This window comes from Gordonia sp. NPDC003376, from assembly GCF_053589235.1.
Map to the genome: position 1 here is coordinate 1 of NZ_JBSFRM010000032.1, position 55,433 is coordinate 55,433.

General features: G+C 68.2%; 52 protein-coding genes. 32 read left to right on the forward strand and 20 right to left on the reverse strand.

What is annotated here, in order from left to right; all coding sequences use genetic code 11:
- The first annotated feature begins 364 nt into the window (after nucleotides 1-364).
- The 4 genes from ACWDUA_RS22400 to ACWDUA_RS22415 all read left to right on the forward strand — a co-directional run bounded on the left by ACWDUA_RS22400 (nucleotide 365) and on the right by ACWDUA_RS22415 (nucleotide 3,821).
- A complete protein-coding gene (locus ACWDUA_RS22400) occupies nucleotides 365-670 on the forward strand; it encodes a hypothetical protein (RefSeq protein WP_449753220.1) in 306 nt (101 codons plus the stop codon).
- Nucleotides 671-717: 47 nt separating this feature from the next.
- Nucleotides 718-2,433, forward strand: a complete 1,716-nt coding sequence (gene kstD, locus ACWDUA_RS22405; RefSeq protein ID WP_449753221.1) for a 3-oxosteroid 1-dehydrogenase — start codon at nucleotides 718-720, stop codon at nucleotides 2,431-2,433.
- A gap of 2 nt (nucleotides 2,434-2,435) precedes the next feature.
- Nucleotides 2,436-3,296 (forward strand): MaoC/PaaZ C-terminal domain-containing protein, encoded by an 861-nt coding sequence (locus ACWDUA_RS22410; RefSeq protein ID WP_449753222.1) that lies wholly within the window; start codon nucleotides 2,436-2,438, stop codon nucleotides 3,294-3,296.
- Nucleotides 3,297-3,392: 96 nt separating this feature from the next.
- Nucleotides 3,393-3,821, forward strand: coding sequence for a DUF6918 family protein (locus ACWDUA_RS22415; RefSeq protein WP_449753223.1), 429 nt, complete (start codon nucleotides 3,393-3,395; stop codon nucleotides 3,819-3,821).
- A 108-nt stretch (nucleotides 3,822-3,929) separates the two neighbouring features.
- On the opposite strand, the gene ACWDUA_RS22420 is transcribed toward ACWDUA_RS22415, so the two are convergent.
- Nucleotides 3,930-4,067, reverse strand: coding sequence for a hypothetical protein (locus ACWDUA_RS22420; RefSeq protein ID WP_449753224.1), 138 nt, complete (start codon nucleotides 4,065-4,067; stop codon nucleotides 3,930-3,932).
- 210 nt (nucleotides 4,068-4,277) lie between these two features.
- Here ACWDUA_RS22420 and ACWDUA_RS22425 point away from each other — a divergent pair, with 210 nt between their 5' ends.
- From ACWDUA_RS22425 to ACWDUA_RS22435, 3 genes are all read left to right on the forward strand, one after another.
- Nucleotides 4,278-5,981, forward strand: coding sequence for an MFS transporter (locus ACWDUA_RS22425; protein ID WP_449753225.1), 1,704 nt, complete (start codon nucleotides 4,278-4,280; stop codon nucleotides 5,979-5,981).
- 18 nt (nucleotides 5,982-5,999) lie between these two features.
- Nucleotides 6,000-7,277 carry an SLC13 family permease gene (locus ACWDUA_RS22430; protein ID WP_449753226.1) on the forward strand — a complete coding sequence of 426 codons (1,278 nt, stop codon included), beginning with the start codon at nucleotides 6,000-6,002 and terminating at the stop codon, nucleotides 7,275-7,277.
- A 177-nt stretch (nucleotides 7,278-7,454) separates the two neighbouring features.
- A complete protein-coding gene (locus ACWDUA_RS22435; RefSeq protein WP_449753227.1) occupies nucleotides 7,455-7,982 on the forward strand; it encodes a DoxX family protein in 528 nt (175 codons plus the stop codon).
- A gap of 45 nt (nucleotides 7,983-8,027) precedes the next feature.
- Here the strand turns inward: ACWDUA_RS22435 and ACWDUA_RS22440 are convergent, their stop codons facing one another.
- From ACWDUA_RS22440 to ACWDUA_RS22470, 7 genes are all read right to left on the reverse strand, one after another.
- Nucleotides 8,028-9,689 carry an AMP-binding protein gene (locus tag ACWDUA_RS22440; protein ID WP_449753228.1) on the reverse strand — a complete coding sequence of 554 codons (1,662 nt, stop codon included), beginning with the start codon at nucleotides 9,687-9,689 and terminating at the stop codon, nucleotides 8,028-8,030.
- 103 nt (nucleotides 9,690-9,792) lie between these two features.
- Nucleotides 9,793-10,968, reverse strand: coding sequence for a lipid-transfer protein (locus ACWDUA_RS22445; protein WP_449753229.1), 1,176 nt, complete (start codon nucleotides 10,966-10,968; stop codon nucleotides 9,793-9,795).
- Nucleotides 10,968-11,405, reverse strand: a complete 438-nt coding sequence (locus ACWDUA_RS22450; protein ID WP_449753230.1) for a MaoC family dehydratase — start codon at nucleotides 11,403-11,405, stop codon at nucleotides 10,968-10,970. The genes ACWDUA_RS22445 and ACWDUA_RS22450 overlap by 1 nt, the downstream gene beginning before the upstream one ends.
- A complete protein-coding gene (locus ACWDUA_RS22455; RefSeq protein ID WP_449753231.1) occupies nucleotides 11,402-12,439 on the reverse strand; it encodes a bifunctional MaoC family dehydratase N-terminal/OB-fold nucleic acid binding domain-containing protein in 1,038 nt (345 codons plus the stop codon). The genes ACWDUA_RS22450 and ACWDUA_RS22455 overlap by 4 nt, the downstream gene beginning before the upstream one ends.
- Nucleotides 12,436-13,599, reverse strand: a complete 1,164-nt coding sequence (locus ACWDUA_RS22460; protein WP_449753232.1) for an acyl-CoA dehydrogenase family protein — start codon at nucleotides 13,597-13,599, stop codon at nucleotides 12,436-12,438. Before ACWDUA_RS22460 ends, ACWDUA_RS22455 begins: the two co-directional genes overlap by 4 nt.
- On the reverse strand, nucleotides 13,599-14,780 hold the full coding sequence (locus ACWDUA_RS22465) for an acyl-CoA dehydrogenase family protein (protein WP_449753233.1): 1,182 nt from the start codon (nucleotides 14,778-14,780) through the stop codon (nucleotides 13,599-13,601). Before ACWDUA_RS22465 ends, ACWDUA_RS22460 begins: the two co-directional genes overlap by 1 nt.
- Before the next feature lie 117 nt (nucleotides 14,781-14,897).
- Nucleotides 14,898-17,093: an acyl-CoA dehydrogenase family protein gene (locus tag ACWDUA_RS22470; protein ID WP_449753234.1), complete on the reverse strand. Its 2,196-nt coding sequence runs from the start codon at nucleotides 17,091-17,093 to the stop codon at nucleotides 14,898-14,900.
- A 116-nt stretch (nucleotides 17,094-17,209) separates the two neighbouring features.
- Between ACWDUA_RS22470 and kstR the strand changes: the two genes are divergently transcribed.
- Nucleotides 17,210-17,866, forward strand: coding sequence for a cholesterol catabolism transcriptional regulator KstR (gene kstR / locus ACWDUA_RS22475; protein ID WP_449753235.1), 657 nt, complete (start codon nucleotides 17,210-17,212; stop codon nucleotides 17,864-17,866).
- Nucleotides 17,863-18,009 carry a DUF1059 domain-containing protein gene (locus tag ACWDUA_RS22480; protein WP_449753236.1) on the forward strand — a complete coding sequence of 49 codons (147 nt, stop codon included), beginning with the start codon at nucleotides 17,863-17,865 and terminating at the stop codon, nucleotides 18,007-18,009. The genes kstR and ACWDUA_RS22480 overlap by 4 nt, the downstream gene beginning before the upstream one ends.
- Nucleotides 18,010-18,186: 177 nt before the next feature.
- On the opposite strand, the gene ACWDUA_RS22485 is transcribed toward ACWDUA_RS22480, so the two are convergent.
- Both ACWDUA_RS22485 and ACWDUA_RS22490 read right to left on the reverse strand, forming a co-directional pair.
- Nucleotides 18,187-19,281, reverse strand: a complete 1,095-nt coding sequence (locus ACWDUA_RS22485) for an alpha/beta hydrolase (RefSeq protein ID WP_449753237.1) — start codon at nucleotides 19,279-19,281, stop codon at nucleotides 18,187-18,189.
- A 167-nt stretch (nucleotides 19,282-19,448) separates the two neighbouring features.
- Nucleotides 19,449-20,408 (reverse strand): helix-turn-helix transcriptional regulator, encoded by a 960-nt coding sequence (locus ACWDUA_RS22490; RefSeq protein WP_449753238.1) that lies wholly within the window; start codon nucleotides 20,406-20,408, stop codon nucleotides 19,449-19,451.
- Nucleotides 20,409-20,513: 105 nt separating this feature from the next.
- Here ACWDUA_RS22490 and ACWDUA_RS22495 point away from each other — a divergent pair, with 105 nt between their 5' ends.
- The 3 genes from ACWDUA_RS22495 to ACWDUA_RS22505 all read left to right on the forward strand — a co-directional run bounded on the left by ACWDUA_RS22495 (nucleotide 20,514) and on the right by ACWDUA_RS22505 (nucleotide 23,549).
- Nucleotides 20,514-21,128, forward strand: a complete 615-nt coding sequence (locus ACWDUA_RS22495; RefSeq protein WP_449753239.1) for a TIGR03086 family metal-binding protein — start codon at nucleotides 20,514-20,516, stop codon at nucleotides 21,126-21,128.
- A gap of 137 nt (nucleotides 21,129-21,265) precedes the next feature.
- Nucleotides 21,266-22,207 (forward strand): helix-turn-helix domain-containing protein, encoded by a 942-nt coding sequence (locus tag ACWDUA_RS22500; protein ID WP_449753240.1) that lies wholly within the window; start codon nucleotides 21,266-21,268, stop codon nucleotides 22,205-22,207.
- A 112-nt stretch (nucleotides 22,208-22,319) separates the two neighbouring features.
- Nucleotides 22,320-23,549: an acyl-CoA dehydrogenase family protein gene (locus tag ACWDUA_RS22505; protein WP_449753241.1), complete on the forward strand. Its 1,230-nt coding sequence runs from the start codon at nucleotides 22,320-22,322 to the stop codon at nucleotides 23,547-23,549.
- Nucleotides 23,550-23,811: 262 nt separating this feature from the next.
- Here ACWDUA_RS22505 and ACWDUA_RS22510 read toward each other — a convergent pair whose 3' ends face one another.
- Both ACWDUA_RS22510 and ACWDUA_RS22515 read right to left on the reverse strand, forming a co-directional pair.
- Complete coding sequence (locus tag ACWDUA_RS22510) at nucleotides 23,812-25,053, reverse strand: DUF222 domain-containing protein (RefSeq protein ID WP_449753242.1); 1,242 nt, start codon at nucleotides 25,051-25,053, stop codon at nucleotides 23,812-23,814.
- Between the two features lie 1,130 nt (nucleotides 25,054-26,183).
- Nucleotides 26,184-26,816 carry an isochorismatase family protein gene (locus ACWDUA_RS22515; RefSeq protein WP_449753243.1) on the reverse strand — a complete coding sequence of 211 codons (633 nt, stop codon included), beginning with the start codon at nucleotides 26,814-26,816 and terminating at the stop codon, nucleotides 26,184-26,186.
- 122 nt (nucleotides 26,817-26,938) lie between these two features.
- Between ACWDUA_RS22515 and ACWDUA_RS22520 the strand changes: the two genes are divergently transcribed.
- The 4 genes from ACWDUA_RS22520 (at nucleotide 26,939) to ACWDUA_RS22535 (ending at nucleotide 30,857) form a co-directional block, all read left to right on the forward strand.
- The gene (locus ACWDUA_RS22520) at nucleotides 26,939-27,886 is read left to right on the forward strand and encodes a GlxA family transcriptional regulator (protein ID WP_449753244.1); all 948 of its coding nucleotides are present in this window, start codon (nucleotides 26,939-26,941) and stop codon (nucleotides 27,884-27,886) included.
- A 109-nt stretch (nucleotides 27,887-27,995) separates the two neighbouring features.
- The gene (locus ACWDUA_RS22525; RefSeq protein WP_449753245.1) at nucleotides 27,996-29,153 is read left to right on the forward strand and encodes an acyl-CoA dehydrogenase family protein; all 1,158 of its coding nucleotides are present in this window, start codon (nucleotides 27,996-27,998) and stop codon (nucleotides 29,151-29,153) included.
- Nucleotides 29,154-29,163: 10 nt separating this feature from the next.
- Complete coding sequence (locus ACWDUA_RS22530) at nucleotides 29,164-30,027, forward strand: hypothetical protein (protein WP_449753246.1); 864 nt, start codon at nucleotides 29,164-29,166, stop codon at nucleotides 30,025-30,027.
- Nucleotides 30,027-30,857, forward strand: coding sequence for an HpcH/HpaI aldolase/citrate lyase family protein (locus ACWDUA_RS22535; protein WP_449753247.1), 831 nt, complete (start codon nucleotides 30,027-30,029; stop codon nucleotides 30,855-30,857). Before ACWDUA_RS22530 ends, ACWDUA_RS22535 begins: the two co-directional genes overlap by 1 nt.
- On the opposite strand, the gene ACWDUA_RS22540 is transcribed toward ACWDUA_RS22535, so the two are convergent.
- Nucleotides 30,844-31,608 (reverse strand): SGNH/GDSL hydrolase family protein, encoded by a 765-nt coding sequence (locus ACWDUA_RS22540; protein ID WP_449753248.1) that lies wholly within the window; start codon nucleotides 31,606-31,608, stop codon nucleotides 30,844-30,846. The genes ACWDUA_RS22535 and ACWDUA_RS22540 overlap by 14 nt on opposite strands.
- 140 nt (nucleotides 31,609-31,748) lie before the next feature.
- Nucleotides 31,749-32,483, reverse strand: a complete 735-nt coding sequence (locus tag ACWDUA_RS22545) for a hypothetical protein (protein ID WP_449753249.1) — start codon at nucleotides 32,481-32,483, stop codon at nucleotides 31,749-31,751.
- Nucleotides 32,484-32,735: 252 nt separating this feature from the next.
- Here ACWDUA_RS22545 and ACWDUA_RS22550 point away from each other — a divergent pair, with 252 nt between their 5' ends.
- The gene (locus ACWDUA_RS22550) at nucleotides 32,736-33,305 is read left to right on the forward strand and encodes a TetR/AcrR family transcriptional regulator (RefSeq protein ID WP_449753250.1); all 570 of its coding nucleotides are present in this window, start codon (nucleotides 32,736-32,738) and stop codon (nucleotides 33,303-33,305) included.
- Nucleotides 33,306-33,620: 315 nt separating this feature from the next.
- Here ACWDUA_RS22550 and ACWDUA_RS22555 read toward each other — a convergent pair whose 3' ends face one another.
- Nucleotides 33,621-34,298 carry a GntR family transcriptional regulator gene (locus tag ACWDUA_RS22555; protein WP_020792741.1) on the reverse strand — a complete coding sequence of 226 codons (678 nt, stop codon included), beginning with the start codon at nucleotides 34,296-34,298 and terminating at the stop codon, nucleotides 33,621-33,623.
- A 42-nt stretch (nucleotides 34,299-34,340) separates the two neighbouring features.
- On the opposite strand from ACWDUA_RS22555, the gene ACWDUA_RS22560 reads away from it, so the two are divergent.
- The 9 genes from ACWDUA_RS22560 (at nucleotide 34,341) to ACWDUA_RS22600 (ending at nucleotide 42,843) form a co-directional block, all read left to right on the forward strand.
- A complete protein-coding gene (locus tag ACWDUA_RS22560; protein ID WP_449753251.1) occupies nucleotides 34,341-35,030 on the forward strand; it encodes a response regulator transcription factor in 690 nt (229 codons plus the stop codon).
- On the forward strand, nucleotides 35,027-36,421 hold the full coding sequence (locus tag ACWDUA_RS22565; protein ID WP_449753252.1) for a sensor histidine kinase: 1,395 nt from the start codon (nucleotides 35,027-35,029) through the stop codon (nucleotides 36,419-36,421). The genes ACWDUA_RS22560 and ACWDUA_RS22565 overlap by 4 nt, the downstream gene beginning before the upstream one ends.
- Nucleotides 36,422-36,478: 57 nt before the next feature.
- Entirely contained in the window at nucleotides 36,479-36,802 is a 324-nt protein-coding gene (locus tag ACWDUA_RS22570) for a hypothetical protein (protein WP_449753253.1), read from the forward strand.
- Nucleotides 36,799-37,770, forward strand: a complete 972-nt coding sequence (locus tag ACWDUA_RS22575) for an FAD:protein FMN transferase (protein WP_449753254.1) — start codon at nucleotides 36,799-36,801, stop codon at nucleotides 37,768-37,770. The genes ACWDUA_RS22570 and ACWDUA_RS22575 overlap by 4 nt, the downstream gene beginning before the upstream one ends.
- Nucleotides 37,767-38,381, forward strand: a complete 615-nt coding sequence (locus ACWDUA_RS22580) for a hypothetical protein (RefSeq protein WP_449753255.1) — start codon at nucleotides 37,767-37,769, stop codon at nucleotides 38,379-38,381. Before ACWDUA_RS22575 ends, ACWDUA_RS22580 begins: the two co-directional genes overlap by 4 nt.
- Nucleotides 38,378-39,670 (forward strand): NADH-ubiquinone oxidoreductase-F iron-sulfur binding region domain-containing protein, encoded by a 1,293-nt coding sequence (locus tag ACWDUA_RS22585; RefSeq protein WP_449753256.1) that lies wholly within the window; start codon nucleotides 38,378-38,380, stop codon nucleotides 39,668-39,670. The genes ACWDUA_RS22580 and ACWDUA_RS22585 overlap by 4 nt, the downstream gene beginning before the upstream one ends.
- Nucleotides 39,667-39,897, forward strand: coding sequence for a ferredoxin (locus ACWDUA_RS22590; RefSeq protein WP_449753257.1), 231 nt, complete (start codon nucleotides 39,667-39,669; stop codon nucleotides 39,895-39,897). The genes ACWDUA_RS22585 and ACWDUA_RS22590 overlap by 4 nt, the downstream gene beginning before the upstream one ends.
- A gap of 86 nt (nucleotides 39,898-39,983) precedes the next feature.
- The gene (locus ACWDUA_RS22595; RefSeq protein ID WP_449753258.1) at nucleotides 39,984-41,291 is read left to right on the forward strand and encodes an MFS transporter; all 1,308 of its coding nucleotides are present in this window, start codon (nucleotides 39,984-39,986) and stop codon (nucleotides 41,289-41,291) included.
- Between the two features lie 190 nt (nucleotides 41,292-41,481).
- Nucleotides 41,482-42,843 (forward strand): acyltransferase family protein, encoded by a 1,362-nt coding sequence (locus ACWDUA_RS22600; protein ID WP_449753259.1) that lies wholly within the window; start codon nucleotides 41,482-41,484, stop codon nucleotides 42,841-42,843.
- A 306-nt stretch (nucleotides 42,844-43,149) separates the two neighbouring features.
- On the opposite strand, the gene ACWDUA_RS22605 is transcribed toward ACWDUA_RS22600, so the two are convergent.
- The 4 genes from ACWDUA_RS22605 to ACWDUA_RS22620 form a co-directional block, all read right to left on the reverse strand.
- Nucleotides 43,150-44,073 carry an SGNH/GDSL hydrolase family protein gene (locus tag ACWDUA_RS22605; protein WP_449753260.1) on the reverse strand — a complete coding sequence of 308 codons (924 nt, stop codon included), beginning with the start codon at nucleotides 44,071-44,073 and terminating at the stop codon, nucleotides 43,150-43,152.
- Nucleotides 44,074-44,086: 13 nt separating this feature from the next.
- The gene (locus ACWDUA_RS22610; RefSeq protein ID WP_449753261.1) at nucleotides 44,087-44,980 is read right to left on the reverse strand and encodes an enoyl-CoA hydratase-related protein; all 894 of its coding nucleotides are present in this window, start codon (nucleotides 44,978-44,980) and stop codon (nucleotides 44,087-44,089) included.
- Nucleotides 44,981-45,174: 194 nt separating this feature from the next.
- A complete protein-coding gene (locus ACWDUA_RS22615) occupies nucleotides 45,175-47,721 on the reverse strand; it encodes an ATP-dependent Clp protease ATP-binding subunit (RefSeq protein ID WP_449753262.1) in 2,547 nt (848 codons plus the stop codon).
- Between the two features lie 9 nt (nucleotides 47,722-47,730).
- The gene (locus ACWDUA_RS22620; protein ID WP_449753263.1) at nucleotides 47,731-47,853 is read right to left on the reverse strand and encodes a hypothetical protein; all 123 of its coding nucleotides are present in this window, start codon (nucleotides 47,851-47,853) and stop codon (nucleotides 47,731-47,733) included.
- Between the two features lie 580 nt (nucleotides 47,854-48,433).
- Between ACWDUA_RS22620 and ACWDUA_RS22625 the strand changes: the two genes are divergently transcribed.
- The gene (locus ACWDUA_RS22625) at nucleotides 48,434-48,934 is read left to right on the forward strand and encodes an RNA polymerase sigma factor (protein ID WP_449753270.1); all 501 of its coding nucleotides are present in this window, start codon (nucleotides 48,434-48,436) and stop codon (nucleotides 48,932-48,934) included.
- Nucleotides 48,931-50,256: a VOC family protein gene (locus ACWDUA_RS22630; protein WP_449753264.1), complete on the forward strand. Its 1,326-nt coding sequence runs from the start codon at nucleotides 48,931-48,933 to the stop codon at nucleotides 50,254-50,256. Before ACWDUA_RS22625 ends, ACWDUA_RS22630 begins: the two co-directional genes overlap by 4 nt.
- A gap of 19 nt (nucleotides 50,257-50,275) precedes the next feature.
- Here the strand turns inward: ACWDUA_RS22630 and ACWDUA_RS22635 are convergent, their stop codons facing one another.
- Complete coding sequence (locus ACWDUA_RS22635) at nucleotides 50,276-50,749, reverse strand: winged helix-turn-helix transcriptional regulator (protein ID WP_449753265.1); 474 nt, start codon at nucleotides 50,747-50,749, stop codon at nucleotides 50,276-50,278.
- 138 nt (nucleotides 50,750-50,887) lie between these two features.
- On the opposite strand from ACWDUA_RS22635, the gene ACWDUA_RS22640 reads away from it, so the two are divergent.
- The 4 genes from ACWDUA_RS22640 to ACWDUA_RS22655 all read left to right on the forward strand — a co-directional run bounded on the left by ACWDUA_RS22640 (nucleotide 50,888) and on the right by ACWDUA_RS22655 (nucleotide 55,062).
- Complete coding sequence (locus tag ACWDUA_RS22640) at nucleotides 50,888-51,745, forward strand: NmrA family NAD(P)-binding protein (protein ID WP_449753266.1); 858 nt, start codon at nucleotides 50,888-50,890, stop codon at nucleotides 51,743-51,745.
- Nucleotides 51,746-51,855: 110 nt separating this feature from the next.
- Nucleotides 51,856-53,184, forward strand: a complete 1,329-nt coding sequence (locus ACWDUA_RS22645; RefSeq protein ID WP_449753267.1) for a hypothetical protein — start codon at nucleotides 51,856-51,858, stop codon at nucleotides 53,182-53,184.
- Between the two features lie 250 nt (nucleotides 53,185-53,434).
- A complete protein-coding gene (locus ACWDUA_RS22650; RefSeq protein WP_449753268.1) occupies nucleotides 53,435-54,247 on the forward strand; it encodes a lytic transglycosylase domain-containing protein in 813 nt (270 codons plus the stop codon).
- Between the two features lie 113 nt (nucleotides 54,248-54,360).
- On the forward strand, nucleotides 54,361-55,062 hold the full coding sequence (locus tag ACWDUA_RS22655) for a S1 family peptidase (RefSeq protein WP_449753269.1): 702 nt from the start codon (nucleotides 54,361-54,363) through the stop codon (nucleotides 55,060-55,062).
- Nucleotides 55,063-55,433: the final 371 nt, after the last annotated feature.

Below are 55,433 nucleotides of genomic sequence, written 5' to 3' on the forward strand. Positions count from 1 at the left end.
GGGTCCTCGCGATGCTCGGTCCCGGCTCAACCACCAAGAGCCACATGATGGTTGAGCCGACGAGGAGCGCAGCGACAAGTCGAGTCGAAACCCCCGCCGGCCGACAGCACCACGCAACCACCAACCGCCCGTTGGTGGTTGAGCCGACGAGGAGCGCAGCGACAAGTCGAGTCGAAACCCCCGCCGGCCGACCTCGCCAACGCGACCACCTCGGAGGCGGTCACCACCCAGCCCACGCTGCGGAGATTTCGACACGGGTCCTCGCTCCGCTCGGTCCCGGCTCAATCATCGTTCAGGGGTCCTCGCTCCGCTCGGTCCCGGCTCAATCATCACTCGGGGGCTTCCCGCTTCGCTCGGTCCCGGCTTGATCATCATTCGGGGCGGGTGGCTCGACGATCCGGTCGACCGAGCCTTCGGCGGCGAGGTCGACGGCCTGCACCTGTGCCGGCGGCCCGGGCTTCCTGGCGATCAGGACCCGGTTGACGCCCGCATCCGCCGGCCGGTGGGCGAAGCACGCCCCACGCCCTGGGACCCACCGGCGATGACCACCCAGGCGCCGTGGTCACAGTTCCCGCACGCCGCATTCCTCTCGAACCCCGCGCACGCTTGGCCCGTCTCGCGCACCATCCAGTCGCACCCACTGGCGCACCGTTTCTGCAACGTGTTCTAATTCTGAATGAGAACACGTTCCACCAGTGGCACACGAAGGGACCATTCATGACCGAGAGCTACGACGTCATCGTCGTCGGCGCCGGTGCCGCGGGCCTGTCCGCCGCCATCACCGCCGCGGCGCAGGGGTTGCGCACGGTGATCATCGAGAAGTCCCCGTACTGGGGCGGCTCCACCTCCCGTTCCGGCGGCGGTGTCTGGATTCCCGGCAACTCCGTCCTGCAGCGCGACGGCGTCCCCGACGACCGTGAACTCGCCCGGCAGTACGTGCACGCGATCATCGGTGACCATGCCCCCGCGGAGAAGATCGACACCTACATCGACCGCGGCGCCGAGGCCCTCGACTTCCTGATGGCGCACGCCCCGCTGGAACTCGAATGGGTCAAGAACTACTCCGACTACTATCCGGAGGCACCCGGCGGACGCCTCGGCGGACGCAGCGTGGAACCGAAACCCTTCGACGCCCGCGCCCTCGGCGCCGACCTCGACACCCTGCACCCCCAGTACACCAAGGCACCACTGAACATGGTGGTGCTGCAGTCGGACTACCGCTGGCTCAACACCGGACTGCGGCACTGGCGCGGCCCACTGCGGATGGCCAAGGTGGGTGGCCGGTTCTTCTGGGCGCGCTCGCGCGGCAAGAAGCTCATCGCGATGGGAGCGGCACTCGCCGCCGAGCTGCTACTGGGTGTGCGCAAGGCCGGTGTGCCACTGAAGCTCTCGACCGGTCTGGTCGATCTCGTCACCGAGAACGACCGCGTCGTCGGCGTGATCGCCGAACACGAGGGCACCCGGATCGAGCTGCGCGCCGACCGTGGCGTGATCCTCGCCTGCGGCGGCTTCGAGCACAACGTCGAGATGCGCAAGAAGTACCAGCGCGAGCCGATCGGCTCGGACTGGACCACCGGCGCACCGTCGAACACCGGCGACGGTATCAACGCCGGACTCAAGATCGGTGCTGCGGTCTCGTTGATGGACGACGCCTGGTGGGGTCCCACCATCCCGCTGCCCCGCGGCCCCTGGTTCGCACTGTCCGAGCGCGCGGTGCCGGGGACCTTCATGGTCAACGAACGCGGCGAACGATTCATGAACGAATCGCTGCCGTATGTCGAAGCGGTACACCACATGTACGGCGGCGAGTTCGGTCAGGGTGACGGCCCCGGCACCAACGTCCCGGCGTGGATGGTGTTCGACCAGCGCTGCCGCAACCGCTACCTGTTCGCCGGTGTCAACGCGCGCCAGCCGTTGCCCAAGAAGTGGTTCGAGTCCGGCGTGGTGGTCAGGGCCGCCACCGTCGAGGCGCTGGCCGAGAAGATCGGTGTGTCCGCAGAGGCGTTGCGCGCCACCACCGATCGCTTCAACGGCTTCGCCCGTGCCGGGGTCGACGAGGACTTCGGTCGTGGCACCAGCGGTTACGACCACTACTACGGGGACGTCACCAACAAGCCCAATCCGAGCCTCGGCGTCGTCGACAAGGCGCCGTTCTACGCGGTCAAGATGGTGCCCGGCGACCTCGGCACCAAAGGCGGCATCGACACCGACGCGCGCGCCCGCGCGCTGCGCGCCGACGGTTCGGTGATCGACGGCCTCTACGCCGCGGGCAACACCAGCGCCCCGGTGATGGGTCACACCTACGCCGGTCCCGGCGCCACCATCGGCCCGGCGATCGTCTTCGGCTATCTCGCCGCACTCAACTGCGCCTCGCCTACCGACGCCGAAACCGCCTCGGCGACCGGCACATCCGGACCGAAGAAGGAGAACTGAGCATGCCGATCGACCTGTCCGTGGCGCTCGGTGCCGAACTGCCGGAGGTGTCGTTCGCGTGGTCGGCGTCGGATGTGGCGCTCTATCACCTCGCAGTGGGCGCGGCCGCCGACCCGCTCGACGCCGCAGGACTGGCCTATGTCGACGACGTCGCCCCCAAGGTGCTGCCCACCTTCACCACCGTCGCCGAGTCGTTCCATGCCGTGGAGGCCCCCACGGTGAGCTTCCCCGGTATCGAGATCGATCTGGCCAAGGTGGTGCACGGCAGCCAGCAGATCACCCCGCACCGCCCGATCCCTGCGTCGGGGAAGGCCACCGTGCACACCACGATCGCCGAGATCCAGGACAAGGGATCGGCCGCGGTGATCGTGCAGGAGAAGGTCGCCACCGGAGAGGACGGCCGCCCGCTGTGGACCGCACGGTCGTCGATCTTCGCCAAGGGCGAGGGCGGCTTCGGTGGCGAGCGGGGGACGTCGGCCCGGGTGACCTACCCCGACCGCACCCCCGATCATCGGATCGCGGTGCCGACCTTGCCGAATCAGGCTCTGCTGTACCGACTGTGCGGTGACCGCAACCCACTGCACTCGAGCCCGGACTTCGCCGTGAAGGCCGGGTTCGACCGCCCCATCCTGCACGGACTGTGCACCTACGGGACGGTGTGCCGTGCCGTCGTCGACGCCGCACTCGGCGGTGACGTGACGGCGGTGGCCGACTTCTCGGCGACCTTCGCCGGCGTCGTCTTTCCCGGCGAGACGCTGACCGTCTCGCTCTGGGACGAGGGCGATCGGCTGCTGATCACCGCCACCGTCGCCAACCGTCATGATGCCCCGGCGCTGGGCAACGTGATGCTCGTCCGCGGCTGACCGGCAAACATGGTCGGGCCGACTATCCTGCTCTGGGATCGGTCACATCAGGTGACCGTCATCCGACCGGATCCGTCACCGACGAGGAGAACCTTGATGAGTGATTCGCTGCAGTCCTTGCTCGACACCAACCGCGCGGCCGTGGTCGACGACCTCGTGGGGGTGATCGACGGCCAGGTCTCGGCGCAGAAGGGACTCGGGGGCGCCGCGGTCAAGGCCGCCTACGCAACGGCTCAGAAGGTCAAGCCCGACATCGTTCGCAAGGCCACCAACCTGATGCTGCCGGACTTCGTCACCGCCCTACAGCCGTTCTGGGACTCCAAGCCCGCCGGCACCGCATTCGGTGATCACCTGGCCGCCGACTCCGACTCCGCCTCCGAGGCACTGCTGGCGGTGACCGACGCCCAGGCCGAGACCGCCAAGGCGCCCCTGGCCAGGGCATACGGGTCGCTGCGCGGCAAGGCGAAGGGCTATGTGGCCGATGCACTGCCCGCCGTCGGCGCAGCCGTCGAGAAGAACGCGTGACCCACTCGCCGCGTCGTCACCGTCGGGAACATCCCGGTGGGGCGGTGCGGCGAGTCCGTTCTCGGGCCGCGCTGTCGCAGGCCGAAACGTTCTCAGGCCGAAACGTTCTCAGGCCGCGGTGACGACGATGAGGACCAGAGCGCAGACCACGCCGATGAGCGCGACCAGCATCGTCAGGACGCGCCAGATGTGCAGACGCACGGTCTGGGTGTCGGTGGATCGTGAAGAGGCAACCGGTGCGACCATGATCTCCCACTTTCGCTCGGCCGGAACCCGGGGGATGACCATCGTGCATACCGGGTTTGTGACTCCAGTGATAAATGTGTCACAGGTTGCGCGTGGTGTCTCGCTCTCCTGCTCGCGTGTCGTATTTCACCCGGGGGAGCTGCGGAATGGACGGATGCGCGGACAGGGGGCGATCACGCGGTGGGCACTCGAAGGGTGGGCACTCGGACGATGACCCGGCGACTCAGGGCCGTCGACCTCCGCTCGGCATGGCTGATCCTCATCGCGTGTGCATCGGTGAGCATGGTGGTCGCGGCGATGGCCGCACTGAACACCGCCCTCGCCGACATCGCGATCGACCTCGACGCCGACACCGGCCAGATGACCTGGATCGCCGACGGTTACACCCTCGCGCTGGCCGCGATGCTGCTGCCGGCCGGGGCGATCGGTGACCGGTTCGGCCGCCGTGAACTGCTGATCGCCGGGCTCGTCGTCTTCGCGATCGGCTCGCTCGTGGCGATCTGGGCGGCCGACCCCACCCAGCTGATCATCACCCGGATCGTCGCCGGTATCGGTGCCGCATTCATCATGCCGACGACGCTGTCGCTGATCACCTCCGGTGTGCCCGAGGACAAACGCAGCCTCGGCATCAGTATCTGGGCGGCGATCGCCGGTGCGGGCGCCATCGCCGGGTTCTTCGTCTCCGGTGTTCTCCTCGAGTTCTTCTCGTGGCATTCGATCTTCATCACCTTCGCGGTGTCGGCGGTGGTCAGCGCGCTGTTCTGCCTGACCATCGGCAGCTCACGCGATCAGCACCCGAAACGGTTCGACGTCATCGGGTCGATCATCTCCATCCTGGCGATCGCCGGTGTGGTGTTCGGTCTGCTCGAGGCCCCGCACCGCGGCTGGGACGACGCCCTGGTGCTCCTCACACTGGTCGGCGGCCTGGTACTCGCCGCGGTGTTCTGCGTCGTCGAACTGCGTCTGGACAACACCCTCCTCGACGTCCGGTTGTTCACCAACCGGGCCTTCGGTGCCGGATCGCTGGCCGTCGCGCTGCAGTTCTTCGCCTCCTTCGGCGCGTTCTACCTGCTGCTGCAGCGTCTGCAGCTGGTGTTCGGCTACTCGCCGCTCGGTTCGGCGTTCGCACTGATGCCGATGGTGCTCGGGGTGAGTGTGTTCGCCCTGCTCGGCAACTGGATCGCGGTGCGCTTCGACTCGCTGCGCTTCGTCCTGGGCGGCGGCATCCTCATCGCCGGTGTCGGGTTGCTGCTGATCGGACTGATCGACTACGACACCTACTGGGCGCTGGCATGGATGCTCGCGGTGTGCGCCATCGGCATCGGCCTGTCGACAGCTCCGTCGACCACGGCGATCATGGCCAACACCCCCCTCGACAATCAGGGTGTGGGGTCGGCGGTCAACGACACCGCCCGGGAGATCGGTGCCGCGATCGGCATCGCCCTTGCCGGCAGCCTCCTCGCCGCCGGGTACGCGCACCGGATCGGCTCCACCGCCGACGCCGCCCGGCAGCAGCTCACCACCGCCGGGGAGCAACGGATCGCCGCCGGGGACACCGCGGGTGGTCAGATGATCGTCGCGCAGGCCGGCGACGCCGCAGACCGGATCACCCGATCACTGGCCGAGGCCACCGAGGTGGCCAAGCGGTTACCCGGGGCCCTCGGCGACCAGGTCCTGGAAGGCGCACGGAACGCCTTCGTCGACCCGATGAACCAGGCCTGTGTGGTGCTCGGTGCCGTGTTGCTCGTCGGGTCGGTGGCGATCACGGCGATCTCCCCGCGCCGGGTGGTCGCGCTCGATGCATTCGTCGGTGACACCCACCCCGACGACACCCACCCCGACGGCACGCATCCCGATGAACCGCGCCCCGATCCGGAGCCGGCCGAGCGGACCCATGCACCACAGCCGGACTGACCTGCGCCGGGGACGGCGGTGCTGACCGCCGACAGTGTTCTCGGCACCGTCCTCGCGGTGTGCGCGCTGGTGGCGGTCATCGGTGTCGCGGTGTGGGCCACCCGGATTCCGGCCGCCGTCGTCGCCGTCCCCGCGGCGGTGCTGCTGGCGGTCCTCGGGGTGGTGTCGTGGGGTCAGGTCGGCTCCGAACTCGAGTTCATCGGCCCCACCATCGGATTCCTCGCCGCCATGCTGGTGATCGCCGAGGTGTGTGCGCAGACCGGGGTGTTCGCGTGGATCGGCGGCGTACTCGCCCGGTCCAGCCGTGGGTCGCCCACGCGGCTGCTCGGGCTGGTGTTCACGGCGGCGGCCCTGACCACCGCCGTGCTGTCGATCGATACGACGATCGTCCTGCTCACCCCGGTCGCGGTGGCCACCGCACGCCGGATCGGGGTCCGGGTCACACCGGTGGGAGCGGCCACCGCGCATCTCGCCAACAGTGTCTCGACATTGCTCCCCGTCTCCAATCTGACCAATCTGCTGGCCTTTTCGGCCACCGGACTCGGCTTCCTGGGGTTCGCCGGACTGATGGCCGGACCGTGGGTGGCCGCGATCGTGGTGGAGTACTTGTTGTTCCGGTGGTTCTTCGCCGACGACCTACGCCGGCCCCGCGATGCCGACCGCCCGGTGGGCACCCCCGACGCCGTCCGCCGACCTCCGATCGGCACGCTGATCGCGTTGGCGCTCATCCTGATCGGGTTCGTCGTCGCCGAGCCGCTCGGGGTGCCGTTGTCGATGGTCGCGGCGATCGGTGCCGTGGTCATGGTGGCACCACTGCTGCGTCGCACCCCGGTGTCGACGACGGTGCGGGTGGTGCGCGCGGCGAACATCCCGTTCCTCGGCTTCGTCGCCGCCCTCGGCGTGATCATCCTGCCGATCCGGCTCGGCCCCGTCGGCGACGCGATCGCCACCCTGATCCCGTCGGGGACGCAGCTGTGGGCGCTGCTGGCCGTGGCCGCACTGGCCGCGGTGATCGCGAATCTGCTCAACAACCTGCCCGCGACGCTGTTGTTGCTGCCGATGGTGGCCCACGAGCCGGGGCTGGCGCTGGCCATGCTGCTCGGCGTGAACATCGGCCCCAACCTCGGCTACTTCGGATCCCTCGCCAACCTGTTGTGGCGCGACCTCATGCACCGGCACACCGCATCACCGCCCACGCGGCGGTTCCTGTTGCTGGGGACCGCGACGGTGCCACCGACGCTGGTGGCGGCCGTCGTCGCACTGTGGGCGGGACTGCAGGTGACCGGAGGGGGTTGATCGCGTCCCGCACCCCCGACAAGTCGCGGTCCCGACAGGTGAGCGCACGGTGGGTGGCATCCCGACGTCAGGGCCCGGCCACGCCACACCGGGCTCCACGATCGGACTCCGGTGGCGACCCGGCCGATAAACGGACTAGAGTCCTGTTAGATCGGTCGTTAGGAAGGAAAACAACTCATGGCCCCTACTTCGAAGAACTCTCGCGCACTCGATGCCGGACTGCTGACGCTGCGCGTCGCGGTGGGTGCGACGCTGTTCGCGCATGGCACGCAGAAACTCGCCGGCTGGTTCGGTGGGCCCGGCATCGACGGCACTGCCGCAGGTATGCAGCAGATGGGCTTCGAGCCGGCCAAACCGGCGGCGGTCGCCGCCGGTATCAGTGAGGCCGCGGGCGGGCTCGTCGTCCTGGGCGCCGGCACGCGGGTGGCGGCTGCGGTCGGGGCGGCCGCGATGATCGCCGCAGCCGACGTTCATCGTCCCAGCGGGTTCTTCTCCCAGAACGGCGGCCTGGAGTTTCCCGCAGTTCTCGGATTGTCCTCGGCGGCAATCGTTCTGGCCGGCCCCGGCCGCTACTCGCTGGATGCGGCGGTCAAGCATCCCCTGTCACACGAGCGTGTCGGTGTGGTCGCACTCCTCGCCTCTGTCGGCGGGGCGATCGGCGTCCTGGCCCGTCGCAAGAAGGCACTGGCCGCAGCAGCGTCCTGAACCGTCGCAGCCGGTACCGCGGCTCGCCGATCCGACAACTGCCACTCAGGCCGGGGTCGGCTGTCCCGCCGATGCCGCGGTGGCCTTGGCCCAGCGGTAGTCGGCCTTGCCGGCCGGGGTGCGCCTGACCTCGTCCACGAACACCACGGTGCGCGGAACCTTGTATCCGGCAAGCGATTCCCTGCAGAACACCTGGATGTCGTCGATCGAGGGTTCGGCCGCCCCGTCGGCGATCCGGGCGACCGCGGCCACCCGCTGGCCGTAACGGTCGTCGGGCACCGGCACGACGAGGGCGTCGGCGATCGCCGGGTGGGCGTGCAGGACGGCCTCGACCTCCTCCGCGTACACCTTCTCGCCGCCGGTGTTGATGCACTGCGAGCCGCGGCCGAGGAAGACGATGGAGCCGTCGGCCTCCACCGTGCCCATGTCGCCGAGGATCGAGATCCGACGGCCGTCGGGCAGGGTCGGGAAGGTGCGCGCCGACTTCTCCTCGTCCTTGTAGTAGCCGAGCGGTACGTTGCCGATGCGCGCGATGTAGCCGACGTCGCCCGATCCGGGCACGATCGGGGTGAGCCGCTCGTCGACGACCATCATCCGATCGGTGGGCGGGACGGTGAGGTTGCCGTTGTCGTCCATCATGATCTCGCCGTCGTTGCCCGACTCGGAGGCCCCGAAGTTGTCGCGCAGCATCAGGTCCGGCTTGAGTGCGAGGAACCGTTCACGGTTGTGGTGCGACCAGATCGCGCCGCCGGAGGTCACCGAGAACAGCGACGACAGGTCGATCTCGTCCGTGCGGCGTTCCATCTCCTCCACCAGCGGCATGCCCATGGCGTCGCCGACGATGAGCACGATCTGCACCTGCTCGGGTCCGATGAGTTCGGCGATACCGGCCGGATCGAAGTCACGCATCAGCACCAGGCGGCCGCCGAGGGTGAAGAAGGTGAACAGCGAGTACGACGCGGCGCCGTGCATCAGCGGGGCCGCGAGCAGGAATGCGATGGACGGGAAATCCTTGACCGCCGTGCCGATCTCGGCGAGGTCCTTGCGCGGGTCCCCGTATGGGTTGCCGCCGGAGATGGGTTTGCGGAAGAAGTCGTCGTGGCGCCACATGACCCCCTTGGGGTAGCCGGTGGTGCCGCCGGTGTAGATCAGGTACAGCTCGTCACCGGTGCGCGGCTCGAAGTCGCGCGCCTCGGACTTGTCGGCCTCCTCGGCGAACGACACGATCGCCACGGTGCGCCCGTCGGGCAGACCGGCGGCGGCAGATCGTAGTTCGTCGACGATGTCACCGATGACGAACACGGTGCGCAGTTCGGGGAGCTCCCCCATCAGGGCGGCGACGCTGCGCTGGTGTTCGGGCAGTTCGACGACGATGCCGCGCGAGTCGGAGTTGTCGAAGACGTACTGCAGTTCCGGGTCGGTGTAGCGGTAGTTGACGTTGACCGGCACCGCACGCATCTTGAGGACACCGAGCAGGCTGGTGACGTGCTCCACACTGTTCTTGAGGAACAGGGACACATGGTCGGCGGCGGCGATCCCGTTGTCCAGCAGCAGGTGTGCGACCCGGTTGGCCAGGAGGTCCAGTTCCGGGTAGGCGATCTGGCGCCCCTCGTAGCTGAGCGCGATGCGGTCCGGGACGGCGTCGGCGACGGTCTCGAACACATCGGCCAGGTTGAACTTGGTCTCGGCGGCGGATTCTGGGCTCATTGGTCGAACTCCTCGGGGCCTCGAATGTCGGAGATGGGAAACAGAGAGGGCGGCTGTTCGGGTCGGTGGTCGGGCGGGGGGGAAGTGGTGGGGCGTGCGCGGTTCAGGGTGCGGTCAGCACCAGACCACTGGTCGGGACACCGGTGCCGGCGGTGACCACCACGCGGGCGGCGTCGGGTACCTGGTTGACCGAGTCACCACGAAGCTGGCGAACGGCCTCGGCGATACCGTTCATACCGTGGATGTAGGCCTCGCCGAGCTGGCCGCCGTGGGTGTTGAGCGGGAGGCGCCCCCCCACCTCGAGCGCGCCGGGTTCGGCGACGAAATCCTTTGCCTCACCACGCCCGCAGAAGCCGAGCTCCTCCAGTTGCAGCAAGGTGTACGGGGTGAAGTGATCGTAGAGGATCGCCGCGTCCATGTCCCCGGGTTGCAGCCCCGACTGGTTCCACAGCTGGCGACCGACGAGCCCCATCTCGGGCAGGGCCGCGAGATCGTCACGGTAGTAGCTGGTCATGATGAACTGGTCCCGGGCGCTGCCGGCCGCGGCACCGGCGACCACCGCCGGGCGATGCGGAAGGTCTGCGGCGCGCTCCGCCGACACCACCACGATCGCCACGCCACCGTCGGATTCCTGGCAACAGTCGAGCAGGTGGAGTGGTTCGGCGATGTAGCGCGAGGACTGGTGGTCGTCGAGGGTGATCGGTTTGCCGTGGAAGAAGGCACGGGGATTGACCGCCGCATGTTTGCGGTCGACCACCGCGATCCGCCCGAAATCGGCACTGGTGGCACCGTAGTCGTGCATGTAGCGTTGCGCGATCATCGCGACGAAGGCCGCCGGTGTGGACAGGCCGTGCGGGTAGGAGAAGGCATTGTCGGTCCCCGACGAGTTCTCCTGGTTGGCGACCGCCGAATTGACCTGTCCGAACCGCAATCCCGAGCGCTCGTTGAAGGCGCGGTAGGCGACGACGACGTCGGCCACACCGGTCGCGACGGCCATCGCCGCCTGCTGGACCGTGGCACAGGCCGCACCGCCGCCGTAATGGATGCGGGAGAAGTAGGTCATCTCCTCGATCCCCACCGCACGGGCGACGGCGATCTCGGCGTTGGTGTCAATGGTGAAGCTGACCAGTCCGTCGACGTCGGCCGGGGTGAGTCCGGCGTCGGCGATCGCGGCGTTCACGGCCTCGGCGGCCAGACGCAGTTCGCTCCTGCCGGAATCCTTGGAGAACTCGGTGGCGCCGATCCCGGCGATCGCCGCCTTGCCCGACAGCGTGCCCATCAGCGCCCGCCTTTCCGGCCGAGGGTGAGGGTGACCGTCGAGATCACGTGCTTGCCCAGCGAATTGGTACCGGTGACCGCGACGGTCAGCTGATCGCCGTCACGTGCGGTGACCTCACCGGTGAAGGTGACGGCGTCGTGGGCGTACCAGGGCACACCGAGCTTGAGTCGGATCGATCCGATCCGGGCGGACGGTCCGGCCCAGTCGGTGACGAACCGTTGCACCAGCCCGGTGTCGGTGAGGATGTTGACGAAGATGTCCGCCGATCCCTTGGCCTGGGCCAGATCCCGGTCGTGGTGGACGTCCTGGAAGTCGCGGGTGGCCAGGGCGGTGGACACGATGAAGGTGGGGGTGGCCTCGATGGTCAGCGGGGGCAGCGTGTCACCCACGGACACCGCATCCCCGGCGACCGACGCGGAGGTGGCCTCGATGGTCATGCCGGTCCTTCCTGGGGTTCCCACGCGTAGAGCGTCCAGGCCGCTCCACGATCGTCGGCGGGGAAGTCGAGATAGGTTGCGCGCACGCACATTCCGATCCGCACATCGTCCGGGTCGACGCCGCGGAGCTCACCGAGCATCCGCACTCCCTCGTCGAGTTCGACGAGCGCGACGACGAACGGCAGTTGCCGGCCGGGCACCTTGGGGGCGCGGTGCACGATGTAGCTGAACACGGTGCCCGTGCCCGCGGCGACGACGTGGTCGGTGGCCGGCACCGTGCCGTCGCCGGCCCGGGGCTTCCAGGTGGCCGGTACAGGCGGGTGGGTCAGGCTGCCGTCGGGGCGCTGCTGGATGCGCAGTTCGTGTGCGGCGACACCGTCCCAGAAGAACTCAGTGTCGCGGGACACGCTGGGGCGCAACATGGTCGACGGGTCGAGATCCTCCGGCACGTCGGCGACCGTGATGCCGTCGGTGTCGGCGCCGGACTCGGTGTCCGGGGCGGCCGGGCGGAACTTCAGGATGCGGAAGTCCATCTCGGCGACCACCTCGTCGCCGACCGACCAGATGTTGCGGGTGGTGAAGAACCAGCCCTCGCCCAGTGCGGTGGTCTTGGGACCGGTGACGTCGACCAGTTCCGCGCTGAGCTCCACCTCCTCACCCACCTCGACATAGCGGTGATAGGTGGTGTCGCAGTTGGTGGCGACCACCGAGGTGTAGCCGGCGGCGTCGAACAGTTCGGTGGCCCGGCCGAGCGGGTCGTCGGCGGTGCGGACCCCGTTGAGTCCGCGCATCGTCCACACCTGGGCCATCGCCGGGGGCGCGACGATGCCGGGATGTCCGGCGGCCCGCGCGGCGTCGGCGTCGACGTAGATCGGATTGGTGTCGCCCATCGCCTCGACCCAGTTGTTGATCATCGGACGATTGACCGGGTCACGGCCGGCTACCGGTGCGCTGGGGCCGTCGGCCCGGATCCGCCCGGCGGCGGCGCGGATCTGATCTGGCGTGTGAACAGACTGTGCGGTAACCGATGTCATCGTTTGGCCCTCGGCAGTCCCAGTCCGGCGGTGGCGATCATGTCGCGCATCACCTCGTTGACACCACCACCGAAGGTGATGACGATGTTGCGCTTCTGCTGCACATCCAACCAGTCGACCAGTGCCGCGGTGTCGGGGTCGGTGAAATCACCGTGGCGTCCGACGATCTCGTCTAGCATCCGGCACACGGTCTGCAGCCGTTCGGTGGCGAACACCTTGGTCGCGGCGGCGTCGGCCATCGAGATGGCCTCGCCGGTGGAGGCGACCTGCCAGTTGAGCAGTTCGTTGATGCGGGCGTAGGCGTCGATCTGCGCCAGCGCACGCCGGACGTCGGGCCGGGCGGCGATGGGGGTGCCGTCGGCTCCCGGGCGGGCCGCCCAGTCGCGCACACGCGCGGCCAGCCCCTCGATGCGGCCGGCCGGACCGAGCATGACGCGCTCGTGGTTGAGCTGGGTGGTGATCAGCTTCCAGCCGCCACCCTCCTCCCCGACCAGCATGTCGGCGGGCACCACGACGTCGTTGTAGTAGGTGGCGTTGACGTGGTGGGCCCCGTCGGCGGTGATGATCGGGGTCCAGGAGAACCCGGGATCGGTGGTGTCGACGATGAGGATCGAGATACCCTTGTGCTTCGGGGCATTCCGGTCCGTGCGGACGGCCAGCCAGATGTAGTCGGCGTCGTGGCCGCCGGTGGTGAAGATCTTCTGCCCGTTGACGACGTAGTGGTCGCCCGCGCGGACGGCGGTGGTGCTCAGCGAGGCGAGATCGGTGCCGGCGTCCGGTTCGGTGTAACCGATCGCGAAATGTACGTCGCCGGAGAGGATTCGGGGAAGGAAGCGATCCTTCTGCGTGGCGGTGCCGTGGACCTGCAGGGTGGGTCCGACGGTCTGCAGCGTGACCGCGGGCAGCGGGACGTCGGCGCGGACCGCCTCGTTGGTGAAGATCTGCTGTTCGATCTCACCGAAACCCTTGCCGCCGTACTCCTTCGGCCAGCCGACGCCGAGCCAGCCGTCGGTGCCCATCTGTTTGATCACCCGGCGGTAGGTGGGCCCGTGCCGCTCGGTGAGCATGGTGTGGGCGTCGTCGGTGCCGATCAGCGAGGCGAAGTACTCGCGCACCTGGGCCTTGAGTGCCTGCTGGTCGGGGGTCAGGTCGATGAACATCAGGCGGCTCCCGCCACGTCGGTCGCGGGATGCCCGGTGCCTGCGGCGAGTTCGTCGAGGCGTGCCTGCCCGCCACCGGCCAGTCGGGCGAGGTCCTTGGCGATCGAGAAGTACCGGTGCAGCGGATAGGTCAGGTCGACGCCGACGCCGCCGTGCAGGTGGGTCATGGTACGGAGGGTGGCGGGGATCTCGGCGGCCATCCAGTAGGTACCGATTCCCAGATCCTGCTGTGCGTCAAGACCTTCGGAGATCCGCCAGGCCGCTGCGGTGGTGGCGAGGTTCATCGCCCGGCCGATCACGTAGATGTCGGCGAGCTGCTGCCCGACCGCCTGGAACAGGGCGATCGGTTTGCCGAACTGTTCGCGGGTGGAGACGTGGTCTGCGGTGAGCCGGGTGGCCCCGGCGACCAGGCCGTCGGCATAGGCGCACAGGGCGATCCGGTAGCGATCCCGCAGCACGGACAGGTCCGTGGTGAGCAGGTCGTCGGCGGCGACGGGCACGGCGTCGAAGGTGACGGTGAACTCGCCCCACCCGCTCGAGGTGGCGGTCCGGGTGATCGTGATACCCGGAGCGTCGGCGGCGACGGCCACCACCCCGGCGTCGGCGGCCACGAGGAAGGCGGTGGCACCGTCGGCGTGCAGCACGCCGGTCTTGGTGCCGGTGAGCCTGCCGTCGGCGAGGGTGGTGCGCGGTGTGGCGGTGAGCGGGTCGCCGACCTCGCCGAGGGCGATCGCATGCCAGGTCCCGCCGGTGAGGGTGCGGCCCCATCGTGCCCGGGGACCGACGGTCTCGGGGTCTGCGATCTCGGGGCCTGCGATCTCGGGGTCTGCGATCTTGGGGTCTGCGATCTCGGGGTCTGCGGTGGCGAGAACGAGCGCAGAGGTCAGCGATCCGAGGATCGGGGCCACCCCGGCCGACTCCCCCATCCGCCGCAGCAGCGGCAGGACGGTGAGCAGCCCGAGATCGTCGCCGCCGAATGCGGCCGGCAACGCGAGTTCGGTCAGTCCGGCGGCGCCGAGCGCCTGCCAGAGGGCGTTGTCGAAGCCTCCGGGTACGGCCGCGGGATCGGGGTCTCTGGCCTCTCGGCCGAACTTCGACTCCCACTGCGACCCATGCCGGGAGAACACGTCCGCGGCCACGTCGCCGACGGCGACGGCCTCCGCGCTGAGCGCAAAGTCCACTCTGCGCCTCCTCACTGGAAATAGAACCTGTTCTAGTTGTAGCAGACATGACGGTACGCATGTCGGTTTTACGGGATGATCAGGGGGTTCGGACCATGCTCTCCGGCCGGGGCACGGTCAGGAACGCGGCAGACCGAGAATGTGTTCAGCCGCCGCGGTACGCAGGATCTGGGTGGTGCCGCCGGCGATCGACAAGCATCGGTTCTGCAGGACGAGCTCCGAGACCGGACCGCCCGTCAGTCCGTTGACGCCGAGCATGTCGAGGGCGAAGTCGGGGACCGACTGCCGGTGGGCGACGCCGATCAGTTTGCGGACGCTCGAGAGGGCGCCGGGATCGTGGCCGGCGAGGCGGCGGGTGACCGCCCGGGCGTCGAGGACCCGGCCGATGTGGGCGTCGGCGACCAGCCGGCCCAGCGCGGCGAGCTCGGCGTCGGTGAGTTCGCGGCCCAGCTCGGAGATCTGGGCCAGCAGGGCGTCCATCTCCTTGCCGAGACCCGAGCCGCCCATCGCGACCCGCTCGTTGGCCAGTGTGGTGCGGGCCAGGCGCCAACCGCCGTTGATCCGGCCCACCACGTCCGCGTCGGGGACGAAGACGTCGTCGAGGAAGACCTCGTTGAAGTTCGCCCTGCCGGTCAGTTCCCGCAGCGGCCGGATGTCGATGCCCGGTACCGACATGTCGACCAGGAAGTAGGTGATGCCCTTGTGTTTCGGGGCGTCGGCGTCGGTGCGCGCCAAGCAGATCCCCCACTGCGCGTTGTGCGCCTGCGAGGTCCAGATCTTCTGGCCGGTCAGGGTCCAGCCGCCGTCGACGCGGGCGGCGCGCGTCCGCAGGGATGCCAGATCGGAGCCGGCCTCGGGCTCGCTGAACAGCTGACACCACACGATGTCGCCGAGCAGGGTCGGCGCGACGAAGCGGTCCCGTTGCTCGTCGGTGCCGTGTTCGAGGATGGTCGGGATGGCCCACGCGCCGATCACCAGGTCAGGACGGATGACGCCGACCCGTTCGAGTTCGGTATCGATCAGGAGTTGAAGGGCCGGGTCGGCACCGAGTCCGTGGGGCACGGGCCAGTGCGGCATGAGCAACCCGCTCACCGCGAGCACGCCGCGTCGGTCGGAATCGGCAGCGGCAGCGATCCGTTCGGCATCGGCGCGGATGTTCGCGCGGCGATCCTCCACCGCCGACAGATCGATCTCGAACGCTCGGCGTCGGCCCGCGATCCCGTCGCGGGCCGAGGCGTGGCGGGCGCGTGCCCCTTGCCCGAGCAGCGACCGGGCGGCGAGCGCCGATCGCAGGTACAGGTGCGCATCGTGCTCGAAGGTGAAGCCGATCCCGCCGAGGACCTGCACGCAGTCCTTGGTCACCGCGACCGGCAGATCGGCGACGAGGACGTCCGCCGCTGCCGCGGCGAGCCCGAGTTGTTCACGAACAGATGGATTCGGAAGATCAGCGTTGATCGCGTCCTCGACCGCACGGGCGGCGTCCCAGGCAGCCGCCTCGACCTGTTCGGTGCGGCACAGCATGTCGGCGCAGATGTGCTTGACCGCCTGGAACGATCCGATCGGCGCCCCGAACTGGGTGCGTACCCTGGCGTGGTCGACGGCGGTGTCCAGCGCCCAGCGGCACACCCCGGCCTGGTGGGCGGCCAGTCCGGCCGACAGCACACCGCGGATCAAAACGTCGAATTCGTCAGCGCCACAGTCGATCACGTCACCCTCGGCGAGACCGGCCACCCGCACCGTCGAGACCGGGCCGGCTCCGTCGACGGCGGGCTCGAGAGTGCCCTCGCGGACCCCGACACCGGCCGGCAGAATCCGCCAGCGGGCGGGCCCGCCGTCGAACGCGAGCGGCACCAGGATCGCCGCGTCGTCGACACCACCGGGCACGAGACCCAGATCCACCGCGCCCTCGACCACGTCAAAGGCCCCGCGGCCGGCCCGGATGCCCGCCGGGACCACACCGGGTACCGCACCCTTGACGACCGAGGCGATCAGAGGGCCCCGGCGCGGATCGGTGACCCGCGAGAGCGCGACCGCCAGCGCGACGGTCTCGACGATCGGACCCGGAACCAGCACCCGGCCGCACCTCTCGACCATCGCGGCGACGTCGGCGAATGACGCGCCGATCCCGCCGTCGGACTCCGGTACGATCGCCGCGAACAGTCCGAGACCGGCGATCTGCGGGAACAGCGTGCGCCACTGATCATCGGGTTTGTCGAGGTGTGAGCGGGCAGAGTCGGCGGTGCCGGCCTTCGCCGACCAGGCCGAGATGGCCTCACAGACCGCGGCCTGCTCGGGGGACGTGGCGAGAGTCACGGGATTCCTCTGTGTCGAAGGGTGACCAAGAACTAGAACCTGTTCTAATATGCCATGAGGGCCGCGCAAGCGGTACCCGACCTGTTCCCCGATGATGTGAGGATGCCCGAGAGCACATGGCAGCATCTGACAATGCCGTAACCGCCACGGACACCGCCGAATCGCGCCCTGGTGCGACCCCGGCCCCCACCGAGTCCGGCTCTGCGGCGCAACGTGACCGTCGTCGTCGAATCCTCGACGCGACCCTCAGCCTCGCATCCAAGGGCGGCTACGACGCGGTGCAGATGCGCACGGTCGCGGAGAAGGCCGACGTCGCCGTCGGCACCCTGTATCGCTACTTTCCGTCCAAGGTGCACCTGCTGGTGACGGCACTCGCCCGTGAGCTCGGGCGGGTGGAGTCGCGCGTCGACCGCTCGCAGTTGCGCGGCGACAACGCGATCGAACGGCTCCGGCACGTGCTGGACATGATCACCTTCTCGATGCAGCGGGACCCGTTGCTGACCGAGGCCATGACCCGCGCGTTCATGTTCGCCGACGCTTCGGCCACCGCCGAGGTCGACCAGGTCGCCGGGATCATCGACCGGCTCTTCGCCGGAGCCATCGTCGACGACGGTGAACCGACCGCCGACGATCTCGCGATCGCCCGTGTGCTCGCCGACGTGTGGATGTCGAATCTGGTGCAGTGGCTGACGCGACGCGCCTCGGCAACCGACGTGACCAATCGTCTCGAACTGACCGTTCGGCTGCTGCTGAAGGATAGGGTCGCGTCATGAAGACCCGACTGACCTGCCCCTGTGGCGAGATGCTCCGCGGTGAGGACGAGGACGAGCTCGTCGAGAAGGTCCAGAAGCACCTCGCCGACAACCACCCCGGTCACGATTACTCGCGTGACGAGATCTTGTTCATGGCGTACTGAGATCCGACGCGCCACCGCATCCTCGGGGCGGAACGCTGCCCTACCGCGGGAGACCACACCGGAACACCGAACCCCGGAACCTGATCGCAGGTTCCGGGGTTCGCTCGTCTCGACCGGCATCGGCTCGGCTCGACCGGTTGCCGGTTGTCCGGAGCCGGGTGCGGCGTCCGGTTCCGTCTAGTTCTGGCTGCCGGTGTTCTTCAGGTCCGCGGCGATCAGCGGCCAGGTGTCGTGGAGGTCCTGCTCCCAGTACGCCCACGAGTGGGTTCCGGTGGGGCGCAACATCACCTTGTTCTGGACGCCGAGTTCGTTCATCCGCTGGGTCATCTGGACCGTGCACTGGTTGACCGCGGCCTCGATGATGCCGCCGAGCACGATCTGGTTGCCCAGGGTCAACGGGTCACCGTCGATCAGCGGCGCGTTGAGTTGGTCGTTGGGGCCCGGCAGACCGGTGCCGCTGGTCATGTAGACCTTGGTGCCCTTGAGCTTCTCGGCATTGATGTACGGGTCGTTGGCCTTCCAGCCCGGACCACCGGGAGTACCCCACATGTTGGCGATGTCGCCACGACCACGGTCACCGACCACCATCCGGATGTAGGCCAGACCGAGCGGGTCACTGGTGCGGGCACATCCGGAGTAGGCGGCCACCGAGCGGTACAGCCCCGGTGCCGAGATCGCCAGGTTGAGCACCGACGTCCCGGCCATCGAGATCCCGGCGATCGAATTGACACCGGTGGTGTCGAATTCCTTGTCGATGAGGGGCGGGAGTTCCTTGGTCAGGAAGGTCGTCCACTTGTTGCGGCCGAGTACCGGGTCGTCCTTCTGCCAATCGGTGTAGTACGAGTAGGCACCCCCGATCGGGGTGACGACGTTGACGTTCTTGTCGGCGAAGAACTGCTGGTAGGTGGTCTTGGCCGCCCAGGTCGCCGAGTCCTCGCCACCGCCGGCTCCGTTGAGCAGGTACAGCGTCGGGGCGGCCTTGCTGGTGTCCTTGGGCCGCAGGATCGTCACCGGGATGAGCTTGTTCATCGACGCGGAGTAGACGATCGCGGTGACCTGCTGCGCGGAGTCGCGGACCAGTGTCTCGATCTTCGACGAGTTCATCGGCGCGGGATTCGCCGGGTTGCTCGGTTCGGTCGCCGTGGTGCCGGTGGTCGGAGCCGCAGGTGTCTCCGTCGGCTCGGCCGCCGCGACACCGACACCTGTCAGCGCAGATCCGACGACGATCGCAGCCGCCGCCGTCGCAACGGTCCGCTTCCATCCCGTTCGCACCATTAGCCCCTTAAGTCACACGTGTAACAGCCGCTCTGAGCCTATCCGAGTCGGTGGCGACCAGGAAATCCTGGCAACCGCCGTTAGCCAGTTGTGACGATTCGCCTCGGAGCCACGTCACCACGCACGTGATTCGCCGCCAACAAAGGATCACCGCCGACAAGGGATCACCCCGACCCGCTCGCGCCATCATGCCCCGCCGTGATGCGCGCCGCCTTCTCTCTGATCTCATCACGCAGCCAGCCTGGTTCGACAACCCGGAAGTCACGCTCGATCAGCCCCATCCACACGACCTTGAGGGCGACGCCCCGGTCACCGAATCGGAGCGCGACCCGGACGCGTCCTGCCTCGTCGGGGTCGTCGCCGATCCCACACACCTGCGCACTCGGCTCGAAGCCGACGACGTGCTCCGCCGCACAACGCACCACCACGTCCACGGACTCGAAGCGGCCCCGGAACTCCCGGCGGCGGCGCTCCCAGATCTCCGCCAGGTCGACGTCCGGATCGCGATGCGCGGGTTCGTCGAGGATCTCCACCACACTCATCCGCGAGATCCGGTACAGTCGCTCGTCGCCGGCGGCATTGGCAACCAGATACCAGGTGTCACCTGCGACGATGAGCCCGACCGGGTCAAGAACCCGCTCGCGCGGCTGGGCCTGGTCCGGACGGCGATACCGGATGCGGATGCGCCGGCCGTCGAAGACCGCTTGCTGCACCGGCCCGAGCGCCTCGAGGTTCTGCGGTGACCGGACGAACCCCTCGGGCCTCACCAGGACGCGCTGCGCCGAGCGGACGGCCTGCGCACGATGCGCTTCCGGAAGGGCTGCGGCGACCTTGCGCAGCGCCGCCGCGAAAGCCGGGGTGTCCAGTCGACCCGCCCCGGCCAGGAGTGAGGTCGCCTCGTCGGCGGTGAGGCCGGTGAGGTCGGTCCGATATCCGGGGAGCAGGGCGAAGCCTCCCGAGCGGCCTCGTTCGGCGTAGACCGGGATTCCCGACAGTGACAAGGAGTCGATATCCCGCAGGACGGTGCGCACCGAGACCCCGAGTTCCTCGGCGATCCGGCCTGCGGTCATCCGCTCGTGCACCTTGAGGAGCATGAGCAGCGACAACAGACGTTCGGCACGCATGATGTCGATTGTCCGGGTAAACATGACAGAAGGTGTCATGTATGAGGAGTTGGGTGGTGTTCATCGCGGGAGAGGCCCGCGGATGAACCCGTAGAGGACAGAACCATGACCCAGCCCGACACCACTCAGTCCGCTGCTCCTGCCGCACCGACCGATCCGCGTCCGGCCTATGCCGCCGCCACCTCGTGGGTGACCGATCTGTTGTCGGCGGTCCGATCGGACCAGTGGGACAACCGCACCCCGTGCACCGAGTTCGACGTCCGGACGCTCGCCTCGCATCTGATCGGCACCGCCCGCCGGGCAGTCGCCCTGGGGTCGGGTGCCGATGTCTTCGCCGTCCACCCGGTCGCCGATGTCTTCGATGCCGAGACCTATGCCGCCACGGTCGCCGAGGCCATCGACCTGTGGGCCGACGACGCCAAACTCACCGCGCCGGTCACCGTTCCATGGGGAACGGTCCCCGGCGCCGGCGCGCTCTGGGGATACGTCAACGAATCGCTGGTACATGGCTGGGACCTCGCCGTCGCCACCGGTCAGAACCCGGAGGCCGACCCCGAGATCGTCGCGGTCACATCGGAGATCGCACAGCGGTTCATCCCGGCAGAGATCCGCGCCGCCGACGAGGTCCCGTTCGCCGCGGTGGTCACCCTACGGGCCGAGGCCGGGCCCACCGAGCGACTCGCCAACTGGGCGGGCCGGCTCAGCGACGACTGGGTGTGACCGAGGCCGGGGGCAGCGGATGTGTGTGATCGTCACCGCCCGAGCGGCATTCGATGTCGGATACCCGTGAGCACTCCGTGATCCGGAGGAAACGCAAGGGCCACGGATCCGCTTCTCGGTTCCTCGAGAATCGGGTGATGACCACCGTCTGGGACCTCGCCGACCATCCGGAGCGCGATCGACGTGCGGTGTGGCACGACGTGCTCTGCCAGGCGTTCGTTCCGCTGCGCGCGGATCTCGCTCCGGATGATGGCGGGCTGCATGGCCGAGTGGAGAATCGTCCCTGCGGAACGCTGATGCGGTCCACCGTCGAATCGCGGGCCCAGCACACCGCACACGGGCGCCGACAGGTGCGTCAGACCGATGGTGCGCACTACTTCTTGAATCTTCAGCTGCGGGGCGACTGTCACGCCCGCCAGGGTGACCACTCGGCGGTCGTTCACCCGGGCGAGGCCATCCTCGTCGACACCACTCAGCCGTACTGGTTCGACCACGGCACCGACTGGAAGGTCATGTCGTTTCGTATCCCCAAGTCGCAGCTGGATCTACGGGTCGGTGATGTCGGTGTGCCGACCGCCCGTCCGTTCGACCACGCACCTGCCGGACGCGTCGTCCGGAACCTCATGTGTGCGCTGTGGGAATTCGAGTCCACTGCGGCGGCGGCGACGGAGATGACCGATGCGCTGGTCTCGGCGGTCGCCGCAGGCATTCTGTCCCAACCGATTCCCGGCCCGACACTGAAGTCGTCGCTCAGACGCGACGTCCTGCGGTACATCCGCGACAACATCGCCGAAGACCTGTCCGTGGCCGCGGTCAGTGCTCGATTCCACATCTCGCCGCGGACCCTGCACGGCCTGTTCGAGGACTCCGACACCACATTCGCGCAGACGGTGCGCCACGTTCGCCTCGAACGGGCGCGGCGGCGTCTCACCGACCCCACGGTGACGACGACGATCAGCCAGGTGGCCCACCACTGCGGCTTCGACGACCCCTCCACATTCAGCCGGTCCTTCCAGCGCCAGTTCGGGGTCAGCCCGCGCGATATGCGCGCGCAGGGTCCTCGCCGGACCTGTTCGTGACCGTGGGTGCACGTTCTGCACAGAACGGTGCACGCAACGCCTGGCCTCCCACTCGGTGCACGCGGGAATCTCGAATGGTCCAGTTCTCGTCCTACACCGACCGGAGACTCCCATGGCATTCTCGTTCACCCTCACGCCTTCTCAGATCGAACTGCGTAACGCAGCCAAGGACTTTGCCGAGGAGCACCTCGTGCCGCTCGCCGCGGACTTCGCTGCCGAACCCGACCCGCTGACGCGGGCTCTGGTCGGTCGCCCGGCATTCGAGGCCGCGGTCGAATCGGGATATCTGCGGGCGATGATCCCGCCCGCGGTGGGAGGCACCGCGGGCAGCGGTATCGACGCGTCGATTCTCATCGAGCAGTGGGCAGGGATCTGCCCCGACTTCTTCATCTCGATGGCCGGGCCGTTGATCGCCTTGATGCCCGTCTATGCCGCCGGAACGCCTGAGCAGATCGGCCGGTTCGTCGCCCCGTTCCTCGCACCGTCCGGGGCACCGATCGCGGCGATGGCGTACTCCGAGCCGGGTGGTAGCGCCAACTTCGATGCCCCTCCGCCTGCCGGAATCCAGACGACCGCGACGCCTGACGGCGACGACTACGTGATCAACGGCAGCAAGGCCTGGGCGTCGTTCCTGTCCGGATGGGACGGTCACGGACCCGACGTGATGGCGATCGTCTGCCGTGCTCCGGGAGGGGTGTCGGTGATCATCGCCGAACGCGAGCACCTCGCCGGGCACATCGAGGTCGAGAAGCACTACGACCTCCCCGGGCTCCGCGGATGCCTGACCTCCCGGATCCGCCTGGTCGATGTGCGAGTGCCGAAGTCGAATCTCATCGGTGCCGAGGGTGATGGAGTCACGTTGACCCGCAATGCCTTTCTCGCCAGCGGCGCATCGATCGGAGTCTTTGCCACCGCGGCGATGAGCCGAGCATTCGACATCGCCCTCGACTTTGCCCGGACCGACTCCCGCAACGGGTCCGTACCCGTGATCGAGCACCAGGCCGTCGGCGATGCTCTCGCCACGGCGAAGGGCAAAATCGAGGCCACGCGCCTCATCTCGTGGCGGGCGATGGACGCCGTCCTCGGAGGTCACCCAGCCGGTGAAGAGTGGGCATTGCACTCCAAGGTCTTCGGCTCCGAGACCGCTCTCGAGGTCGTCAACAGTCTCGTCCAGGTCGTCGGTGTCACCGCATATGACCGCGCGCACCCCCTGACCTCGATCCTCAACGACGTGCTGGCCTACCCCCTCATCGAGGGCGGCAACATCGGGGTCCGACGACGACGCCTTCAGTCGATCTTCGCGGCCGACGGATTCGACGCGCACGCCGCGTCCGTCGGTTGATGCTGCGCAGCCGAGGCCGCGCACATCGACATCCGGCACTCCACGTATGCCGTTGATGGTTGAGTTGAGCCGACGAGGAGCGCAGGGCGCCTCGGTCCCGGCTCAATCAGCAACCGGCCGTAGGCGGTTGAGCCGACGAGGAGCGTAGCGACAAGTCGTGTCGAAACCACCGCCGGCCGAACTCACCAACGTGACCGGCGGAGGTTCCGACACCCACCCCTATCTCTATGAAGTTCTCAAAGAACACAAGCTCTATCGACAGTCAGGCAGCATTCGGTAGTTCATCGGCGAACCGCCGGTTGTAGGCGGGGATCGGGCGTCGCCGTGGATCGACGGTCTCGGGTGGGATCAGCCACGGATGGGAGTCGGGTCCCATATAGACATCCCATCCGTTGTGGTGGACGTCGGCGTGACACGAGGTGCACAGGAGGCAACCGTTGGCGAGGTCGGTGGCACCACCATCCGACCAATGCGCGATGTGATGGGCCTGAGTGCGTGACGCCGGGGCACCACACTTGATGCAACACCGATCCCGCTCGAACAGGGCGCGCCGCTGGCCGGCGGTGAACAACCGTTTCGACCGCGCCATGTCGAGTGGGACGCGTTCGCCGTCGACGATGGTCATCACCACCACACCGTCACACGTCGTTTCGAGCAGAGTGTTGCGGGTGATCGACCCACCGAACGCCAACTCGGTTTTGTTTGGTGTATCGGCGGGTACCGACAGGGTGATCAACGCTGCCGGTAGAGCAGTGACCGACCGTTCCCCGGCACCGGCGGCCATGTCAAGCACCATCTCCAAGGCGTCAGCGCGGCGTCGGGGCGCTTCGCGTGGGTCTGTCGAACCATCCGGTTGCGGGACGGGTGCCGAGAGTTTCTCGATCGCCGTCGCCAACTTCTCCCCGACAACAACATCCAGCGAACCGGACACCGACACTCGTCCATCATCGGTGCGCCCGATATCCAGAGCATTCAGGTTGCGGTCCTCTTTCGCCGGGCGTCCACCGTCGGTATCCGATGAGTGATGGTCCCCCAATTGGTGGGCGCGTGCCATCACCTCAGCCGGTGTCGCGCCGGACAGGACTTGGGCCAACAGGTCGCCTTCGAAGGTCGCCCACGTGTCGGTGTCGGGTGGTTCCCCGGCACGCATCCCGATCTGGTTGAGTCCGCGCACGATGGCGTCGACGTGTTCACCGGAGATCGCCCCTTCGGCAGCATGGTTCACAGTGCGCTCCACCACCGCCGAGGTCCCGATCCGCTGCATCCGGGCAGCGACGGCTGGCGCGAGACCCATCTCGATCAACAAGGCGATCGGTTTGTGTCCATGCTTCTGCGCCACCCGGAGCCGATCCAAGTGCCCGGCCCCGGCAGCAGCCAGCGCATCGATCACATTCCTGATGGTGACCAGTGTCTGCATGTCCGCGAAGACGACCGGCCCGGTCGGATCGTCGTCGAAACGACAATCGATGAGTGCGTCGAGAATGGTGTCCAGCTCCCCCTGCATGTGTTCTATTGTAGCGAACGCATAGGCGAACCGACGTCGAATTGTCAAGGTGATCAGTATTTGTGGATAAAGTGGGTCGGCTGTTCACCGTGGGGGTTCGGGTTCACCTATGGGGTTGTTGGGGACAACGTTGGCTGCGGAGATTTCGACTCGGGTCCTCGCTCCGCTCGGTCCCGGCTCAATCAGCAACGGGCTGTTGGTGGTTGAGCCGATGAGGAGCGTAGCGACGAGGCGTGTCGAAACCTCTGTCGGCCGAGTTCGTCACCGTGACCACTCCGGAGGTGGTCACGCATCCGACGTAGGCTGGGGAGATTTCGACACGGGTCCTCGCGATGCTCGGTCCCGGCTCAATCATCGTTCGGGGGTCCTCGCTTCGCTCGGTCCCGGCTCAATCACCGTTCGGGACTATCCCACTCAATCGGCAAGAGACTGTTGGTGGTTGAGCCGATGAGGAGCGGAGCGACGAGGCGTGTCGAAACCTCTGTCGGCCGAACTCGCCGGCGTGACCACTCCGGAGGTGGTCACGCATCCGACGTAGGCTGCGGAGATTTCGACTCGGGTCCTCGCTTCGCTCGGTCCCGGCTCAATCGGCAAGAGGCGGTTGGTGGTTGAGCCGATGAGGAGCGTAGCGACGAGGCGTGTCGAAACCTCTGTCGGCCGAGTTCGTCACCGTGACCACTCCGGAGGTGGTCACGCATCCGACGTAGGCTGGGGAGATTTCGACTCGGGTCCTCGCTTCGCTCGGTCCCGGCTCAATCATCGTTGGGGGGGTCCTCGCTCAATCGGCAACGGGCGGTTGGTGGTTGAGCCGATGAGGAGCGTAGCGACGAGGCGTGTCGAAACCTCTGTCGGCCGAACTCGCCGGCGTGACCACTTCGCAGGTGGTCACGCATCCGACGTAGGCTGCGGAGATTTCGACACGGGTCCTCGCTTCGCTCGGTCCCGGCTCAATCAGCGTTCGGGGGTCCTCGCTTCGCTCGGTCCCGGCTCAATCATCGTTCGGGGGGTCCTCGCGATGCACGGTTCCGGCTCGATCAGCAGTCGGGAATCCAGGCTCGATCACGAACGAGCACAGGATCATCAAGACGTATCGGCATGTCCGAGTGCTGTGGTCGCCTGGGGCCTGCAGATTATCCCTGCGCCTGGGCTCCCGAGATCGCCGACTCGACGAGGTTGCTCTTGGAGAGGGCCACACCGGAACTCACGGCATCCAGCCACTCACCGGTGGTGGCGACCGCGGCGAAGTTCGAATGGTAGAGAACCATCAAGGTGTTGTGGAGGACCTCAGCCGAGACCTTGCCGGCATCATTGGCCAGATGGATCGCTCCGGTGGCGTCGGAGAGGATCTCCGCCGACAGCCCGCGCACCTCGGCCTCGGCTGCGGTCGCCAGGTCGCAGTTGTTGGTCATGTACCCGACCACCGTGATGGTATCTACCTCCTTATCCGAAAGCCATTCGGCCACATCGGTTCCGCCGAAGACGGTACCGAACTGTTTGGTCGCCAGCTTCCACTCGGGACGCACACGCCGCTCGATCTCCGGGTGCAGCTTCCAGCCATGCGAGCCTTCGGCGTACACGGGCGCCTCGGCAGGCAGGGTGTGCTGCAGGGCGACGATCGGCAACCCCTGTTCGGTCGCGGCGTCGACGGCACGCACGATGTTGGCCAGCGAGTCGTCGACCGGCGGGTATTGGACCTGCATGGGCGGCTGGAAGTACTCGTTCTGGACGTCGACGATCACCAGTGCTCGGCGGGGTGCGGTCATCGGAGTTCCTTTCGGCAGGGGCTCGTCTTCGGGCCCGTGTGAGCAGTCTGCGGCGGTATCGTCGTCGCCAGAAGTGGCACGAATGCCGATTTCCGATGAGATTGCGCCATGGAGGCGAACCGATGCACATCGCTATCTACGTCTTCGACGGCGTCAGCATGTTCCATGTCGCCGCACCTCAGATGGTGTTCCGTGACGCTGCCGACCTGGCGCCCGACACCGAGGAATGGCGCATCACGCTGTGGTCGACGACGCCCGGCTCGGTCGCCTTCACCGAAGGGCACGGGCTCACTGGGGTGTCGGGTCCCGAGACGATCACCGACGCCGACATCCTGATCATCCCGTCCTGGCCCGACCACTGGCCCGAACCCGACGACGAGCTCCGCTCGGTGATCTGCGCGGCCCATGCGCGTGGCGCCGTCATCGCCGGATTGTGTTTCGGTGCCGTCGCCGTCGCCGATACCGGCATCCTGTCGGATCGAAGTGCCGTAACCCATTGGTTGGCCACCGATCTCCTCGCCCGGCGCGGACGATGCGGCAGCGTCGACGACTCGGTGCTCTACATCGATCACGGGGACGTGATCACGTCGGCCGGAACCGTCTCGTCGATCGACGCGTGCCTCCACCTGATCCGTCGCCTACGCGGGACCGAACTCGCGAACCGCGTCGCCCGCCGCATGGTGGTGGCCCCGCATCGAGACGGCGGCCAGGCCCAGTACATCGAGCGACCGCTACCCACCACCCAGAACCCGACGTCGGTCAGTGCCGTGCTCGACTGGGCGCTCACCCACCTCGACGACGACCTCGGCGTCGACCGCCTGGCGGCGCGTGCCCAGATGAGCCGCCGAACGTTCCTCCGCCACTTCCGAGAGAACACCGGCACCACGCCGGCGCGCTGGGTTGTGCAACAACGTCTCGAGGCCGCGCGGTCACTCCTCGAGACCACCGACCACGACCTCCGACAGATCGCCCACACCTGCGGCTTCGCCAGTGAGGTGACGTTCCGGCAGAACTTCGTCGCACGATACGGGGTCGCGCCGTCGGCGTACCGACACCGATTCCAGCCCTGACCTGCGACGAACCGAACGCAGGTGATTTCCCTCGTCGAACTCTATAGTCTATGTTCCATAGAGACGGGCCGACCGATCGAGGCCGTCGAGGAATGCCCAGGAGGCTCCCATGCCCACACTGTCCACCGAGGAACAGGCGATCGTCGCGACTGTGCGCGACTTCGTGGACAAGCAGGTCCGTCCGGTCGTGCGCGAGCTCGAACACGCCAACACCTACCCCGAGGACCTCATCGAGACGATGAAGGAGATGGGCATCTACGGCCTGGCCATCCCCGAGCCGTACGGGTTCGCCCAGGTGTCGATGCCCTGCTACGCCCAGGTCACCGAGGAACTCGCCCGCGGCTGGATGAGCCTGGCCGGGGCGATGGGCGGCCACACCGTCGTCGCCAAGCTGATCCTCACCTTCGGTACCGAGGAGCAGAAGCAGAAATACCTGCCCCGGATGGCCACCGGCGAGCTGCGCGCCACCATGGCGCTGACCGAACCCGGCGGCGGCTCGGACCTGCAGAACATGAAGACCCACGCGCGACGCGAGGGCGACGAGTATGTGATCAACGGGTCCAAGACCTGGATCTCCAACGCACGCAGGTCCGGGCTGGTCGCATTGATGTGCAAGACCGACCCGGCTGCCGAACCCGCCCACAAGGGCGTCTCCATCCTCCTGGTCGAGAAGGTCCCCGGCTTCACCGTCTCGAAGGATCTCCCGAAACTCGGATACAAGGGCGTGGAGAGCTGCGAGCTGAACTTCGTCGACGCGCGCGTCACCGCCGACGCCGTCCTCGGCGGCACCGAGGGCAGAGGCTTCGCCCAGATGATGAAGGGCCTGGAAACCGGCCGCATCCAGGTCGCCGCCCGAGCCACCGGCGTCGCCCGCGCGGCCTTCGACGACGCGCTGCGGTACGCCCAGGAGCGGGAGAGCTTCGGTCAGCCGATCTGGCAGCACCAGGCGGTCGGCAACATGCTCGCCACCATGGGCACCAAGCTCGCGGCCGCCCGCAGCCTGCTCCTCGACGCGGCGGCACGTCTCGACTCCGGTGAGCGCTGCGACATGGAGGCCGGGATGGCCAAACTGTTCGCCTCGGAGACCGCCATGGAGATCGCTCTCGACGCCGTCCGAATCCACGGCGGCTACGGATACTCGACCGAATACGATGTGGAACGGTACTTCCGCGATGCCCCGCTGATGATCGTCGGCGAGGGCACCAATGAGATCCAGCAGAACGTGATCGCCAAACAGCTCGTCAAGCGCGGCGGGCTCGACCTCTGAGAGGACTGTCGTGACGAAGAGCGAATCGACGCTGCGCGATCACATCGCCGGCTGGAGCCCCGCACCCACGGTCGAGACCGACCGACTCGACCCGTCGCAGGCCACCCGGCTCGCATACACCCTCGATCTCGCCGACACCTTCGCCGATGGCGATGGACTGCCACTGCCGTGGCACTGGATCTACTTCTCCGAGTGGCCGTCGACCGGGGCACTCGGGGCCGACGGCCATCCCGCAGAGGGACACTTCCTGCCACCGATCCCCGACCGCCGACGGATGTTCGCGGGGTCACGGATCACCTCGACCGCACCGCTGCTGCTCGGCATCCCCACCGAGAAGCGTTCGGCGATCACGAACATCGCCGAGAAGCATGGCCGCACCGGCGACCTGCTGTTCGTCACCGTCACCACCACCTATGTCCAGGACGGCGCAGCGCTGCTCACCGAGGAGCAGGATCTGGTGTACCGCAGCGACTCCGGGCACTCGACGACGTTCACCCGGCCGACGACCCAACTCACCGCGGCCACCGCGCCGTGGACCGACGAGCCCGCCCCGACACCGCCGGCCCTGTTCCGCTATTCGGCACTGACCTCCAACTCCCACCGCATCCACTACGACCTCCCGTATGCGACCGGGGTGGAGGGCTATCCCGACCTCGTCGTCCACGGCCCGCTGCTGGCCACCTATCTGGCCGAGCTGGCCCGTTTCAACAACGGCGGGACATCGTTACGCACCTTCACATTTCGACTTCAACGGCCACTGTTCGCCGGCGACCGGTTCCGCGTCGAGGGCACCCCGGGTGACGACGGCACCGTCACATTGCAGGTGATCACGGGCGACGGCACGGTGCACGTCTCCGGAAAGGGAGAGTTCTGATGACCACAACGGCTGCGCCCACCGCGCAGATCCTTTCCACCGCAAGGACATTCCTGTTCGTTCCGGGTAACCGGCCGGAACGGTTCGACAAGGCCGCCACTGCCGGTGCCGACGTGGTGATCATCGACCTCGAGGACGCCGTCTCCCCCGAGGACAAGCCGGCCGCCCGTGAGCACATCGCCGAGTGGTTCGGCGCAGGCAATTCCGCGGCGATCCGGATCAACGCCGCCGGAACCCCGTGGCATGACGACGATGTCGCTCTCGCGCAACGACTCTCGGCGCCGGTGGTGCTGGCCAAGGCCCAGTTCCCCGACGAGGTGGCCGCGGTGACCACCGCCACCGGCGCACCGGTGATCCCGCTGGTCGAGACCGCACGCGGTATCCTCACCACCCCGGCGCTGGCCGACCTCGACGGTGTGGTGCGAATCGCCTTCGGCGCCATCGACTTCGCGGTTCAGGTGGGGGCCGATCCGGAAGACCGCGAGGCCTTGCTGTTCGCGCGGTCGACGTTGGCGACGGCATCGGCGGCGGCCGGGATCGGTGCGCCGATCGACGGGGTCACCACCGCCCTGCGCGATACCGACAAGCTCGTCGACGACGTGACCTATGCCGCCCGGATCGGGCTGACCGGCAAGCTGTGCATCCATCCCGCACAGGTCGCCACCGTCCACACCTGCCTGGCCCCCTCCGAAGAGGAGATCACCTGGGCGCGTTCGATTCTGGAGGCTGCATCGTCGGACTCGTCGGCGGTGGCGGTCGACGGGCACATGGTGGATCCGCCGGTCGTCGCGCGTGCCGAGCGCATCATCGCCGCGATCACGCCGGCGTAGCCGGACCGATCACCGCCCAATCGTCGTGCTTGGGGTCGACCAGATCACCCGACGACCGGCCCCGCACATGCCGGATCACCCACGGCAACAGATGGTCACGCCCAAAGGTGACGGCATCCCACGGCGTCGACGGCGACCCCGCGGGCGGTGACGGCACCTCGGGCGTCGCGTCGACCAGCGCGGTGAGCACCTCGGCCGCGGCACGACGGTGGCCCACGGGATTGAGGTGAATGCGATCCGACGACCAGAAGCCCGGGTGGCGTAACGCCATGGTGTGAAACAGATCCACGAACTCCACGCCATGTGCGGTGGCCAGGCCGGCCAACATCGCGGTGAGCTCGGCTCCCCGGGCACCGATGGCCGATCCGAAGGGCAACCGTCCCGAGGGGTCCGGGCCACTGAGCAGTATCAACCGCACACCGGAGGCGGCACAGGCGAGGATCGCCTCCTCGGTCCGGTCGCGCAGCAGACTCACGTCACAGTGCGGGCGGAGCATGTCGTTTCCGCCGCCGTTGAGGGTGACGAGCGTCGGCGGTGGGTCGAGGGCCAGCACGGCCGCCAGCTGGTCGTCGACGATGGGTGCCAGCAGTCGCCCGCGAACCGCGACGTTGGCGTAGCCGATCGCCTCACCCCGCGCGGTGGCCAGTCCCTCCGCGACCAGGTCGGCCCACCCGCGCATCGTGCCGTTCGGCCGCCGGTCGCCGACACCCTCGGTGAAGCTGTCGCCCACCGCCGCGAACCGAAACGACACCGTGGTCTCCGCCGGCGATGAGGTGCCCGTCAGCGGTTCTGATCGCCCGTCCATCAGTCCTTCTCCGGAGTCCGTGGTGGCAGATGGGGTTGCGAGGTCGGGATCGAATCCCCCGCATCCCATGGTCTGGTCTCCCACGATCAGGCCGCCCCGGAGGCGACCGCGGCCTCGAACCAGTTGGCGAACTCGCAAGCCAGGTGCCACCGGTGACCGCGGACCACGATGCCGGGCACGGTCAACGGGAACTCGACCAGCAGCCGGGCGTGGACACCGTCGGAGGTGTCTCGGAACTGGTGTCGGACACCGCCGATGGGTGTGCCGTCCGATCCCCGGGCGACACCGTCGAGCCGGTACGGGAACTGCAGATCGATCGGTGTGGTGAGCGAGGAGACATCGTCGTAGTCGATGTCGAACAACGCCGCGAACGGACTGCCACCGTTCGTCTCGAGCACTTGCTGCGTTCCGTTGTGCATCCGCAGCACGAAGTGGTCCGGGCAGGCCCGGAGCAGCGCCGCCTCGTCGGAGGCGACCGTGATCCCGGTGAACCACTCGGTGAAGTGCCGCGCCGAACCGCCCGGCACGAACAGATCCGTCACGCTCTTGCGCCGACGACCCGAGAGCTTCGCCATTCGCGCCATCGCGCCCGCGATGGTGGTGTCCCGCCCGAGGCGGCGCAGCAGTTCGTCGTTGCCGAGGTCCTGCTTGACTCGCAACCACGCTTCGCGCCGGTCGCCGATCGGAGCCGGGGCCGGCGCCGGAGCGCCGATCTTCTTCGCCGCTGCGTCGATACGCATGTCTTCCCAGGCGAGAACATCGGCACGAGGAAACACCTCGCGGCCGATCTTGGCGACGATCGCCAACTCCGTCACTGACATAACGCCACCTAACGCTAGATAGACTGTCGTTAGCGAACGGTAGCCGTCACGCCGAGACTCGTCAACGGCGAGGGCACGACGTGAACGGTGCACTGCCCTGGGATGCTGGTGTATGTGTCGGAGCCGAATACGTCGCCGTCTGCCGAATCGCCGTCTGCCGAATCGCCGTCTGCCGAATCGGCGTCTCCCGAATCGCAGTCTCCCGAATCGCAGTCTCCCGGTCGGCGACGACCCGGCGGCAGGTCCGCGCGCGTGCAGGATGCCGTCGCCGCGGCCGCGTTGGAGCAGTTGCTCGAGCGCGGACTCCCGGGCCTGACCATCCGCGGTGTCGCCCAGGCCGCGGGTGTCGCGGAGACGACCGTCTACCGCCGATGGCCGACCACCAATCACCTTGCGGCAGCGGCACTGGTCAAGCTCGCCGAACGAGACAACCCATTGCCCGACACCGGAACTCTCGAGACCGATCTCGAGGCGTTCCTCCGGCAGATCGTCGCATTGCTCAGCCGCCGCGAGGTACTCCGGGTGGTCCGGGGTGCGGCCGCGATGGACGACGACGACAGCTCGGTGATCGCGGCCAAGGCCGCCTTCTTCCCTCGACGATTCACCAACGCCACCCCGCTCGTCGACCGGGCGATCGCACGGGGCGAGCTCCCCGCCGGCACCGATGCCTTCCGCCTGATCGAGACGCTCGTCGCCCCCGCGTATCTGCGCGCGCTTCTCGTGGATCGCCCCCTCGACGAGGAGTTCATCGACACGTCGGTGCGGTTCGCGATCGCCGGAGCACTGGCCGACCCGAGGACGAGACACCCGCGCGACGATTGATCTACCGGCAGCTCACCCTCATGTCGGACGTCGGCGCGTTCCCGGCGCAGCCTCACCGAGGTTTCGACACGCGTCCTCGCGATGCTCGGTCGCGGCTCAACCACCAAGCCGAAGAGTTGCGCCACACAATGATCGAGCCGACGACCAGCCCAGTCACAACCTCACCGGGATTCGACACGCATCCACGCGACGCTCGGTCGCGACTCAACCACCAAGCCAAAGAGTTGCGCCACACAATGATCGAGCCGACGACCAGCCCAGTCACAACGTCCGCCACCGGCCTCCCCACCCGGCCACCTCGGACCGGGCTGGCGGCTATTCCCCGCGCCGATGCTCGGCGAGGAGCTGTCCGGCCTTACGGACGTGGTCGGTCATCGAGCTGCGGGCGGCATCGGGATCACGAAGACGCAGACTGTCGAGGATGGCGCGGTGGTCGTGCGCCGACGCGTCCGGCCAGCCCTGCACCGACGCGAAGAACCGGCGCGGCGCATATCCCAGCGAGGACTTGATCATCCACGACAGTTTGGGAGATCCGGCCGCACGGTAGATGGTGCGGTGGAACTCGTGGTTGAGCCGTTCCACCTCGTCGCCGTCGACCGCGGCGGCCGCGGTCTCGAGTTCCTCCTGTAGCTGTTCGAGTCGCGCCAGATCGTCGGCGGACAGTCGCGGTGTGGCACGTGCGGTGAGTTCGCCGGCGAGCAGTGCCTGCCCGGCGAAAACATCCTCGATGTCGTCGCCGCTCAGCGGGGCCACCACGAATCCGCGCCGGGGTTCCACACGCAGCAGTCCCTCACTCTGCAAGGAGAGCAGACCTTCGCGAGACGGCGTCGCCGACACCCCCAGTTCTTCGGCCACGTTCTCCGGCCGGATGAACTCACCCGGCTGCAGCTGCCCGGACACGATCAGCTCACGCACGTACTCCGACACCTCGTCGGACAGCCGCGGACGTCGTCGGACGCTGCGCGACGCCGGTGCCCCTGACCTGCGGACCATAGTCTATAGAGTAGAGCATCCCGGTGGGGTTACTGTCGCTTCATGGTCCAGGTGTTGCTCGTAGAAGACGATGCTGCCATCCGGCACGCCCTCACCCGAGGCCTCGCCGACCACGGGCACGCGGTGACCCCAGTCGCATCGGGCGTCGAGGCCATCACCGCCCTCGACGCCCGCAGACACGAAGTGGTGATCCTCGACCTCGGCCTGCCCGACATGGATGGCGCCAACATCCTCGCGGTGACTCGGCAGATCCACGACGTACCGGTGATCGTCGCGACCGCACGCGACGACGAACGCGACATCATCCGACTCCTCGACGCCGGTGCCGACGACTACCTCGTCAAACCGTTCTCGGCAGCGCAGATGGACGCGCGGATCCGGGCGGTACTCCGCAGGTCCGCACCGTCGACACCCGACAACGTCCTCGTCGTCGGGGGCCTGTGCCTCGACCCGGTCGCACACGTCGTCACCCTCGACGACCGTCCGATCGAACTGAGCCGCAAGGAATTCGATCTCTTGCAGATACTCATGCAACACCCGGGAGAGGTGATCTCCAAGAGCCGGCTGCTCGCCGAGGTCTGGCAACAGCCCTGGGGTGGTGCCGACCGCACCGTCGACGTCCACCTGTCCTGGCTGCGACGCAAGCTCGGTGAGACCGCGGCGAGTCCGCGCTATCTCGCGAGTGTGCGGGGTGTCGGTGTCAAACTCGTCGACCCCGGGAGTGGCCGGTGAGCCTTCGTGCCCGAATCCTCCTGTTGGCCATCGGCATCGCCGTACTGATCATCGTGCTGGCAGGTGTTCCGATAGCGGTGCTGCTGCGAGCGGACTCCTACAACCACACCGAGCAGACCACCCGGGACGCCGCGCAGAGCACCGCCGACTACCTCAGCACCGGTGGATATGCGGATGACACGGTGGTGACGCAGTACCTCGACCGCCGCAACGAGCGCTCCGACGAACGGGTCACGGTGGTGATGCCCGACGGCGATGTGCTCGGCGCGCAGTTGCCCTCGGACGCGACAGCCGCGCCCCGGGGTTCGACGGCACCGGGTTCGGCGTCCCCGTCGACCTCGCCTCGTGATCCCGCCGAAGAACACGCGGAAGGCCACGGTGAGCACGACCGCGACCCCCGATACTCGGGACTCGACGTGGTCTCCACCGCTGCCACATCGCGCCTGCCCGACGGCGATGTGCTCGCATCCGCCACGGTCGGCGGGCCGGGCGGGCAGATCCACGTCTACGCCCTCACGCCCGCCCACATCCTCCGCGAGGAGGTCCTGCGGCGCTATCTGCTGGTCATCGGTGTCGCGGCCGGCCTGCTCCTGATCGCGGGGGCCGCAGCCGAGATCACCTCCCGACGGCTGGTCCGCCCGCTGCAGCGGACCGCCGAGACGGCCGAACGACTGAGCCGGGGCGACCTGACGGCCCGCGCCCCGGCGACCGGCCCCGCCGACGTCGCCCGTGTCGCCGTGGAACTCAATTCCCTCGCCGACCGGATCGACGAGTTGCTGCTGGCCGAACGTGAGAACGTCGCCGACCTGTCCCATCGACTCCGGAGCCCGCTGACCGCGGTCCGCCTGTCCGTCGAGGCACTGCCGCCCGGCGAGATCACCTCCGAGCTCGAAGACCACGTCGCGAATCTGGAACGCACCCTCACGCAGGTGATCCATGCCGCCCGTCGTCCCCAGCGGGAGGGGCTGCATCCCCGGTCCGATGCCGTCGCCGTGGCCGCCGACCGGGCCGGGTTCTGGGCGCCCCTCGCCGAGGATCAGGGGCGTCGCCTCGACATCGATCTGCCCCCCGGCGAGGTGCCGGTCCGCGCCGCGCGGGCGGATCTGGCCGCAGCGCTCGACGCATTGATCGAGAACGTCCTGGCCCACACTCCCGAGGGAACCGACCTCGCGGTCCGGGTGGCGCAGCGCGACGGCGACGTGACGATCGACGTCCTCGATCGTGGTCCGGGCATCGCCGCAGATGCCCTCACCCGTGGCCGCAGCGACCGCGGATCGAGTGGCCTGGGCCTCGACATCGCCCGGTCGGTGGCGCAGAACACCGGCGGCGCGCTGGAGCTCATCACCGATGCGGCGTCGGGGATGCGGGGCGTGCGAATGTCGCTTTCTTGACGTGGATTTGACGGTCCGACAAGGCATTCCTGACGTGGATGCGCGCACCGTGGTGACATGCAGCTGCGCCCGCCAGATCCCACACAGCACAACCCGGCCGACGATCGACGGGACCGCATCCGGTCCCGCAACCGCATCTTCTCCTTCTCCGCCGCCGGGGTGAGTCTTGCGGCCGCGGCCGGTTTCGCTGTCGCGGCAGCCCATACCGGCAGCGGATCTGTCGGCACACCGGTCACCGGCACGTCCACGGTGACGCAGTCGCAGACCTCCGACCAGGGGTCGACCGGGCAGACGACCGATGACATCCCAGAGAATCCGGGCACGGGTGCGCTGACCCCGTATCAAGGTGGCCCGATGCACGGATCGAGTCACGCGTCATGACCGCCGCCGGGGACCCCGAACGATGGACGGCGTGGTCGTGCACGGTCGAGCTGACCGTCGACTGTCGCGAACCCGCCCGGCGCGCCGACCTCACCCGCGATGCCGTCGTCGAGATCCGTGAACTCATGAGCCGGGTCGCAGCTGCGGTCAACCGATTCGACCCGGACTCCGAGATCAGCCGGCTGAACTCCGCGTGTGGAGCGCCGACAATTCTCTCCCCCTTGGCTTTTCAACTCCTCCAGGTGGCCCTCGACGCCGCCTCGGCGACCCGTGGCGCGGTGGATCCGACGGTCGGGGGCGACCTGATCCGGGCGGGCTATGACGACGACATCACCGTCGTCCGGCATCGCCGGGAACCCGGAGACCGCACCATCTCTCGTCCCCCCGGTGGTCACCCGGGACGCGCGGACTGGCGATCGGTACGCCTGGACGGCGACCGCCGGATCGTCACGCTCCCACCGGGCGTGACGGTGGATCTGGGCGCGACGGCGAAGGCCTGGACCGCCGATGCCGCCGCACGCCGCGCGCATGCCCGCACCGGCCGCCCGGTGCTGGTGTCGATCGGAGGTGACCTCTCGACCGCCGGCGCACGACCGGCACCCTGGGGAATCGAGGTCGCCGAGCGGAAGGGCGACGACCCCACCCGTATCGGCCTGACCCACGGCGGCCTCGCGACATCGTCTGTGCTCGACCGGTCGTGGACCGATGCCGCCGGGACCGCCCGGCATCACATCATCGACCCGTCCACCGGAACGCCCGCGGACGGCCGGTGGCGGTCGGCATCGGTGTGGGCGCCGACCGCACTGGGCGCCAACATCGCGAGCACCTGGGTGCTGGTCGACGCGGCGAGTGCGGTGGTCGACCTGCTGACCACAGGCAAGCCGGCGCGCCTCGTCGGGACCGACGGCCGCGTGACACGGCTGGGCGCCTGGCCGGACGACCCCGAGGTGATCGAGGCTGCCGCATGACACTCTGGTACCTGATCCGCGCACTGGGATTCGTCGCGCTCGTCGCACTCACCGGGAGCATCTGTCTGGGCGTTCTGGCGGGGGTCGTCACCCCGTCCCGGCACCGCGCAGACCCGGGGGCGGCCGAACGCCGGATCACCCGGCAGCTCCACCACCGCACGCTGGCCGTGATCGGGCTCCTCGCGCTCCTCATGCACATCGCGCTGATCCTCGTCGACTCCGCGGTCGACGTCCCACCGGCGGCGGCACTCCTCCCGTTCGGATCGGGCTACCGCCCGGTGGCCGTGGCGTTCGGGGTCGTCGCACTGTACGGTTTCACCCTTGCTGCCGTATCCGGTTTCACGAGAAGGTTTTTCGCGTCGTCGGCCGGAGCGGTCCGGAGCTGGCGGACGGTTCACGCCATCGCCTACCTCGCATGGGCCGCCGCGATCTATCACGGATTCAGCGCCGGCACCGACACCCACACCTGGTGGGCCCTCTCGATCCACGGCCTGTGCACCGGTTCCGTCGGCATGTCACTTCTCTTGCGGGGCATCATGATTCGTCATCCTCTCCGGAGCCCGACCCCGACCCCGGCAACGACCACCACCCGACAGGAGATACTGCGATGACGGCGACCTCGAACTCGGTGACCGCCGCGAGTCACCGGCCCATGGAATCCACGGTGCAGGTGGCACACCTGGGAGCCGACCGGCTGTTCGCCGGGACGACTGCCGGCCGGGTCGGCCATTCCCGCCACCGTGCGCTCACCGGTGCGGCACCCCATCGGGACCGCACCTGGCTGATCGACGCCGCCCACCGGGTCGGCCTGCGTGGACGCGGAGGTGCCGGGTTCCCGGTCGCCGACAAGCTCGCCGCGGTGGCACCGGGCAGGCGCACCCACGTGCTGGTCAACGGCAGCGAGAGCGACCCCACCAGCAGCAAGGACAAGGCGCTGCTGTGCCTGGCCCCCCATCACGTGGTGGACGGTGCGCTGCTCGTCGCGGCCGCCCTGCAGACGGATCGGATCACGATCGTGGTCCCCGACCCGGTCGCCGCGGACTCGCTGACCGCCGCATGCGACGAACGCCGTGATGCCGCTCGGTGCCGGATCGTCACCCGCACGGGCCACAGCGTGGTGTCCGGTGAGGTGCACGCCCTGATCGAGGCCCTCGACGGACGACCGGCGGTGCCCACCGGGCGCCGCGTCTCGGCGTCGCGCCGCGGGATCGGGAAGGCACCGACCTTCGCGTCCAATGTCGAGACATTCGCCCAGCTCGGACTGCTCGCCGGCCTCGGCGTCGACCGGTTCGCGGAGTTGGGCTTCGGACCCGAACGCGGGACCATGCTGATGACCACCGGTGGCGCGGTCCCGTTCCGGGCGGTCGCCGAGGTGCCGGTGGGAACACGCCTGTCCCGATTGACCGGGCCGACCCGGGAGCCGGTTCTGCTCGGCGGATATCACGGCGCGTGGACGACCGAATTCGACATACCGCTCGATCACCGATTCCTGCACGACCGACATCTGGGGCGTGGCGTCGGCAGCGTGGTCGTGCTGCCCACCGAGACCTGCGCACTCGGCGAGATCGCCCGTGTCGTGCAGTGGTCGGCGCGCCGCTCCGCGGGCCAGTGTGGCCCCTGCGTGTTCGGCCTCGACGCCCTCGCCGCGGACATGACCGCACTCGCGCGCGGGGAACGTCGCGACCCCGACGCCATCCGACGCCGTCTGGGGATGATGGCCGGTCGCGGGAGCTGCAACCACCCCGACGGTGTGGCCCGCTTCGCGGCATCGGCGTTGACGCGGTTCGGCCACGAGGTCGATGCGCACCTCCGTGGCGGCTGTGGCCGGCCGATCCTGGGAGTCCTGCCGATTCCCGACGACCCCGACGACCCCGACGACCCGATCGGGGCCCGGCGATGACCCGGCGTGACCCTCGCACCACACACCGACTCGTCGTCGACTGGACCCGCTGCGACGGCCACGGATTGTGCGCCGTGCTGGTGCCCGAACACATCCGGCTCGACGAGTGGGGATTCCCGGTCGTCGACGGTGACCCCGTTCGGCCCGCAGAGCGTCGTCACGCCCATCGCGCCGTGGCGGCGTGTCCGGCGTTGGCGTTGCGGCTGGGCGAGGCCGGCCGACGCTGACTCCCGGTGCACGCCGGCTCGGGCCGGGTGATCGGTGCCGGACCAAGCCCCCGACCCTGGGACACCGAGGCATACAGTGGCAGATGATGACCACGCACCGAGTTCCCGAGGCCGAGGAGCCCGGGCGTCGGGAGCCCGTCGAGCAGCGTGGCATGTTCGCATCCTTCCGGGTCCGTAACTACCGCCTCTACTTCGCCGGTCAGACACTCTCGCTCGTCGGGACGTGGATGCAGGCGACCGCGCAGGCGTGGCTGGTCCTCACCCTCAGCGACTCCGCAGCCGTCCTCGGTCTGATCGTCGCCTTGCAGGCGCTGCCCATCCTGCTCTTCGGCCCCTACGCCGGAGTGCTCGCCGACCGCCTCGATCGTCGCCGCACGATGATCGTGCTGCAGTCGGCGATGGGGGTGCTGGCGGTGGTCCTGGCCGTCCTCGCCCTCGGCGGCTGGGTGCAGGTCTGGCATGTCGGCGTCCTCGCCGTGCTCCTCGGGCTCGGCAACGCCTTCGAGAATCCCGCCCGGCAGGCCTTTCTCCATCAGATCGTCGGCAACGATCTGATCCGCAACGCCGTCACCCTCAACTCGGTCATGGTCAACGCCGCCCGCGCGGTGGGCCCGGCCGTCGCCGGTGTGGTGCTCGCCGCGGTCGGCGCGGGCTGGTGCTTCGCGATCAACGCGGCCAGCTTCGTGGCGGTCGTCGTCTCCCTGCTGGCCCTGCGGACCGACGAGATCACCCCGGAGACACCGATCACGCGGGCCCGCGGACAGTTGCGTGAGGGCTTCGTCTACGTCGCGCGGGAACCATTGCTGTGGGTACCGCTGGCCATGATGGGAGTGGTGGGCACCCTGGCATACGAATTCCAGGTGTCGCTGCCCGCCGCCGCCAAGGACGCCTTCCACGGCGGGCCCCAGGCGTTCGGGTTCATGACGGCGGCGATGGGGGTCGGTGCGGTGGTCGGCGGGCTGATCGTCGCCGCGCGCGGCACCATCGGGTTGCGCACCCTGACCCTGGCCGCGGTGGGCTTCGGCATCACCATCACGATCACCGCCGTCGTCCCCGAACTGTGGATGGCGATCGTGGCCTTGTTCTTCACCGGCTGGCTCAGCGTCTCGTTTCTCTCGACCGGCAACGCGACCCTGCAACTCAACTCCGAACCTCACATGCGGGGACGGGTGATGGCACTGTGGTCGGTGGCCTTCATGGGGTCCACACCGATCGGTGGTCCGATCATCGGCTGGATCTCCGAGGCGGCCGGGGCCCGCATCGGCCTCGCGGTGGGCGCGGCCGCCTGTTTCCTGGCCGCGGTGGTGGGTCTGATCGGGTGGCGCGTCACCGCCCGACGACGCCCCGTCGCCCGGCTACAGGCCACCGACGACGTCCGAGCGGACCGCCGATGAACGTCTCGGCGGGGCCCTGTCTGATTTCAGGGCTCACAGGAATACGGAGTAGCCTGCCTACCCGAACGCGCGCAGCAGCATATCGCGCCGGAAATCACCGGACGGAGGAAGACCGATCGTCACCGAACAGCCCTCGGCCGGTACATCGTCACCGCAGGCACCGAAAGCATCGGACACACCCGAACAGAACGTGACCGACGCCACCGCGGCGGACGCCCCGGCTCCACCGGCGAAGAAGAAAGACAAGCATCTCTACCAGATCGACCTCGTCCGGTTGGTCACCTTCGGTGGGGTCATCCTCGACCACGTGATGCTCAGCGTCACCGCGCCGACCAACGTCGCCGCGGGCGCGGTCGAGATGTTCTTGCGCTACACCCGGTACGGCTTCTTCGCGCTCACCGGCTTCGTGTTGACCTATCAGTACCGCAAGCGCGACCTGAAGGCGACGGAGTTCTGGCGGCGACGCTACAAGCTGATCGGCCTGCCGTTCGTCACCTGGAGCCTGTTCTACTGGTTCTACACGCGCTACAAGTTCGGCGGTGTCGACGCGATCACCAACGCGTGGAACAGCTTCGACGCCGTGGAACGCTCGGTGAAGAGCATCGTCTACGACCTGATCACCGGTCACGCCGCCTACCACCTGTACTTCCTTTCGGTGAGTATGCAGATCTACCTGGTGTTCCCGCTGGTGCTGTGGGTGCTCAAGCGGTCGTGGGGCTACCACCGGTACCTGCTCGCGGTCAGCCTCATCGTCCAGATGGTCGTGATGTACATGATGGTGCGGCCGCCGGTGTCGTTCTTCACCTGGGGAATCCAGGGCGAGATCTGGAGTCACCTGGTCGTCACGATCATCCCGTACCAGTTCTTCATCTTCGCCGGCTGCGTGGCGGCCATGCACTTCGAGGCGTTCCAGGGATTCGTCAAGCGCTGGCGCCGGCAGCTGATCACCGGTGGACTGGTGGTCATGCTGGCGACCTGGCTGTACTACCTGTACGTCGTCGACCAGGGCGAGGATCTGTTCCGCGCGACCAACGTGTTCATGCTCCACAACATGTGGGCGTTCATCGCGATCATCATCATCCTGTACTCCCTGGGCACCATCTGGCAGGAACGTCGCACCCCCGGGTCGATCCCGGACCGCCTGATGCGCACCGCGTCGGACCGGTCGTTCGGCATCTACCTGGCACATGCGCTCGCGCTGTACGCCCTGCTGCCGCAGATCGCCACCACATCGCTGCCCGCCGTTCCGCGCGTGATCATCGCCTACCTGGCGACGGTGGCGCTCACCGTGTTCATCGTGGAGACCCTGCGTCGCAGCCCGATCAGCCTGATCACCACCGGACGCAATCGCATCGACTGGCGTCTGCAGAACGCCGGACGGTCGGCTGTTGTGGGCCTGGTCGGCATCGTCGTCGGCGTGATCCTGCGGCTCGGCTTCGAGATGTGGGCAGGCAACCTGATCGCCGCCACCGGCGCCTTCCTGGTGTTCTCGATGGCCCTGGTCTACGGGCGCCAAGTACGCGAGGGCAAAGTCCTCGAGGAGGCTGTGTGACCGCGGCCGTGTGATCGTGGTCGTGTCTCGGACCACCTCATGCGCTCGGCCTGCGGAGATTTCGACACGACTCGCCGCTACGCTCCTCGTCGGCTCAATCACCAGAGCAGGCCGCCGGTCGAGCACGCCGAACACACGATCACCCGATCACCTCATGCGCTCGGCCTGCGAAGACCTCGACACGACTCGCCGCTACGCTCCTCGTCGGCTCGATCACCGTGGTGGGCGTCGACTCGACACGCGACATCCCCCAAGGGCCCGGTCACCTCACGAGTTCCTCGTCGGCTCGATCACCGAGGTGGCGACTCAGCGCAAGGCGTCGATGACGAGGCTTGCGACACCGGATTTGCCGGCGTCGTTCGGGTGATACGGGATGGGGAGCTCGAAGCCGTTCAGCCAGGGGTCGGCCGAGCACACGGTGTGCCCGGTGGCCGCGGGCATCGTGCGCACCAGCTGCGATCCCGAGGCCTCGGCGGCGCGTGCGGTGGCCGCGGCGAGCTCGTCGTACACCCGGATGGTGGCGGCGAGTTCCTCCGGCTTCAGCGGCAGCAACGAGCACGCACGCTCCCCGGCGAGGACGACCGGCGGATAGTCGACGAACACGACGCGCGCATGCGGGGCGCGCGCTTTGACCGCCAGCGCCGTCTCGTACATCGACCACTCGGCCTCGGCGAAGCGTTCGGGATCCGGTTCGGTGAGCGGGTGGCCGAGCGCACAGGTGCGGGCGGCGACCTCCTTGGCCACCACCGGTGACACGTTGCGGCAGCTCATCGCGAGAAGTCGCTGGATGTAGCCGACGTCGTTTCCGCCGGTCGTGATGGTGACCAGTGAGGTGTCGGGGGTCACCGCGTCGATCTGGGGCAGCGCGGTGAAGCGCTGCGGCACCGACAGGATGTTCCGCGTGGTGGCACCCGAGCAGGTTGCGTCGATCAGCGTCATGCCGAGCGCGTCGGCCACCTGGTGCGGGTAGTTGTCGGAGGTACGCAGGCACCGATTCGACAGCGACTCCGGCCCGTCCGGACCGGCGGCATACGAACTGCCCAGTGCCACATACTTCGCCGGGGGCGGCGCCGGTGTGCTCGGCAGTTCGTCGTGCTGGGATGCGGCGACGGTGGACACCGGGCCGGCGACGGCATGCTGGACGCTCGCGCTCCCGGGGAGTACGACGACGGCCGCGACGGCCAGTGCAGCGAGGGCCGTCGCGCCACGATAGAAGAGTGCGCGCGACATAACCGTCCCAGTCTCACATATCCGGGTGCGCCGGGGACGGATCCCCGGTGTCGGGTGCACCACGTGTTGGCTCCACATCCATTCCGAAGATCTCGGGCAGGTCGGCCGACACGGTGTCGGTGAACACCGGATCGCGCTTGTCCAGGAACGCCGTCACCCCTTCGGCCACGTCCGGCATGGTGCCGCGGTAGAAGATCGCCGCCGAGTCGGCACGGTGGGCGTCCCACGGGCTCGGCGCACCGGCCATCTGCCACAGCAGTTGTCGGGTCAGGGCCACCGACACCGGCGCGGTGCCGCGGGTCATCTCGCGGGCCGCCGCGATCGCCGTCGGCAACACCTGCTCGGGCGGCACCACCTGCTGGACCAATCCCGCTTCGAGCGCCTCCGCTGCGGGGACCATCTGCCCACCCATCGACCAGCGCAACGCGGTCGGCAACCCCACCAGCCGCGGCAGGAACCAACTCGAACACGCCTCCGGGACGAGACCGCGGCGGGTGAAAACGAATCCGAATCGTGCGGTCTCGGAGGCGATCCGGGCATCAGCGGGCAGGGTCATGGTGACCCCGACGCCGGCCGACGGACCGTTGATCGCCATCACGACCGGTTTGAGCGATTCGAAGATGCGTAGTGTCAGGCGGCCGCCCTCGTCGCGCGGGACACCGCCGTCGGAGTCGAGCTCGAAGGTGGACGCGCCCGCACCGAGATCGGCGCCGGCACAGAATGCCCGTCCGGCCCCGGTGAACACCACGGCACGCACCGAGTCGTCGGTGTCGATCTCGTCGAGTGCGGCACGGATCTCGGCACCCATCCGGGTGGTGAAGGCGTTGAGCCGATCCGGACGGTTCAGGGTGATGACCGCGATCTCGTCGTCACGGTCGACGCTGATGACCGGTCCGGTTTCTGCCATCGATCCTCCTCTGCCACAAGCGCTTTTCGGATCCGACGGTACTGCCGTCAGATCGGCCCTCGATCATGGTGGCAATCGGGCGACCCGATGTCCAGTGCCGCCCGATCGCCCGATCCACAGATCCCGGACATACGACGACGCCCGTCGCATCCGGGTGGATGCGGCGGGCGTCGTCGTGTGAATCAGGTTGTACGTCAGCCCAGGTCGGCGCTGCCGTCGCCGGCCTTGCTCAGCTCGACCGGCGCGTCGGGCACCTCGCGCGGCTTCTCCGAGCCGACGAAGGTGAACTTGGCGCCGTCACCGTCGCCCTCGCCGTCCCAGTCCTCCACGTCGACCAGCACGATCTGACCCGGGGTCAGATCGTTGAACAGGATCTTCTCGGAGAGCTGATCCTCGATCTCACGCTGGATGGTGCGACGCAACGGACGGGCGCCGAGCACCGGGTCGAAGCCGCGCTTGGCGAGCAGCGACTTGGCCTTCTCGGTGAGCTCGATGTCCATGTCCTTGTTCTTCAGCTGCTTCTCGACACGGCCGATCATCAGGTCGACCATCTCGATGATCTCGTCCTTCGTCAGCTGGTGGAACACGATGACGTCGTCGATACGGTTGAGGAACTCGGGCCGGAAGTGCTTCTTGAGCTCGTCGTTGACCTTGAGCTTCATCCGCTCATAGTTCGACTGCGCGTCGTCGCCCTTGCTGAAGCCCAGTCCCACGGCCTTCGAGATGTCGGAGGTACCGAGGTTCGAGGTGAAGATCAGGACGGTGTTCTTGAAGTCCACCGTGCGACCCTGTCCGTCGGTCAGGCGACCGTCTTCGAGGACCTGCAACAGGGTGTTGTAGATCTCCGAGTGGGCCTTCTCGATCTCGTCGAACAGCACCACCGAGAACGGCTTGCGGCGCACCTTCTCGGTGAGCTGGCCGCCCTCTTCGTAGCCGACGTACCCGGGAGGGGCACCGAACAGACGCGACGCGGTGAAGCGGTCGTGGAACTCGCCCATGTCGATCTGGATGAGCGCGTCGTCCTCGCCGAACAGGAAGTTCGCGAGGGCCTTGGACAGCTCGGTCTTACCGACGCCGGACGGGCCGGCGAAGATGAACGAGCCGGACGGGCGACGCGGGTCCTTCAGACCGGCGCGGGTGCGGCGGATGGCCTTGGAGACGGCCTTGACCGCGTCCTCCTGACCGATGATCCGCTTGTGCAGCTCCTCCTCCATGCGGAGCAGACGGGTGGTCTCCTCCTCGGTGAGCTTGAACACCGGGATACCGGTCCAGTTGCCGAGCACCTCGGCGATCTGCTCGTCGTCGACCTCGGCCACGACGTCCAGATCTCCACTGCGCCACTGCTTTTCACGCTCAGAGCGCTCGGCGACGAGCTGCTTCTCCTTGTCGCGCAGCCCGGCGGCCTTCTCGAAGTCCTGCGCGTCGATCGCGGACTCCTTCTCCTTGCGGGCCTCGGCGATCCGCTCGTCGAACTCGCGCAGATCCGGCGGCGCGGTCATCCGGCGGATGCGCATGCGCGCACCGGCCTCGTCGATCAGGTCGATCGCCTTGTCCGGCAGGAACCGGTCGTTGATGTAGCGGTCGGCGAGGGTGGCCGCCGCGACGAGTGCGCCGTCGGTGATGGACACGCGGTGGTGGCTCTCGTAGCGGTCGCGGAGACCCTTGAGGATCTCGATGGTGTGCTCCACCGACGGCTCGCCCACCTGCACCGGCTGGAAGCGGCGCTCGAGCGCGGCGTCCTTCTCGATGTACTTGCGGTACTCGTCGAGGGTGGTGGCACCGATGGTCTGCAGTTCCCCGCGCGCCAGCTTCGGCTTGAGGATGCTGGCGGCGTCGATCGCACCCTCGGCGGCACCTGCGCCGACGAGCGTGTGCAACTCGTCGATGAACAGGATGATGTCGCCGCGGGTGTTGATCTCCTTGAGCACCTTCTTCAGGCGTTCCTCGAAATCACCGCGGTAGCGGCTGCCCGCGACCAGCGAACCGAGGTCGAGGGTGTAGAGCTGCTTGTCCTTGAGTGTCTCCGGGACCTTGCCGTTGACGATGGCCTGCGCGAGGCCTTCGACGACGGCGGTCTTGCCGACACCCGGCTCGCCGATCAGCACCGGGTTGTTCTTGGTGCGTCGCGAGAGCACCTGCATGACCCGTTCGATCTCTTTTTCCCGGCCGATGACCGGGTCGAGTTTGCCCTCGGCCGCGGCGGCGGTCAGGTTTCTGCCGAACTGGTCGAGGACCAGCGAGGTGGACGGGGTGCCCGACTCGGTGGACCGCCCGCCGGTGCCGGCCTCCTGCGGCTCCTTGCCCTGGTATCCCGACAGCAGCTGGATGACCTGCTGGCGGACCCGGTTGAGGTCGGCGCCCAGCTTGACCAGCACCTGCGCGGCCACGCCCTCACCCTCGCGGATGAGCCCGAGCAGGATGTGCTCGGTGCCGATGTAGTTGTGGCCGAGCTGCAGTGCCTCGCGCAGCGAGAGCTCGAGGACCTTCTTGGCCCGCGGGGTGAACGGGATGTGCCCGCTCGGGGCCTGCTGGCCCTGACCGATGATCTCCTCGACCTGGCTACGAACACCCTCCAGGGAGATGCCGAGCGACTCGAGTGCCTTGGCGGCGACACCCTCACCCTCGTGGATCAGGCCGAGCAGGATGTGCTCGGTACCGATGTAGTTGTGGTTGAGCATCCGCGCCTCTTCTTGGGCGAGCACGACAACCCGTCGAGCGCGGTCGGTGAACCGTTCGAACATTGTTCTCCCTCATTTCGCTGTCGCCCAGGTCGTCATGCTCTCCCGGTACCCCGGGAACCGGACCACGATGGCGACCATCGTGGCGGTGTCGGGTACACGACGACCGTCCTGCTTCCACTCTAGTGGTCGCATGGAGTGCACCTACAGTTAACGCCCGCCCCGGTTGTGGGTGATTCGGGGGAAGTTCGGGCATCGAGATGTGCAACAGCCCAGCGTCCGGGCCTGTTCCGGGATCGCTACGCCGTGAGCGAACGGGCACGTCGGAGCCGGTTCTCGTGTCGTTCACCGGCCGTTGAGGCGACTTGTGGACTTCCGCTCGGGCCGTCTGCGCGTTTCGCGGCGGGCGTCCGTCGGCGATCGGGCTCCGGCCCTCGGGGCCACCGGGCCCGCCACCGAGCGGCCTGTCGTCGATCCGGAACCATCGAACACCGCGTCGCCCGCCCCGAGTCGTCGTCGCATCCGCCGCTGCTGTTCATGCATGGTCCCCTCGTCGGCGATGACACCGGTGGCGCCCTTCTGCCGGCCCACCGTCGAGTGTCGAGACCCGTCGGATGCGGCGTCGGCGACTTTTCTGTCGGCGACTTTTCTGTTCGGGGCGCGTCGGGTTCGGGCAGTCCCGGACGACGATGGGGATGTGAGTGGCGCAGCACCCGGAGCCGCAGGGGACGAGGACCCCGTGACGCGGCCCGCGAGGACACGGGGTGGACAGGCCTTGTTGGATGTCTACGACGAGGCCCTGCCCGCGGTCTTCGGGTATGTGTTCCGCCGCTGTTCGGATCGTCGGGTCGCCGAGGACGTGACCGCGGAGACATTCCTCGCCGCCCTGGACACGCTGCGGCGGGATCCGGCCCTCACCCCGGGGGTGCCGTGGCTGATCGGGGTGGCCCGGCACAAACTCGCCGATCACTGGCGCCGGGTGCAGCGCACCCCCGAACCGGTCGAGGAGATCCCCGACCCGCCGCCGAACGGCGACGAGTGGGACGTCCACCTCGACCGGATGCTCGCCCACCACACCCTCGCCCAGCTCTCGCCCGTCCATCGGGCGGTGTTGACGCTGCGCTACGTCGACGATCTGCCGGTCGCGGAGTGTGCCGCCGCACTCGACCGTGGGGTGGGTGCCACCGAGGCACTGCTCACCCGGGCCAAGCGGGCCTTCCGCGCGGCCTACCCCGACCGAACCGTCGGGATCGGCCGGGAAGGAGGTCACGCATGAGCACGCACGACCGAACCGACGCCGGTGCCCCACATGACGCGTTCACCGCACTACGCGCGACCGATCCCATCGACCATCCCATCCCACCGGCACCCGATCCCGACTTCGCCCGCCGACTGCGTGCGCGGCTCGAGCGCGGTGCCCGACTACCCGAAGGAGTCATCGTGGACACGAGCGCCATCGAACACGAACTGTCCGACACCACAACCCGACCCGCTCTCCCCGCGACACCACCGGTGGTCGAGCGGCCCGGCGCCCTGCCCTATCTGACCGTCGGCGACGGCCGGGCGGCGATCGACTGGTATGCAACCCATCTCGGTGCACACCTGCGGGGTGAGCCGATCCTGATGGACGACAACCGGATCGGCCACGCCGAACTCGAGATCGGCGGTGGTGTGGTCTATCTCGCGCAGGAGTTCCCGGACATGGGTCTGCGCGCACCGGCGCCGGGCCACGTGTCGGTGAGCCTGATGCTGGCGGTCGACGACACCGACTCGGCCCTCGACCGCGCACGCCGGGGCGATGCCATCGTCACCCGTGAACCCTACGAGGCCCACGGCACCCGGACCGCGGTGATCGTCGACCCGTTCGGGCACCGATGGATGCTCACCGGACCGTCGCTGTCGGCCACCCCCGATCAGGATCGAATCCATGTGGGCGACATCGGATTCATCTCCGTACAGACCCACGACGTCGCGCGGGCGGCACGCTTCTACGGCGCGGTCCTCGGGTGGGAGTTCGACGCGGGCACACGGCGCGTGACCAATGCGGCACATCCACTGGCGATCGTGCACACCGACGGGCCGCAGACGGTGTTCTGCGCCTATGCCGTGGACGACCTCGACGCCGCACGTGCGGCGATCGAGCGGGCCGGCGGGCGTGCTGTCGACGACCCACACGGCCTCGACGCGTCCGACGACCAGGGCGTCGAATTCGCGGTGTACACACCGGAAGCCGACGACGCCCGACCCGAGCGGCATCCCCGCGACATCGGCGGTTTGTCGTATCTGACGGTGCACACCCCCGACTCGGCGCAGTGGCGCGCGTTCTATCGGACCGTGCTGGGCTGGACATTCCGGCCGGGCCGGATCGAGGACGGCTGGGAGGTCGTCGACGTGCACCCGCAGATCGGGATCGCCGGTGGCGCAGACGAATCCGTGTCGGTGCCGATGTGGAACGTCGCCGACGTCGACGCTGCGGTCGAGCGGGTCCGCGCCGCGGGTGGCACCGTGATCGACGAACCGTCGCGCCAACCCTACGGGGCCACCGCACTGTGTGCCGACGACCAGGGCGCCCGGTTCTACCTGGGGCAGCTGTTCTAGCGACCGGTCCCCGCCGGCACTACGAACCGCCCCCGCGCGTGTCGTACTCCTGGCGTGCGCGGGAGACGTCGTCGACGCGGCCCTCGACCAGTTCGATGATGGCGGTCAACCGCCCGGCCACGTCGGCGCCGAGGTCGGTGAGCGAGTACTCGACCTTTGGCGGGATGGACTGCAGCACGGTCCGGGTCACGAATCCGTCGCGCTCGAGGGTGTGCAGCGTCTGCGAGAGCATGCGCTCACTGACCCCGTCGACCCGCCGCCGCAGCGCACTGAAGCGCAGTTCACCCTCGGCGAGGGCGGCCAGGGCGAGCAGCCCCCACCGGCTGGTGACGTTCTGCAGGACATCCCGGGATGCACAGTTGCGGGCGAAGACGTCGGCCTCGAGGGTGTCGGCGAACTCGGGCGTCAGGCCGTCCGGGGACCCGGTCGAGAGGGATCCGGTCGACAGGGGTCCGGTCGACGCGGGTTCGGGTGACGAAATTTCGACGGACATGCCCAGAATTCTATGCCACCTTCAGGCCCAGTGCTAATGATCACTCGTGCACAGTCGATTAATGGTTGCACTGCACGAATAGTAAGTGCATGATTGGCGGGTAGCCGATTCGCGGCCTCAACGTTCGAGGAGGACACCATGACCACCTACGCCGTCACCGGAGCAACCGGGGCACTCGGCGGGCTCACCGTCGATGCACTGATCGCCCGCGGGATCGCCGCCACCGACATCGTCGCCGTCGTCCGAAATGCGGCCAAGGCGGTACCACTGCAGGAGGCAGGCGTGGCCGTCCGCATCGCCGACTACACCGACACGGAGGCACTCACGACGGCGCTGAACGGCGTCGACCGTCTCCTGCTGGTGTCGGGTTCCGAGGTCGGGCAGCGTCTCGCGCAGCATCGCAACGTGATCGACGCGGCCGGCGCCGCCGGCGTGGGCCTGATCGCCTACACCAGTCTGCTGCGCGCCGACACCACCCCGCTGGCGCTGCGTGAGGAGCACCTCGGTACCGAGAAGCTGCTCGCCGAATCCGGTATCCCCGCTGTCCTGTTGCGCAACGGCTGGTACTGGGAGAACTTCCTGTCCGGCGCGAAGTCCGCACTCGAGAGCGGCGTGCTCTACGGCGCAGGCGGCGACGGCAGGATCGCCGGGGCCGCCCGGGCCGACTATGCCGGGGCCGCCGCAGCCGCGCTCGTGACCGCCACCGGCGGCGAGGTCTTCGAGCTCGCCGGGTCCGAGCACCTGGACTACCCGGCCATCGCCGCCGCCATCACCGAGGCCACCGGCACCCAGGTCCGCTACCAGAACCTCACCGAGGCGGAATATGCGTCCGCGCTCGAGAAGTCCGGCATCCCGGCACAATTCGCCGGATTCCTGGCCGGAACCGACACCGGGATCACACAGGGGGCACTCGACTCCGACTCCACCACCCTGCAGACCCTGCTCGGCCATCCGTCGACGCCGCTCGTCGAGGTACTGCGCACCGCACTCGCCTGATCACCCCCGCCACACCACCGCCGTCGCCGAGCGCCCCTCGACGACGGCGGTGGTGGTGTGTGGCAGGTCGCGCGGCGGGGTCGGCCGGTCCCTTTGATTGACTGATGGCCATGCCCACCCGGTCCGGCCGCGTCCGATCCAGCCTTCGCAGTGCCCGCGCACGCGTACCCTTCGGCATCGGCACCGTGGCGCTCGTCCTCTCGGCGGCCCTCGTCGCGACCGCAGGCGCGGTGCTGGCGATCGGCACCCCCGACCGCCCGTCGTCGGGATACTCGGCCGGTCAGCTCCGCGCGTATCCGACGGTCCCCGAGACCGCCTGGACCTTGTCGTCGCAGGACCTGCCGGACTACAGCTCCGATGCCGGGATCGAGGTGGCCGGCACACACGGCGATCGCTGGCTGATCTCCTATCCCTCCGGGATCGGCCGCGCCTATCTTCTGATCGGGCGCGGATCGGGCCATCCGATATGGAAGGCCCCACTGAAGGTCGGCACCGGCAGCTGCGCGTTCACCGATGACGGCGTGGTCGGCTGCGCCGTGGACGTGACCGCCATTCCCGACGCCTTCTATCTCGTCGACGACGACGGAACCCCGACCCATCCGACCACACTCGACGACACCCATTCGGTGGTCGGCGTCGGATCGTCGTTCCTGCGGATCAACCAGTCCGGGTACCGGGTCACGATGCGCACCGCCGACGGCGACGAGATCTGGTCCCGCTCGTTCGCGGCCACCGCGTCGGCGCAGGTCACCGACAACGGCCTGCTGCAGATCTCGACCAACGACGCCACCGAGTTCCTCGTCGACCCGGCAACCGGGCGCGACCTGCTGCACTGCTCCCGGTGTTCGATCACCACATATCCCACCGGTATCGCGGTGTCCCACGACGGGCTCGACGACAGGGGTGTGGACACCTATGCGGTGAGCGACGGCACGCTGTCACCGGAGCCGACGTCGCGGTCGGCGGGCCTGCGAGTGGTGCCCGGCGCGTCCACCCTGCCGGTGCTCACCGGCACCGGGCAGGCCCAGATGGAGGCCACGCAGGGCGAGTACGAGATCCGCGACCCCGCGCAGCGGCGTGCGCTGTGGACGATCACCGACCCCGAGTTGTCGAAGGCCAACACCCGCCCGTGCGGTGCCTATGTCGCCTTTGCACTCAAGGACCGGTCGCGGTCGGTGTATGCGCTTGCCGACGGCAACCACCTCGGCACCCTGCCCGAACCCGACGCCGAGTCCCCGGACACCAACATCGACCAGTTGCGCTGCGTGGGTTCGAGCGATGGGTTGCTCGTCTTCGCGAACGCCGCCCAGATCACGGCCTTCGATCCCGCTCGGGGTTCGATCGCATGGACGCAGTCCATCCTCGGGCGTGCCCGCGTCGTCGACGGGTTCGTCGTCCTCGAGCAGGGCACCACGCTGACCATGGTGCGCCCGAGCTGAGCTGACCTGACCTGACCGATTCGGGCAGTTCACGACCGCGGCGGGAACAACTCGTGTCCGGTATCACAGTTTCCGGTCCGGTATCGCCGATGACCTGCGAGGCCGCAACGGCCGCTCAGCCAACTCCCAGGATTCGATAACGCCGCGATAACGGAACGGCAACGTTCGCGTGTACCGTCGCCTGCGGTCCGGGTGCGCACCCATGTCCGACGCGCATCCACTCCGAGTTCCAGACATTGAGGTCGTTTCGTTGGGAAAGCACTCCAAACCCCGCACTCCACTGCTGCAGCGCTCCCACCGGCCGCTGCTCGCCACCGCACTGGTCCCGCTCGTCGGCGTCGTTGCCGCGGCTGCAGCAGCCACCACCGATGACGGTGCCGGACCGAGCGTCGCCGCTCCCGTCACCTCGTCCGTCACCGCCCAGCCGGTCACACAGCCGTCCTCGTCGACGGCGGCCCCGGCACCACACATTGCGGTGACCCCGTCCCCGGTGGCACAGACCCAGACATCCGCGCCCGCCCCTGCGGCGGCCGACCCGCTCCCGGCGAGCGTCACCGCCGGCGACGTCCCGGCGATCAACTACCGCGCCTATCGTGCGGCCGCCGACACCATCGCCCGCACCGAGCCGACGTGCGGTATCGACTGGAAGCTCGTCGCCGGGATCGGCCGGGTGGAGTCCCACCACGCCAACAATGGTGACATCGCCCCGAACGGTGAGCTGAAGACACCGATCTTCGGTCCCACCCTGGACGGCTCGCTGGACGGCAACCAGGTGATCACCGACACCGACGGTGGCGCGCTCGACGGCGACTCGGTGCACGACCGCGCCGTCGGCCCCATGCAGTTCATCCCGTCCACGTGGAAGAAGTACGCCGCCGACGGCAACGACGACGGCGTGGCCGACCCGCAGAACATCTACGACGCCGCGCTCACCACTGCGCGGTACCTGTGCGACGGCCATCTCGACCTGCGGACCGTGGCATCCCAGACCACCGCCGTCCTCCGCTACAACAACTCCATGACGTATGTCTCCGACGTTCTCGGCTACGCTCGCGAGTACTGAGCTCGACGGCGGGCAGCATCGTGTTCGGCGATTGACAAGCACGTCAGAGCCGCTAAGGTTGCCCGAGAATTCACGATAGTGAATATCTAGAGGCCTCAACGGATCGGAGAGACATGCGACGCCTCCTGCGGATCGCGATCCCACTCATCGGGTTGGCAGCACTGCTCATCCCGACCGGCACCGCCCAGGCCGCACCGCGCCTGGCGGTCGGCGGTGGCAGCCCCATCGTGATCGACGGCAAGGGCGCCTGCACCGTGACCACCGTCGGCCATGACCGCGCCGGGCGCTTCGTGGGTATCACCGCGGGGCACTGCGGCAACATCGGCTCACGAATCCAGCTCGAGGACAAGATGAGTGCCGGCATCATCGGCCGCGTCGTCGCGGTCGACAAGTCTGTCGACTACGCGGTGATCGCCCTCGATTCGGCAAAGGTTTACGGTGCCCGCAACTTCGGCGGCTCGACGATCGCCCGCACCGGCACCTTCCCCGGGCAGGGCGTCACCGTCTGCAAGTCGGGCCGCACCACCGGCCGCACGTGCGGCCCGGTGCTGAACCAGACCCGCAACATCGGCTTCGGCTATGTCTGTGGCGCCCCGGGTGATTCCGGCGCCCCCGTGGTGCAGGGCAACCGCCTCGTCGGCATGCTGACCGGCGGCCAGTACATCCGCATCCCGCTGACCAACTCCGAGATCGCCATCGCCTGCGCGCACCCCGCCATCCCGGTCTTCACCCCGATGGTCGCCACCAAGTGGCCCACCATCGCCACCGCCCTCGACCGCAGCGGCGGCCCCGGCGCCGGGTTCCGCCCCATCTGACCGGACCCTCGACATCGTGATGAGCCGTGCGGATCTCCTTGATCCGCACGGCTTCTTGCATTGAGGGGGTCCGGCTGTCGAACCTCCGCCGGCCGAGCACACCAACGCAACCACCTCGGAGCTGGTCACCACCCCACGCACGCCACCGAGATTTCGACACGGGTCCTCGCGATGCTCGGTCCCGGCTCATCGCTCCTATGTCAAGCGGCTGCTCCTGGAACCAGGATTTCAGTGTGCGAACGGGCAGCGTGATCGGTGACCAGACGATGAAAAATCGTGCGTACGAGTCGCCGTTTCAGGCAACGCATCGCCTCACGAGACTTCTTACCCTCGGCACGTTTCTTCGCGTAATAGGCATGCCCGAGACTGTC

Bases quoted from the DNA above. Each gene is read 5' to 3' on its own strand.
- kstD (WP_449753221.1), top strand. From the start codon at position 718: ATGACCGAGAGCTACGACGTCATCGTCGTCGGCGCCGGTGCCGCGGGC.
- ACWDUA_RS22410 (WP_449753222.1), top strand. From the start codon at position 2,436: ATGCCGATCGACCTGTCCGTGGCGCTCGGTGCCGAACTGCCGGAGGTG.
- ACWDUA_RS22415 (WP_449753223.1), top strand. From the start codon at position 3,393: ATGAGTGATTCGCTGCAGTCCTTGCTCGACACCAACCGCGCGGCCGTG.
- ACWDUA_RS22420 (WP_449753224.1), bottom strand. From the start codon at position 4,067: ATGGTCGCACCGGTTGCCTCTTCACGATCCACCGACACCCAGACCGTG.
- ACWDUA_RS22425 (WP_449753225.1), top strand. From the start codon at position 4,278: ATGACCCGGCGACTCAGGGCCGTCGACCTCCGCTCGGCATGGCTGATC.
- ACWDUA_RS22435 (WP_449753227.1), top strand. From the start codon at position 7,455: ATGGCCCCTACTTCGAAGAACTCTCGCGCACTCGATGCCGGACTGCTG.
- ACWDUA_RS22440 (WP_449753228.1), bottom strand. From the start codon at position 9,689: ATGAGCCCAGAATCCGCCGCCGAGACCAAGTTCAACCTGGCCGATGTG.
- ACWDUA_RS22445 (WP_449753229.1), bottom strand. From the start codon at position 10,968: ATGGGCACGCTGTCGGGCAAGGCGGCGATCGCCGGGATCGGCGCCACC.
- ACWDUA_RS22450 (WP_449753230.1), bottom strand. From the start codon at position 11,405: ATGACCATCGAGGCCACCTCCGCGTCGGTCGCCGGGGATGCGGTGTCC.
- ACWDUA_RS22455 (WP_449753231.1), bottom strand. From the start codon at position 12,439: ATGACATCGGTTACCGCACAGTCTGTTCACACGCCAGATCAGATCCGC.
- ACWDUA_RS22460 (WP_449753232.1), bottom strand. From the start codon at position 13,599: ATGTTCATCGACCTGACCCCCGACCAGCAGGCACTCAAGGCCCAGGTG.
- kstR (WP_449753235.1), top strand. From the start codon at position 17,210: ATGGCAGCATCTGACAATGCCGTAACCGCCACGGACACCGCCGAATCG.
- ACWDUA_RS22480 (WP_449753236.1), top strand. From the start codon at position 17,863: ATGAAGACCCGACTGACCTGCCCCTGTGGCGAGATGCTCCGCGGTGAG.
- ACWDUA_RS22490 (WP_449753238.1), bottom strand. From the start codon at position 20,408: ATGCGTGCCGAACGTCTGTTGTCGCTGCTCATGCTCCTCAAGGTGCAC.
- ACWDUA_RS22495 (WP_449753239.1), top strand. From the start codon at position 20,514: ATGACCCAGCCCGACACCACTCAGTCCGCTGCTCCTGCCGCACCGACC.
- ACWDUA_RS22500 (WP_449753240.1), top strand. From the start codon at position 21,266: ATGACCACCGTCTGGGACCTCGCCGACCATCCGGAGCGCGATCGACGT.
- ACWDUA_RS22505 (WP_449753241.1), top strand. From the start codon at position 22,320: ATGGCATTCTCGTTCACCCTCACGCCTTCTCAGATCGAACTGCGTAAC.
- ACWDUA_RS22510 (WP_449753242.1), bottom strand. From the start codon at position 25,053: ATGCAGGGGGAGCTGGACACCATTCTCGACGCACTCATCGATTGTCGT.
- ACWDUA_RS22515 (WP_449753243.1), bottom strand. From the start codon at position 26,816: ATGACCGCACCCCGCCGAGCACTGGTGATCGTCGACGTCCAGAACGAG.
- ACWDUA_RS22520 (WP_449753244.1), top strand. From the start codon at position 26,939: ATGCACATCGCTATCTACGTCTTCGACGGCGTCAGCATGTTCCATGTC.
- ACWDUA_RS22525 (WP_449753245.1), top strand. From the start codon at position 27,996: ATGCCCACACTGTCCACCGAGGAACAGGCGATCGTCGCGACTGTGCGC.
- ACWDUA_RS22535 (WP_449753247.1), top strand. From the start codon at position 30,027: ATGACCACAACGGCTGCGCCCACCGCGCAGATCCTTTCCACCGCAAGG.
- ACWDUA_RS22545 (WP_449753249.1), bottom strand. From the start codon at position 32,483: ATGTCAGTGACGGAGTTGGCGATCGTCGCCAAGATCGGCCGCGAGGTG.
- ACWDUA_RS22555 (WP_020792741.1), bottom strand. From the start codon at position 34,298: ATGGTCCGCAGGTCAGGGGCACCGGCGTCGCGCAGCGTCCGACGACGT.
- ACWDUA_RS22560 (WP_449753251.1), top strand. From the start codon at position 34,341: ATGGTCCAGGTGTTGCTCGTAGAAGACGATGCTGCCATCCGGCACGCC.
- ACWDUA_RS22570 (WP_449753253.1), top strand. From the start codon at position 36,479: ATGCAGCTGCGCCCGCCAGATCCCACACAGCACAACCCGGCCGACGAT.
- ACWDUA_RS22575 (WP_449753254.1), top strand. From the start codon at position 36,799: ATGACCGCCGCCGGGGACCCCGAACGATGGACGGCGTGGTCGTGCACG.
- ACWDUA_RS22580 (WP_449753255.1), top strand. From the start codon at position 37,767: ATGACACTCTGGTACCTGATCCGCGCACTGGGATTCGTCGCGCTCGTC.
- ACWDUA_RS22585 (WP_449753256.1), top strand. From the start codon at position 38,378: ATGACGGCGACCTCGAACTCGGTGACCGCCGCGAGTCACCGGCCCATG.
- ACWDUA_RS22590 (WP_449753257.1), top strand. From the start codon at position 39,667: ATGACCCGGCGTGACCCTCGCACCACACACCGACTCGTCGTCGACTGG.
- ACWDUA_RS22595 (WP_449753258.1), top strand. From the start codon at position 39,984: ATGACCACGCACCGAGTTCCCGAGGCCGAGGAGCCCGGGCGTCGGGAG.
- ACWDUA_RS22605 (WP_449753260.1), bottom strand. From the start codon at position 44,073: ATGTCGCGCGCACTCTTCTATCGTGGCGCGACGGCCCTCGCTGCACTG.
- ACWDUA_RS22610 (WP_449753261.1), bottom strand. From the start codon at position 44,980: ATGGCAGAAACCGGACCGGTCATCAGCGTCGACCGTGACGACGAGATC.
- ACWDUA_RS22615 (WP_449753262.1), bottom strand. From the start codon at position 47,721: ATGTTCGAACGGTTCACCGACCGCGCTCGACGGGTTGTCGTGCTCGCC.
- ACWDUA_RS22620 (WP_449753263.1), bottom strand. From the start codon at position 47,853: ATGCGACCACTAGAGTGGAAGCAGGACGGTCGTCGTGTACCCGACACC.
- ACWDUA_RS22630 (WP_449753264.1), top strand. From the start codon at position 48,931: ATGAGCACGCACGACCGAACCGACGCCGGTGCCCCACATGACGCGTTC.
- ACWDUA_RS22635 (WP_449753265.1), bottom strand. From the start codon at position 50,749: ATGTCCGTCGAAATTTCGTCACCCGAACCCGCGTCGACCGGACCCCTG.
- ACWDUA_RS22640 (WP_449753266.1), top strand. From the start codon at position 50,888: ATGACCACCTACGCCGTCACCGGAGCAACCGGGGCACTCGGCGGGCTC.
- ACWDUA_RS22645 (WP_449753267.1), top strand. From the start codon at position 51,856: ATGCCCACCCGGTCCGGCCGCGTCCGATCCAGCCTTCGCAGTGCCCGC.
- ACWDUA_RS22655 (WP_449753269.1), top strand. From the start codon at position 54,361: ATGCGACGCCTCCTGCGGATCGCGATCCCACTCATCGGGTTGGCAGCA.